This is a genomic window from Kytococcus schroeteri (assembly GCF_042433515.1).
Classification (GTDB): domain Bacteria; phylum Actinomycetota; class Actinomycetes; order Actinomycetales; family Dermatophilaceae; genus Kytococcus; species Kytococcus schroeteri.
This window is the reverse complement of the sequence record NZ_JBHLVH010000013.1, coordinates 113,924-169,503: the sequence shown is the minus strand read 5'-3', so window position 1 is coordinate 169,503 and position 55,580 is coordinate 113,924. Positions and strand designations below refer to the sequence as shown.

53 protein-coding genes (2 of these 53 running past the window's edge) are annotated in these 55,580 nt (G+C 73.0%); 16 read left to right on the top strand and 37 right to left on the bottom strand.

Features of this window, described 5'->3' with window-relative positions:
• The 3 genes from hflX to ACFFHC_RS06540 form a co-directional block, all read right to left on the bottom strand.
• Positions 1-1,242, bottom strand: partial view of a GTPase HflX gene (gene hflX / locus ACFFHC_RS06550; RefSeq protein ID WP_379803946.1) — the 5' portion only. It extends 234 nt beyond the left edge of the window; the window shows 1,242 of its 1,476 coding nt (coding positions 1-1,242); it begins with the start codon at positions 1,240-1,242; its stop codon lies beyond the left edge, outside the window.
• Between the two features lie 101 nt (positions 1,243-1,343).
• A complete protein-coding gene (locus ACFFHC_RS06545) occupies positions 1,344-2,252 on the bottom strand; it encodes a M15 family metallopeptidase (RefSeq protein WP_379803943.1) in 909 nt (302 codons plus the stop codon).
• An 88-nt stretch (positions 2,253-2,340) separates the two neighbouring features.
• Positions 2,341-3,981, bottom strand: a complete 1,641-nt coding sequence (locus ACFFHC_RS06540; protein ID WP_379803940.1) for an alkaline phosphatase D family protein — start codon at positions 3,979-3,981, stop codon at positions 2,341-2,343.
• A 109-nt stretch (positions 3,982-4,090) separates the two neighbouring features.
• Here ACFFHC_RS06540 and ACFFHC_RS06535 point away from each other — a divergent pair, with 109 nt between their 5' ends.
• On the top strand, positions 4,091-4,774 hold the full coding sequence (locus ACFFHC_RS06535; protein WP_379803937.1) for a class I SAM-dependent methyltransferase: 684 nt from the start codon (positions 4,091-4,093) through the stop codon (positions 4,772-4,774).
• A gap of 62 nt (positions 4,775-4,836) precedes the next feature.
• Here ACFFHC_RS06535 and ACFFHC_RS06530 read toward each other — a convergent pair whose 3' ends face one another.
• The 3 genes from ACFFHC_RS06530 to miaA all read right to left on the bottom strand — a co-directional run bounded on the left by ACFFHC_RS06530 (position 4,837) and on the right by miaA (position 8,067).
• Positions 4,837-6,006: a GNAT family N-acetyltransferase gene (locus tag ACFFHC_RS06530; RefSeq protein WP_379803934.1), complete on the bottom strand. Its 1,170-nt coding sequence runs from the start codon at positions 6,004-6,006 to the stop codon at positions 4,837-4,839.
• Positions 6,007-6,110: 104 nt separating this feature from the next.
• Positions 6,111-6,818, bottom strand: coding sequence for a hypothetical protein (locus ACFFHC_RS06525; RefSeq protein WP_379803931.1), 708 nt, complete (start codon positions 6,816-6,818; stop codon positions 6,111-6,113).
• A gap of 253 nt (positions 6,819-7,071) precedes the next feature.
• A complete protein-coding gene (gene miaA, locus ACFFHC_RS06520; protein WP_379803928.1) occupies positions 7,072-8,067 on the bottom strand; it encodes a tRNA (adenosine(37)-N6)-dimethylallyltransferase MiaA in 996 nt (331 codons plus the stop codon).
• Between the two features lie 32 nt (positions 8,068-8,099).
• Here miaA and ACFFHC_RS06515 point away from each other — a divergent pair, with 32 nt between their 5' ends.
• Together ACFFHC_RS06515 and ppdK are read left to right on the top strand one after the other, a co-directional pair.
• Positions 8,100-8,936, top strand: a complete 837-nt coding sequence (locus tag ACFFHC_RS06515; protein WP_070703353.1) for a pyruvate, water dikinase regulatory protein — start codon at positions 8,100-8,102, stop codon at positions 8,934-8,936.
• A gap of 55 nt (positions 8,937-8,991) precedes the next feature.
• The gene (gene ppdK / locus ACFFHC_RS06510) at positions 8,992-11,652 is read left to right on the top strand and encodes a pyruvate, phosphate dikinase (RefSeq protein WP_141494788.1); all 2,661 of its coding nucleotides are present in this window, start codon (positions 8,992-8,994) and stop codon (positions 11,650-11,652) included.
• A 77-nt stretch (positions 11,653-11,729) separates the two neighbouring features.
• Here the strand turns inward: ppdK and ACFFHC_RS06505 are convergent, their stop codons facing one another.
• From ACFFHC_RS06505 to miaB, 3 genes are all read right to left on the bottom strand, one after another.
• Positions 11,730-11,912: a hypothetical protein gene (locus tag ACFFHC_RS06505; RefSeq protein WP_141494787.1), complete on the bottom strand. Its 183-nt coding sequence runs from the start codon at positions 11,910-11,912 to the stop codon at positions 11,730-11,732.
• Positions 11,909-12,538: a hypothetical protein gene (locus ACFFHC_RS06500; protein WP_141494786.1), complete on the bottom strand. Its 630-nt coding sequence runs from the start codon at positions 12,536-12,538 to the stop codon at positions 11,909-11,911. Before ACFFHC_RS06500 ends, ACFFHC_RS06505 begins: the two co-directional genes overlap by 4 nt.
• Before the next feature lie 89 nt (positions 12,539-12,627).
• Entirely contained in the window at positions 12,628-14,163 is a 1,536-nt protein-coding gene (miaB, locus tag ACFFHC_RS06495) for a tRNA (N6-isopentenyl adenosine(37)-C2)-methylthiotransferase MiaB (protein ID WP_070703347.1), read from the bottom strand.
• 72 nt (positions 14,164-14,235) lie between these two features.
• On the opposite strand from miaB, the gene ACFFHC_RS06490 reads away from it, so the two are divergent.
• Both ACFFHC_RS06490 and ACFFHC_RS06485 read left to right on the top strand, forming a co-directional pair.
• Positions 14,236-14,622 (top strand): antibiotic biosynthesis monooxygenase family protein, encoded by a 387-nt coding sequence (locus ACFFHC_RS06490; protein WP_070703346.1) that lies wholly within the window; start codon positions 14,236-14,238, stop codon positions 14,620-14,622.
• A gap of 133 nt (positions 14,623-14,755) precedes the next feature.
• Positions 14,756-16,099 carry a PA0049 C-terminal domain-containing protein gene (locus ACFFHC_RS06485; RefSeq protein ID WP_238329932.1) on the top strand — a complete coding sequence of 448 codons (1,344 nt, stop codon included), beginning with the start codon at positions 14,756-14,758 and terminating at the stop codon, positions 16,097-16,099.
• A 12-nt stretch (positions 16,100-16,111) separates the two neighbouring features.
• On the opposite strand, the gene ACFFHC_RS06480 is transcribed toward ACFFHC_RS06485, so the two are convergent.
• The 3 genes from ACFFHC_RS06480 to ACFFHC_RS06470 all read right to left on the bottom strand — a co-directional run bounded on the left by ACFFHC_RS06480 (position 16,112) and on the right by ACFFHC_RS06470 (position 18,501).
• Positions 16,112-16,738, bottom strand: coding sequence for a regulatory protein RecX (locus ACFFHC_RS06480; protein WP_379803920.1), 627 nt, complete (start codon positions 16,736-16,738; stop codon positions 16,112-16,114).
• Between the two features lie 129 nt (positions 16,739-16,867).
• A complete protein-coding gene (recA, locus tag ACFFHC_RS06475; protein WP_070703360.1) occupies positions 16,868-17,971 on the bottom strand; it encodes a recombinase RecA in 1,104 nt (367 codons plus the stop codon).
• A 293-nt stretch (positions 17,972-18,264) separates the two neighbouring features.
• Positions 18,265-18,501: a DUF3046 domain-containing protein gene (locus tag ACFFHC_RS06470; RefSeq protein WP_141494948.1), complete on the bottom strand. Its 237-nt coding sequence runs from the start codon at positions 18,499-18,501 to the stop codon at positions 18,265-18,267.
• A 132-nt stretch (positions 18,502-18,633) separates the two neighbouring features.
• Here ACFFHC_RS06470 and ACFFHC_RS06465 point away from each other — a divergent pair, with 132 nt between their 5' ends.
• The 3 genes from ACFFHC_RS06465 to ACFFHC_RS06455 all read left to right on the top strand — a co-directional run bounded on the left by ACFFHC_RS06465 (position 18,634) and on the right by ACFFHC_RS06455 (position 24,698).
• Positions 18,634-19,023, top strand: coding sequence for a WGxxGxxG family protein (locus ACFFHC_RS06465; protein WP_181443187.1), 390 nt, complete (start codon positions 18,634-18,636; stop codon positions 19,021-19,023).
• A gap of 103 nt (positions 19,024-19,126) precedes the next feature.
• Positions 19,127-23,914, top strand: a complete 4,788-nt coding sequence (locus tag ACFFHC_RS06460) for an Lhr family helicase (RefSeq protein ID WP_379803915.1) — start codon at positions 19,127-19,129, stop codon at positions 23,912-23,914.
• A complete protein-coding gene (locus ACFFHC_RS06455) occupies positions 23,907-24,698 on the top strand; it encodes a DNA-formamidopyrimidine glycosylase family protein (protein WP_070704992.1) in 792 nt (263 codons plus the stop codon). Before ACFFHC_RS06460 ends, ACFFHC_RS06455 begins: the two co-directional genes overlap by 8 nt.
• Before the next feature lies 1 nt (position 24,699).
• Here the strand turns inward: ACFFHC_RS06455 and ACFFHC_RS06450 are convergent, their stop codons facing one another.
• The 4 genes from ACFFHC_RS06450 to rimO are packed head-to-tail and all read right to left on the bottom strand — an operon-like array spanning position 24,700 to position 27,864.
• Positions 24,700-25,026, bottom strand: coding sequence for a helix-turn-helix domain-containing protein (locus tag ACFFHC_RS06450; protein ID WP_070704989.1), 327 nt, complete (start codon positions 25,024-25,026; stop codon positions 24,700-24,702).
• A 35-nt stretch (positions 25,027-25,061) separates the two neighbouring features.
• On the bottom strand, positions 25,062-25,631 hold the full coding sequence (locus ACFFHC_RS06445; RefSeq protein ID WP_269149661.1) for a CinA family protein: 570 nt from the start codon (positions 25,629-25,631) through the stop codon (positions 25,062-25,064).
• Positions 25,628-26,251 (bottom strand): CDP-diacylglycerol--glycerol-3-phosphate 3-phosphatidyltransferase, encoded by a 624-nt coding sequence (gene pgsA / locus ACFFHC_RS06440; protein ID WP_101849014.1) that lies wholly within the window; start codon positions 26,249-26,251, stop codon positions 25,628-25,630. The genes ACFFHC_RS06445 and pgsA overlap by 4 nt, the downstream gene beginning before the upstream one ends.
• Positions 26,248-27,864, bottom strand: a complete 1,617-nt coding sequence (gene rimO, locus ACFFHC_RS06435) for a 30S ribosomal protein S12 methylthiotransferase RimO (RefSeq protein ID WP_083323525.1) — start codon at positions 27,862-27,864, stop codon at positions 26,248-26,250. The genes pgsA and rimO overlap by 4 nt, the downstream gene beginning before the upstream one ends.
• A gap of 92 nt (positions 27,865-27,956) precedes the next feature.
• Here rimO and ACFFHC_RS06430 point away from each other — a divergent pair, with 92 nt between their 5' ends.
• On the top strand, positions 27,957-29,156 hold the full coding sequence (locus tag ACFFHC_RS06430; protein ID WP_070704998.1) for a dipeptidase: 1,200 nt from the start codon (positions 27,957-27,959) through the stop codon (positions 29,154-29,156).
• A 63-nt stretch (positions 29,157-29,219) separates the two neighbouring features.
• On the opposite strand, the gene ACFFHC_RS06425 is transcribed toward ACFFHC_RS06430, so the two are convergent.
• Together ACFFHC_RS06425 and ACFFHC_RS06420 are read right to left on the bottom strand one after the other, a co-directional pair.
• The gene (locus ACFFHC_RS06425) at positions 29,220-29,915 is read right to left on the bottom strand and encodes an ion channel (RefSeq protein ID WP_083323524.1); all 696 of its coding nucleotides are present in this window, start codon (positions 29,913-29,915) and stop codon (positions 29,220-29,222) included.
• Complete coding sequence (locus ACFFHC_RS06420; RefSeq protein ID WP_379803906.1) at positions 29,915-32,863, bottom strand: DNA translocase FtsK; 2,949 nt, start codon at positions 32,861-32,863, stop codon at positions 29,915-29,917. The genes ACFFHC_RS06425 and ACFFHC_RS06420 overlap by 1 nt, the downstream gene beginning before the upstream one ends.
• Before the next feature lie 119 nt (positions 32,864-32,982).
• On the opposite strand from ACFFHC_RS06420, the gene ACFFHC_RS06415 reads away from it, so the two are divergent.
• Both ACFFHC_RS06415 and ACFFHC_RS06410 read left to right on the top strand, forming a co-directional pair.
• A complete protein-coding gene (locus ACFFHC_RS06415; protein WP_202876737.1) occupies positions 32,983-33,726 on the top strand; it encodes a SatD family protein in 744 nt (247 codons plus the stop codon).
• A complete protein-coding gene (locus tag ACFFHC_RS06410) occupies positions 33,723-34,091 on the top strand; it encodes a hypothetical protein (protein WP_101849016.1) in 369 nt (122 codons plus the stop codon). Before ACFFHC_RS06415 ends, ACFFHC_RS06410 begins: the two co-directional genes overlap by 4 nt.
• A 103-nt stretch (positions 34,092-34,194) precedes the next feature.
• Here the strand turns inward: ACFFHC_RS06410 and ACFFHC_RS06405 are convergent, their stop codons facing one another.
• From ACFFHC_RS06405 to ACFFHC_RS06395, 3 genes are all read right to left on the bottom strand, one after another.
• Positions 34,195-35,019 carry a L,D-transpeptidase family protein gene (locus tag ACFFHC_RS06405; RefSeq protein WP_070705393.1) on the bottom strand — a complete coding sequence of 275 codons (825 nt, stop codon included), beginning with the start codon at positions 35,017-35,019 and terminating at the stop codon, positions 34,195-34,197.
• A gap of 241 nt (positions 35,020-35,260) precedes the next feature.
• The gene (locus ACFFHC_RS06400) at positions 35,261-35,563 is read right to left on the bottom strand and encodes an Rv1322 family protein (protein ID WP_238138108.1); all 303 of its coding nucleotides are present in this window, start codon (positions 35,561-35,563) and stop codon (positions 35,261-35,263) included.
• A gap of 9 nt (positions 35,564-35,572) precedes the next feature.
• The gene (locus ACFFHC_RS06395; protein WP_141494643.1) at positions 35,573-37,258 is read right to left on the bottom strand and encodes a 3-hydroxyacyl-CoA dehydrogenase family protein; all 1,686 of its coding nucleotides are present in this window, start codon (positions 37,256-37,258) and stop codon (positions 35,573-35,575) included.
• 254 nt (positions 37,259-37,512) lie between these two features.
• Between ACFFHC_RS06395 and ACFFHC_RS06390 the strand changes: the two genes are divergently transcribed.
• The 3 genes from ACFFHC_RS06390 to ACFFHC_RS06380 are packed head-to-tail and all read left to right on the top strand — an operon-like array spanning position 37,513 to position 39,889.
• Positions 37,513-38,454 (top strand): thiamine pyrophosphate-binding protein, encoded by a 942-nt coding sequence (locus tag ACFFHC_RS06390; RefSeq protein WP_141494644.1) that lies wholly within the window; start codon positions 37,513-37,515, stop codon positions 38,452-38,454.
• 60 nt (positions 38,455-38,514) lie between these two features.
• Positions 38,515-39,210, top strand: a complete 696-nt coding sequence (nucS, locus tag ACFFHC_RS06385) for an endonuclease NucS (RefSeq protein WP_101849017.1) — start codon at positions 38,515-38,517, stop codon at positions 39,208-39,210.
• Positions 39,211-39,256: 46 nt separating this feature from the next.
• Complete coding sequence (locus ACFFHC_RS06380; RefSeq protein WP_141494645.1) at positions 39,257-39,889, top strand: cob(I)yrinic acid a,c-diamide adenosyltransferase; 633 nt, start codon at positions 39,257-39,259, stop codon at positions 39,887-39,889.
• On the opposite strand, the gene ACFFHC_RS06375 is transcribed toward ACFFHC_RS06380, so the two are convergent.
• The 3 genes from ACFFHC_RS06375 to ACFFHC_RS06365 all read right to left on the bottom strand — a co-directional run bounded on the left by ACFFHC_RS06375 (position 39,865) and on the right by ACFFHC_RS06365 (position 41,994).
• A complete protein-coding gene (locus tag ACFFHC_RS06375; protein WP_070703299.1) occupies positions 39,865-40,311 on the bottom strand; it encodes a DUF2550 family protein in 447 nt (148 codons plus the stop codon). The genes ACFFHC_RS06380 and ACFFHC_RS06375 overlap by 25 nt on opposite strands.
• Before the next feature lie 7 nt (positions 40,312-40,318).
• Positions 40,319-40,588, bottom strand: a complete 270-nt coding sequence (locus ACFFHC_RS06370) for a F0F1 ATP synthase subunit epsilon (protein ID WP_070703306.1) — start codon at positions 40,586-40,588, stop codon at positions 40,319-40,321.
• A gap of 68 nt (positions 40,589-40,656) precedes the next feature.
• Entirely contained in the window at positions 40,657-41,994 is a 1,338-nt protein-coding gene (locus tag ACFFHC_RS06365; protein WP_141494646.1) for a uracil-xanthine permease family protein, read from the bottom strand.
• A gap of 61 nt (positions 41,995-42,055) precedes the next feature.
• Between ACFFHC_RS06365 and ACFFHC_RS06360 the strand changes: the two genes are divergently transcribed.
• Positions 42,056-42,763, top strand: coding sequence for a 2OG-Fe(II) oxygenase (locus ACFFHC_RS06360; RefSeq protein ID WP_070703297.1), 708 nt, complete (start codon positions 42,056-42,058; stop codon positions 42,761-42,763).
• Positions 42,764-42,860: 97 nt separating this feature from the next.
• On the opposite strand, the gene atpD is transcribed toward ACFFHC_RS06360, so the two are convergent.
• From atpD to ACFFHC_RS06300, 12 genes are all read right to left on the bottom strand, one after another.
• Complete coding sequence (gene atpD, locus ACFFHC_RS06355; protein WP_070703296.1) at positions 42,861-44,324, bottom strand: F0F1 ATP synthase subunit beta; 1,464 nt, start codon at positions 44,322-44,324, stop codon at positions 42,861-42,863.
• A 34-nt stretch (positions 44,325-44,358) separates the two neighbouring features.
• Positions 44,359-45,285, bottom strand: coding sequence for a F0F1 ATP synthase subunit gamma (locus ACFFHC_RS06350; RefSeq protein WP_070703295.1), 927 nt, complete (start codon positions 45,283-45,285; stop codon positions 44,359-44,361).
• Positions 45,286-45,437: 152 nt separating this feature from the next.
• Positions 45,438-47,087 (bottom strand): F0F1 ATP synthase subunit alpha, encoded by a 1,650-nt coding sequence (atpA, locus tag ACFFHC_RS06345; RefSeq protein WP_070703294.1) that lies wholly within the window; start codon positions 47,085-47,087, stop codon positions 45,438-45,440.
• Between the two features lie 80 nt (positions 47,088-47,167).
• A complete protein-coding gene (locus ACFFHC_RS06340; protein ID WP_070703293.1) occupies positions 47,168-47,983 on the bottom strand; it encodes a F0F1 ATP synthase subunit delta in 816 nt (271 codons plus the stop codon).
• Positions 47,983-48,558, bottom strand: coding sequence for a F0F1 ATP synthase subunit B (locus tag ACFFHC_RS06335; protein ID WP_083323361.1), 576 nt, complete (start codon positions 48,556-48,558; stop codon positions 47,983-47,985). Before ACFFHC_RS06335 ends, ACFFHC_RS06340 begins: the two co-directional genes overlap by 1 nt.
• Before the next feature lie 71 nt (positions 48,559-48,629).
• Positions 48,630-48,833 carry an ATP synthase F0 subunit c gene (locus ACFFHC_RS06330; protein WP_070703292.1) on the bottom strand — a complete coding sequence of 68 codons (204 nt, stop codon included), beginning with the start codon at positions 48,831-48,833 and terminating at the stop codon, positions 48,630-48,632.
• A gap of 130 nt (positions 48,834-48,963) precedes the next feature.
• Positions 48,964-49,749 carry a F0F1 ATP synthase subunit A gene (gene atpB / locus ACFFHC_RS06325; protein ID WP_083323360.1) on the bottom strand — a complete coding sequence of 262 codons (786 nt, stop codon included), beginning with the start codon at positions 49,747-49,749 and terminating at the stop codon, positions 48,964-48,966.
• Between the two features lie 151 nt (positions 49,750-49,900).
• Positions 49,901-50,164, bottom strand: a complete 264-nt coding sequence (locus ACFFHC_RS06320) for a hypothetical protein (protein ID WP_070703291.1) — start codon at positions 50,162-50,164, stop codon at positions 49,901-49,903.
• On the bottom strand, positions 50,157-50,564 hold the full coding sequence (locus ACFFHC_RS06315; protein ID WP_070703290.1) for a hypothetical protein: 408 nt from the start codon (positions 50,562-50,564) through the stop codon (positions 50,157-50,159). The genes ACFFHC_RS06320 and ACFFHC_RS06315 overlap by 8 nt, the downstream gene beginning before the upstream one ends.
• Positions 50,561-51,667, bottom strand: a complete 1,107-nt coding sequence (locus ACFFHC_RS06310) for a glycosyltransferase family 4 protein (RefSeq protein WP_101849024.1) — start codon at positions 51,665-51,667, stop codon at positions 50,561-50,563. The genes ACFFHC_RS06315 and ACFFHC_RS06310 overlap by 4 nt, the downstream gene beginning before the upstream one ends.
• Before the next feature lie 70 nt (positions 51,668-51,737).
• Positions 51,738-53,015 (bottom strand): serine hydroxymethyltransferase, encoded by a 1,278-nt coding sequence (glyA, locus tag ACFFHC_RS06305; protein ID WP_070703288.1) that lies wholly within the window; start codon positions 53,013-53,015, stop codon positions 51,738-51,740.
• Entirely contained in the window at positions 53,012-54,292 is a 1,281-nt protein-coding gene (locus ACFFHC_RS06300) for an L-threonylcarbamoyladenylate synthase (protein ID WP_202820446.1), read from the bottom strand. The genes glyA and ACFFHC_RS06300 overlap by 4 nt, the downstream gene beginning before the upstream one ends.
• A 101-nt stretch (positions 54,293-54,393) precedes the next feature.
• On the opposite strand from ACFFHC_RS06300, the gene ACFFHC_RS06295 reads away from it, so the two are divergent.
• Positions 54,394-55,089 carry a pentapeptide repeat-containing protein gene (locus tag ACFFHC_RS06295; protein ID WP_070703286.1) on the top strand — a complete coding sequence of 232 codons (696 nt, stop codon included), beginning with the start codon at positions 54,394-54,396 and terminating at the stop codon, positions 55,087-55,089.
• 9 nt (positions 55,090-55,098) lie between these two features.
• Here the strand turns inward: ACFFHC_RS06295 and prmC are convergent, their stop codons facing one another.
• Positions 55,099-55,580: the 3' portion of a peptide chain release factor N(5)-glutamine methyltransferase gene (prmC, locus tag ACFFHC_RS06290; RefSeq protein WP_238329957.1), read on the bottom strand. The gene runs 433 nt beyond the window's last position; only the last 482 of its 915 coding nucleotides appear in the window; the start codon falls outside the window, past its right edge — the gene reads right to left on this strand; the stop codon is at positions 55,099-55,101.

Below are 55,580 nucleotides of genomic sequence, written 5' to 3'. Positions count from 1 at the left end.
CCGCGCGGACACGGCGATGGACCGCTTCTCAGCGCGCAGCAGGCGGGTCAGCACGTCGGGGTCGGCGGCATCGGCCTTGTTGACCACGATGACCTCGTTCACGGACTCGGCGCCGTGCTCGTCCATCACCTCGGCCAGCACCTCGCGCACCGCGGAGATCTGGCTCTCGGGGTCCGGGTGGGAGCCGTCCACCACGTGCAGCACGAGGTCGGCGTCGGCCACCTCCTCCAGCGTGGAGCGGAAGGCCTCCACCAGCTGGTGCGGCAGCGAGCGCACGAACCCGACCGTGTCCGCGAGGGTGAACACGCGGCCGTCCGCGGTCTGGGTGCGGCGCACGGTGGGGTCCAGGGTGGCGAACAGCTGGTTCTCCACCAGCACCCCGGCGCGCGTCAACCGGTTGAGCAGCGACGACTTGCCGGCGTTGGTGTACCCGGCGATGACCACCGAGGGCACGTGGTGGTCGCGGCGACTGGAGCGCTTGGTGTCGCGCACCGTCTTCATCTGCGCGATCTGCTTGCGCAGCTTGGCCATCTGGCTGTTGATGCGGCGGCGGTCCAGCTCGATCTTGGTCTCACCGGGGCCGCGCGAGCCGATGCCCTCACCGCCGGCCACGCGTCCACCGGCCTGGCGTGACATCGACTCACCCCAACCACGCAGGCGGGGCAGCAGGTACTGCAGCTGGGCGAGCTCCACCTGGGCGCGGCCCTCCCTGCTCTTGGCGTGCTGGGCGAAGATGTCGAGGATCAGCGCCGTGCGGTCGATGACCTTGACCTTCACCACGTCCTCCAAGGCGCGGCGCTGGCTGGGGGCCAGCTCGTCGTCGGCGATGACGGTGTCGGCGCCCTCGGCGGCCACGATGTCGGCCAGCTCGGCGGCCTTGCCCGAGCCCATCCACGTGGCGGGGTCGGGCTTCTGCCGGCGCTGGATGACGCCGGTGAGCACGGTGGACCCGGCCGTCTCGGCCAGGGCGGCCAACTCGGCCAGGGAGTTCTCGGCATCGGCGGTGGTGCCGTCGGTCTGCACGTGGGCCAGCACGACGCGCTCCAGGCGCACCCGGCGGTACTCGACCTCGCTGACGTCCTCGAGCTCGGTGCTCAGGGAGTCCACACGGCGCAGCGCGCGGCGCTCCTCGCGGTCGAACTGGTCGCCGTCGCGGTCGACGTCGTGCACCCAGCCGCCCTCGGTCTCGTCGGCCAGCGCGGCCGCACGCTCGATGGCGGGGGTCTGTCGGGGGTGGGTCATGGTCTCCTTTGGTGGTGCGTGGCTCCAGCCTCTCAGGAGGACAACGCCGTCGGCCACCGATTTCTGCCCACGTCAGCGCGCGCCGCCGATCCTGCCGCGCGTCATCGCACGAGCCCGGCCCACTGCTCCATCGTCGCGTGGTCGCGCTTCAGCTGCTGTGCCAGGTCCTTGCCCACCCAGCGCCAGTGCCACGCCTCGTAGCGGTACCCGGTCTCCTTCTCCCGACCCTTCGGGTAGCGCAGCACCCAGCCGTGCTCGGCCGCGTGCTCCAGCAGCCACCGTCCCCGGGCGTTGTCCCCCACCGGCTTCGGGTACTTCGGCATGTCCGCGATGTCGATGGCCAGCCCCATCTGGTGCTCGCTGCGCCCCGGGGCGGCGGTGTAGACCATCACGTGGTCGGGGTCCTGCGCCTCGTAGTGCTCCCAGACCGCCTCCTGCTCGGAGTAGGACCGGTAGGCGGCGTTGATCCGCAGGTTGATGCCGTCGGCCGCGGCAGCCGCCCGCAGCTCGCCCCACGCGGCGGCCGCCTCGGGCGCGAGCCGCATCGGCGTGCCCTCCTTCGCCGCCCCCTCCACGGCCACGAGCTCGGCGGGCTCCCAGTCCTCGGGCAGCGCGTTGGCCCGATTGACGATCGTGTGGGGCCCCACCTCGGTGACCTCGCGCGGCGTGATGCTGTCCGGGTGCAGGTAGGGGCCGGTGAACACCGCACCGCCCTCACCGGGCGTCGGGTTGGGCGCGGCGTCCTGGGCCGGCGTGACGGGGGCACTGGCGTCGTCGCTCGCCGGGCTGGACGACGGGGCACCGGAGGGGGGCGAGGGCGTCCCGGAGCCCGGGGCGGACGGCGTCACGGACGGCTCGGAGGTCCCCGCCGGACTGTCGACCACCGTCTCGCTCCCGGACGGCGACCCGGCACCGGACCCGGTGCCCCCTCCGCACCCGGCGAGCACCAGCCCCGCCACCAGCACGCCCGTCCCCCAGGCACCCCGTCGCATCCCCCTCTGCACAGTCATGCCGGCCACCCTACGGGCTGCACAGCCATGCCGGCCACCCTACGGCGGGGCCGCGGAATGGCCGGCACGACGTGACGGGCGACCGGGCTCAGCCGGCGAGGCCGCCGAGCAGGTCCTGCGCCCGGCCGAAGGTCGACCCGGCGTCCACACCGGTGTCGACGATGGGCCCGCCCTCGGGCTGCAGGGTGCGCGTGTAGAGCACCGCTCCCTGGGCGTCGCGCAGCGAGACGGTGAACTGCCCCGCCTCGTCGATGGCGACGTGCCCGAAGAACTGATTGCCCACACGCGGCGACTCGTTGGGCTCCCCGGCGTGCTTCTGGAAGTCCACCCGCGGGCCGAAGGTGCCGTCCAGGTCGTTGGGCCCGAAGGTGCCGGCGTTCACCGGGCCGGCCACGAACTCCCAGAACGGCGCGAAGTCGGTGAAGGACGCCCGCGCCGGGTCGTAGTGGTGCGCGGCGCAGTAGTGCACGTCGGCGGTCAGCCACACCACGTTCTTGATGTCGTGGCGCGCGATGGCCTGCAGCACCTGGGCGATCTCCTGCTCGCGACCCAGCGGGCGCCCCGCGTCGGCGTTGCCCACGCCCTCCTGGGCGGTGTCGCCGTCGGGCACCACGAGGCCCAGCGGCAGGTCGTTGGCGATCACCTTCCACGTGGCCGTCGAGCGGCGCAGCTCGCGGATGAGCCAGGCCACCTGCTGCTGCCCGAGGATCGGGGTGGCACGGGCCTCGGTGTTGGCGGTGTTGTCGCCCTTCCACGTGCGCATGTCCAGGCTGAACACGTCCAGGTGACGACCGCGGTGGATGGTGCGGTGGATGCGGCCCCCGCCCTCGGGGGTCCACGGGCGGCGGCCGTGGCCGTCGGCGAGCGGCTGGTACTCGAAGAACGCACGGCGGGCGAACCCGGCCAGCACGTCCACCCGGCGCTCGCGGTCGTACTTCGGGTCGTCCAGCACCTCGCCGGGGTACCAGTTGTTGGTGGTCTCGTGGTCGTCCCACTGGGCGATCACCGGCACGTGGGCGTACAGCTCGCGCACGTTGGTGTCCATGAGGTTGTAGCGGTGGCGGCCGCGGTACTGGCGCAGGTCCTGGGCCACCTCGGTGACCTCCTCGATGAGGAGGTTGCGCCAGGTGTTCCCGTCGGGCTCGATGACGGTCTCCTCCATCGGGCCGTCGGCGTAGATCGTGTCCCCGGAGTGCAGGAAGAAGTCCGGGCGGGTGGCCGCCATCGCGGCGTACGTGCGCATGCCGCCCAGGTCGGGGTTGATGCCCCAGCCCTGCCCGGCGGTGTCACCGGTCCAGACGAACGAGGTGGCGCCCGAGGTCGTGTCACCGGTGGTGAAGGAGCCGGTGACGCGCTCACCCTCCTTCCCCTCGTCGTCGACGAAGGAGACGGTGACCTCGTGGTGGGTCCCCGGGCGCAGGCCGTGCAGCTCGAGCTTGGCGGTGTTGTCGCGACGGGGGTCGGTCCACGGACCCTCCAGACGGCGCGTGCTCCCGGTCTCGTCGGTGAGGGCCACCAGCATCCGGCCGGGCACCGAGGAACGCGACCAGATGACGCCCCGGTCGATGCCGACGTCGCCGAACTGGAGGCCGGAGGTGATCTCCGGGCGAGCGGTCACCAGGCCGCTGGCAGAGGGAGCCGACAGGGCGAGGCCGGCACCGCCGGCGAGGACGGCACGGCGGCCGACGGGTCGGAAGACGGGGGACGCAGACGTCTGGGGAGGGGTCATGGGCGTGACCCTGCCTCCCCCACGTGACCGCACGGCGTCGGCGCGGTGACGGGGAGGTGACCAGCCGATGACGAGGCGACGACCGATCCGGCGTCGCTACAGTCCACCCATGGCCGACCACTACTTCAGCGCCTCCCCCGCCTCCGAGGACGAGCGACGGGAGATCAGCGTGGTGTTGGCGGGCCGGACCCGCACCGTGGTCACCGCGCCCGGGGTCTTCTCCACCGAGCACCTCGACCACGCCACGGCATTCCTGCTCGACGCCGTGCCGGTGCCCGAGGCGTTCGCGGCGCGCGGGTCCGGGGTCCAGCTGCTCGACATCGGGTGCGGCTGGGGGCCGATTGCGCTCTCCCTGGCCCTCCAGGCACCGCAGGCCACCGTGTGGGCGGTGGAGGTGAACGAGCGCGCCGCCGACCTGGCCCGAGCGAACGCCGCCCGACTGGGGGTGCTGGCCGAGCGCCCCGGAGCCCCGGGGGTGCACGTGGTGGCCCCGGAGGAGGTGCCCGATGCGGTGCGCTTCGACGGCATCTGGTCGAACCCGCCGATCCGCGTGGGCAAGGAGGCGCTGCACGAGATCCTGGCCCACTGGCTGCCGCGGCTGCGGGCCGACGGCGCGGCCTGGCTGGTGGTGGGCAAGAACCTCGGCGCACCCTCGCTGCAGCGGTGGATCGGTGAGCTGCCGGGGAGCTTCAGCCCAGAAGCTTCAGATAGAACTCTTCAGGTGGATTCCTTCACCTGTGACCGGGTGGCTCGCCACAAGGGCTTCTGGGTGCTCGAGGCCCGCCCGGCCTGAACCGGGCGGGGACCGCGGAATGTGCTCGCCCCCGCAACCGGGCGACGCGCGGCGGGCGACGCTCACCCCATCCGCTTCTCCCACACGCCCTCCAGGCTCACCGGACGGAAGCCCAACGCGGTGTTGATGGCCAGCATGTGGGCGTTCTCCCCGGCGTTCCAGGTGTGCACCCGCTGCACCCGGGGACGCTCGGCCGTGAACCGCCGCAGGGCGGCCGTCTTCACCAGCATCCCCAACCGGTGGCCACGGTGCTCGCGCGCCACCAGCGTGTCCTCCTGATAGGCGGCCGCGGGTCGGTGCGGGGAGCTCTGCAGGTAGGTGTAGGCCACCGCCTCACCCGTGGGCACGTGCCGGGCCATCGCGAAGACCGTGTGCCGACCGATGTCCTGCCACCGGGCCTCGTTCTCGCGGATCCGCTCGGGAGTCCAGACCTCCTGCTCCCGCCCGGCGTCGCCCTGCGGGACGTCGGTGCTCATGCGCTCGTACAAGCGGCACATCCCGTCGAGCTGCTCCTGGGGGGTGGGCCCGCTCCAGGTGAGGACCTCGTAGTCGGCGGCGTGCGCTCGGGCGTCGGCCTCCAGGGCGTCCACGACGGCCATCCCATCGGCGGGGTGCAACTCGGAGTGCGTCTCGGTCTGGACGAGGCGGTACCCCTGCGCCAGCGCGAACACCGTGGGCGCCTCGGTACGGTCGAGGGTGCCGAAGCCGGTGGGGGCGGCCAGCGCGTCCGGGCTGCCCTCCTCCGCCGCCCGCCGGTGCGCGGTGTACGTGTCGATGACGGTGCGCCCGTGCGCGCGGGCGATCTCCTCGGCCGCCTCGTGGAGAGAAGACCCGATGCCGCGGCGCCGCTCCCCCGGCAGCACCGCGAGGTCGAGGTCCAGGCGGTCGGTGTTCTCCTGCAGCGCGATGCCCACGTGGGCCGAGCCGAGCACGCGGACACCCGGCTCCACCTCGCCGCGGCCGGGCACGAGCGGCAGGCCGACGCTGGCCTCATCCGCCGGCTGCGCCTCCCGGGGCAGGCGGTCGAGGGCCACCACCATCCAGCGGCGGCGCGAGGGGCCGGGCTGCAGGGCGCGCAGCACTCCCGCGGCGTCGTTGCCCGTGAAGTCGTCGTGGCCCAGCAGCTCGATGCCCACGGCCGCGTCCTGCGCGATCAGCTGGTCGGTCAGGTGGGACGGCGGCGCCTCGGAGGGCGTGGCGTCCAGGACGGCCAGGACGAAGGTCTGTTTCATGCCCCCACCCCAGCACCCAGAGCATGCGGGCCGCCAGCGAATTACCGCCCCGCCGCACGACACAGGGGCCACCGGGATCCCGGTGGCCCCTGCTGGGGTTGATCTCAGACGCAGACCTGCTTCTCGATGCCGACCGTCATGTCGCTGAGGAAGATGCGCTGGTCACCGTCGAAGTTCCTACCGTTGGCATCCACCTCGGAGTTCCAGTAGACCACCGTGAACTCCTGCACCGGCTGCGAGAAGGTGATGCCCACGGAGGTCTCCGGCCGGGTGGGGCTGTAGTCGTAGTAGTCCGTGATGTGCCACGGGCTGCCATGCCGACCGGCGCCGGTCACCAATGCCCCGTTCTGGTACGTGTAGGGGGTGGGCGAGTAGAGCTCGACCTCATCGTAGTAGTCGTCGCGCACGGCGTCGATGTCGCGGATGGTGAAGGACAGCGAGCACACCGGCTCGGAGAACCGGAAGGTGGTCTGCGTACGGTCGGTCCGCGAGCCGCGGCTGTCGTTGACCCGGTCGTCGGTGATGTCGACAGCCTGGTGCAGCTGCAGCCCGGCGCCCTGGGAGTTCACGTCCCCCGGGTCGCTCTGCCCGTCGGTGATCCGCAGGTTCTCGTTGAAGTTCCCCAGCCCGCTGGAACTCCACTCGGTGCCGGTGTACATGTACCCAAAAAGTTGCTCGGTGATCGACAGCGTGAGGTTCGAGGCACCGGACGTCGCGTCCCCGGTGATGGGCAGCGTGTACGTGCCCGAGGTCTTGCTGGCCCGTGTGTAGTTGCTGCGCGCGTCCCAGTCGATGATCTGGGTCTGACACACGGTCTGGGTGACGCAGGATGCTGCCAAGGCCGGGGCCGCCGAGGCCACGGCCACGGCAGGAGCGGTCCAAGCGGCTCCTCGCACGATGGCGCGGCGGCTGGGTACAGATGCGCGGGAAGGGCGGGGGGGCATAGTCACGATTGCTCCTTGACGTAAGTGCTCGGGGGAACTGAGTTCCCCTTCAACATAGCACGACAGCCCGCCTTCCTCGTGCTGAACATTTTGTTCTCATCGAGGGAACGTTCCGGTCACCTCACCCCCTGCTGGCGGCCTGCACCGCTGCCAGGGCCTGCTCCACCAGGTCCGGCGCGTCGTGCTCCAGCCAGTGGATGCGCGGGTCCGGCCGGTACCAGGCGCGCTGCCGGCGGGCCAGGCGCCGCGTGCCCTGCTGGGTGTCCGCGATCGCCTCGTGCTGCGTCATCTCCCCGTCGAGCTGGGCGAGGGCCTGGGAGTAGCCGATGGCGCGCCGTGCCGTGCGCCCCGGCCCGGTCCGCAGGCCCGCCGCGTCGAGCGCCCGCACCTCCTCGAGCAGCCCGGCGGCCCACATCCGCTCCACCCGCGCGTCGATGCGGGGGTGCAGCACCGCGTCGTCGGCCCGCAGCCCGATGATCACCGTGGGCACGAGGAACTCGCGCGTGGGCATGGTGGAGCTGAACGGCTGCCCGGTGAGCTCGATGACCTCCAGCGCCCGCACCACCCGGCGCCCGTTGCGCGGCTCGATGCCGGCGGCGGCCGGGGCGTCCAGGCGTTGCAGCTCGGCGTACAGCACCTCCACCCCCTCGGCCTCCAGGCGCTCCTCCAGCGCGGCGCGCACGGCCGGGTCGGTGGGCGGGATCTCCAGCCGGTCCAGCAGCGCCCGCACGTACAGACCGGTGCCGCCCACCACCACCGGCACGTGCCCGCGCTGCCGGATGCCGGCCATGTCCTGCCGCCCGGCGGACTGGAACCGGGCCACCGTGGCCTCCTGGGTCACGTCGAGCACGTCCAGCTGGTGGTGCGGCACCCCGCGCCGCTCGGCCACCGACAGCTTCGCGGTGCCGATGTCCATGCCCCGGTAGAGCTGCGAGGCGTCGCTGTTGACCACCTCCCCGCCCAGCCGTTCGGCGAGCGCCAGCCCGAGGTCGGACTTGCCGGTGGCGGTCTGCCCCACCACGGCCACCACCGGCACCGGCCCGGCCAGGGGGTGGTCGGCGAACGTCTGGCCGGTGGGCCTCGAACCGGGGGCGGGCGGCGGGGTGCTGTGCGACATCGGGCCCATCCTCCCGCACCTACGCTGGGGCCATGAGCACCCAGGCCATCGAGTTCCACGTCGTGGCGGACTCCACCGGCGACACCGCGGCCCGCGTGGCCCGTGCGACGGCCGCGCAGTTCCCGGACATCGACACCCACATCGTGCGCCACCCCCGCATCACCACCGAGTCCACGCTGCGCTCGGTCATGGCGCGCATCGCCGAGGACGGGGCGCCGGTGGTCGTGTACTCCACCATCGTCGACTCCTCCCTGCACGACCTGGTGCACGAGCTGGCCCAGCAGCTGCGTCTGGAGCACGTGGACCTGCTGGGCCCCGCCCTGGGGGCCGTGGAGCGCGTGGCCCACCGGCAGGCCGAGCACAAGGTGCGCCCGGTGGGCATCGGGGCGGACTACTTCACCCGCATCGCGGCGATGGAGTACGCGGTCGCCAACGACGACGGCAATCCCGACCAGCGCCTCGACCAGGCCGACGTGGTGCTCATCGGTGTCTCCCGCTCGGGCAAGACGCCGCTGTCGATGTACCTGGGCTACCTGGGCTACAAGACCGCGAACATCCCGCTGGTGCGTGGCATCGAGCCCCCGCAGCGCCTCTTCTCGGTGCCGCGCTGGAAGGTCGTGGGCCTCACCATCGACCCCACGCGCCTGCAGGACATCCGCACCCGCCGCGTGGAGACCCTCGGTGGCCGGCAGGGCAAGGACGGGTACGCCGACCTGGCCAAGATCTACGACGAGCTCGACCACGCCGAGGAGGTCTTCCGCAAGGTCGGCTGCCCCACCATCGACACCACCCAGCTCGCTCTCGAGGAGTCCGCGGGCCGTGTCATCGAGTTGGTGGAGGACCGCCGCGCTACCCTTTCCGGGATGTAGGCCCGTCCGGGGCCCATCACCACTGCTCCACAACCACGTGACCTGGAGGATCCGCATGACCGGCGGTGCCACGAAGTACACCTATGACCTCTCCGAGGGCGACATCTCGATGAAGCCCCTCCTGGGCGGCAAGGGAGCCAACCTCTCGGAGATGATCAAGCTCGGCGTCCCCGTCCCGGACGGCTTCACGGTCACCACCACGGCCTGCATCGACACCATGAACAACGGCGGCGAGTGGCCGGCCGACCTGTGGGGTCAGGTGGAGGACTCGCTGGCCCGTTTCGAGGAGCGCACCGGCCGCCGCCTGGGTGACGCCGAGAAGCCGCTGCTGGTCTCCGTGCGCTCCGGCGCCGTCATCTCCATGCCGGGCATGATGGACACCATCCTCAATCTCGGCGTGAGCGACTCCACCGTGGGCTCGCTGGCCGCCGAGTTCGGCGACCGCTTCGCCTGGGACACCTACCGCCGCTTCATCCAGATGTACGGCGACGTCGTGGAGGGCGTGCCGCACCACGTGTACGAGGACGCCCTGCGCGCCCTCAAGGCCGAGCGCGGCGTGGAGAACGACACCGACCTGACCGCCGAGGACCTCAAGGGCCTGGTGGAGACCTACAAGCAGGTCTCGCGCGACCAGATGGGCGAGGAGTTCCCCACCGACCCCAAGGAGCAGCTGAAGCGCGCCGTCAACGCCGTCTTCTCCTCCTGGGACACCCCGCGCGCCGGCGTGTACCGCAAGGCCAACGGCATCCCGGACGACCTGGGCACCGCCGTGAACGTCATGCAGATGGTGTTCGGCAACCGCGGCGAGACCTCCGCCACCGGCGTGTGCTTCACCCGCAACCCCTCCACCGGCGCCCAGGAGCTCTACGGCGAGTTCCTCGTCAACGCCCAGGGCGAGGACGTGGTGGCCGGCATCCGCACCCCCAAGCCGCTGGCCGAGATGGAGGCCGTGCTGCCGCAGGCCTACGCCGAGCTCATGGAGACGATGAACCGTCTCGAGGAGCACCACGGCGACATGCAGGACATCGAGTTCACCGTCGAGGACGGCAAGCTCTACCTGCTGCAGACCCGCAACGGCAAGCGCACCGCCCCGGCCGCCTTCAAGATCGCCGTCGACATGGTGAACGAGGGCAAGCTCGACAAGGCCGGCGCCCTGAAGCGCATCGAGCCGATGCAGCTCGACCAGCTGCTGCACCCGGCCATCAACCCCGACCACGGCCAGACCCCGGTCACCAAGGGCCTCAACGCCTCCCCCGGCGCCGCCGTGGGCGAGGTCGTGTTCGACGCCGAGACCGCCGCCACCCGCGGCAAGGCCGGCGAGGACGTGGTGCTGGTGCGCTGGGAGACCACCCCGGACGACATCGCCGGCGTGATCGTGGCCCAGGGCGTGCTCACCGCCCACGGCGGCATGACCTCCCACGCGGCCGTGGTGGCCCGTGGCATGGGTAAGCCCTGCGTGGCCGGTGCCTCCAAGATCAAGATCGACGCCGAGGCCAAGACCCTCACCATCGGTGAGACGGTGCTGCGCGAGGGCGACATGATCACCCTGGACGGCTCCACCGGTGAGGTCTACGCCTCCGCCCTGGAGCTCGTGCCGCCGCAGCTGAACGACGACTTCCAGACCATCGTGGGCTGGGCCGACGAGATCCGCCGCATGGACGTGCGCGCCAACGCCGACAACGGCACCGACGCCGCCAAGGCCCGGGAGTTCGGCGCGCAGGGCATCGGCCTGTGCCGCACCGAGCACATGTTCATGGAGGCCGACCGCCTGCCGGCCGTGCGCAAGATGATCCTCGCCGACTCCGACGAGGCCCGCACCCAGGCGCTGGCCGAGATCCTGCCGCTGCAGCAGGAGGACTTCGAGGCGATCTTCGACGCGATGGCCGGCCTGCCGGTGACCGTGCGCCTGCTCGACCCGCCGATGCACGAGTTCCTGCCCAACCTCGTGGACCAGGCCCTGCTGGTGCAGCGCCTGGAGCTCGAGGGCAGGGGCGAGGACGACGCCGAGCTGGCCGAGGCCCGCACCCTGCTGGCGCAGGTCAAGAAGCTCACCGAGCAGAACCCGATGCTGGGTACCCGCGGTGTGCGCCTGGCGCTGCTGTACCCGGAGATCCCCGCCATGCAGACCCGCGCCATCGTGCGTGCGGCCCTGGCCTCCAAGAAGCGCGGCAACGACCCGCACGTGGAGATTATGGTGCCGCTGGTGGGCTTCGCCGAGGAGCTCAAGCGCATGCGCGAGGTCATCGAGGCCACCGTGGCCGAGGAGCTGCAGGCCGCTGGCGAGTCGATGGACTTCCCCGTCGGCACGATGATCGAGCTGCCCCGCGCCGCGGTGACCGCCGACCAGATCGCCGAGCACGCCGACTTCTTCTCCTTCGGCACCAACGACCTCACCCAGACCGGTGTGGGCATCTCCCGCGACGACGCCGAGGGCGCCTTCCTGGCCCACTACATCGACGAGGACGTCGTGCCGGGCAACCCCTTCGGCTCCATCGACGTCGACGGCGTCGGAGGCCTGGTGAAGCTGGGTGTCGAGGGTGGTCGCTCCACCAAGTCCGACCTCAAGCTCGGCGTCTGCGGCGAGCACGGTGGTGACCCGGCCTCCATCGCGCTCTTCGAGGAGCTCGGCCTCAACTACGTGTCCTGCTCCCCCTACCGTGTGCCGATCGCCCGCTTCGCGGCGGCCCGCGCGGTGCTGGACGCCCAGGGCAAGTGACGTCCCCGGGCTGACTGCCCGGTGACATGACGAAGGGGCCCCGCCGGCGGCGGGGCCCCTTCGTCGTGCGGGTCCTGCTAGAGCCGTCCCTGGCGCCGCCAGGTGCGGGCCACGAGGCCCAGCGCGAAGAGGTCGAGGACGCCCACCAGGGCCAGGAACGGGCCCAGCGGGGCGGAGCCCGTGGCCCAGAGCACCACGCCGGCCAGCAGGAGCAGCACCGCCCCACCGGCCGACAGCGTCAGCACCTGCGCGGGCCTCATCGCAGGCCGCCCACGGTGAGCAGCCAGCCCGTGGTCTGGTCGTAGGGGTCGCTCAGGGCCCCGGCCACGTAGAGCGGGGCGAGGTCCGGCACGAGCACCGCGTACCCCTGCTCGGCCAGCGCCCGGCCCAGGTAGGCCATGCCCAGGTCGTAGCGCATCGGCTCGAACCCGGCGGGGCAGGGCCAACGCGAGAGGTCGTCGGTGCAGGCGGGGGCGCGCAGGTGGCCGAAGACCAGCAGTGGCGCCTTGCCCCGGGCGTGGGCGGGCCGGTACAGCTGGCCCCGCACCGGCGCGCGGAACTCCCCGGGGTTCCTCGGGCCACCCAGGTCGATGTCGCCGAGGTCCACGGCGCGGACCTCCACCCCGCCGCTGCGCTTCACCGAGAGGGGCTCGGGGGTGCGGTTGCGCGGGGAGTGCGGGCCGTCCCCCTGGTCGGGGTACTCCGCCGCCCGGTCGGTGCCCTTGGCGGCGGCGTCCAGGGCCATCGAGTCGTTGCCCGCGCTCCCCGGCGTGGACGAACTGGTGGCGGCACCGGACGGGGCGGTGGCCGCGGGGGCGGCACCTGCGGGCACCGCCATCGGGGCGAGGCAGAGGGCGGCCACGACGGCCACGGGGAGTCGACGCATGGGCTCTCCTGGGGTCGGCAGGGGCGGTTCCCCTGGACGCCCGGAGGCTACCGCCGGGCGGGCGTGCGACCCGGCCCGACGGGCGGTGCTCAGTCCACTCGGCAGGGGGCCTGCGTCACGTCCGGGGCCGGCGGCCGGCCGATGCCGGGCATCCCCAGGCCGACCGCCGGCTTCTTGGCGGGCATGCCCTGGGCCCGCTCCCACGCGTCGCCGCCGGCGGTGCGGCGCACGGAGAAGGTGCCGCCCTGCACCGCTGAGTCGGCGATGAGGTTGTGCGGGGCGCCGTAGGTGACCTCCACGGTGACCATGTCGCCGGGGCGGGGGCGGTCGGCCTCGGGGAGGTCTGCCGGCAGCGCGAAGTGCACCAGGCGGTTGTCGTCCGCACGGCCGGACATGCGCTGGGTCTCGGCGTCCTTGCGGCCCTCGCCGGGGGCCACCAGCACCTCGACGGTGCGTCCCTCCTGGGCGCGGTTCTCCTCCCAGGAGATGCGTTCCTGCAGCTCGATGAGGCGGTCGAAGCGGTCCTGCACGACATCCTTGGGCACCTGGTTCTCCATCGTGGCCGCGGGCGTGCCCTCGCGGATGGAGTACTGGAAGGTGAAGGCGCTGGAGAAGCGGCTGGCCTCCACCACGCGCAGGGTCTCGGCGAAGTCCTCCTCGGTCTCGCCGGGGAAGCCCACGATGAGGTCGGTGGTGATGGCCGCGTGCGGGATCTGCTCGCGGACGCGCTCCAGGATGCCCAGGAACTTCTTGCCCCGGTAGCTGCGCCGCATGTCCTTGAGCACCTTGTCCGAGCCGGACTGCAGCGGCATGTGCAGGCTCGGCATGACGTTGGGCGTCTCGGCCATGGCGTCGATGACGTCGTCGGTGAAGGCGGCCGGGTGCGGGGAGGTGAAGCGCACGCGCTCCAGGCCCTCGATCTCGCCGCAGGCGCGCAGCAGCTTGCTGAAGGCCTGACGGTCGCCGAACTCCACGCCGTAGGTGTTGACGTTCTGCCCCAGCAGGGTCACCTCCACGACGCCCTGGTCCACCAGCGCCTGCACCTCGGCCAGGACGTCGCCGGGGCGGCGGTCCTTCTCCTTGCCGCGCAGGCTGGGCACGATGCAGAAGGTGCACGTGTTGTTGCAGCCCACGCTGATGGACACCCAACCGGAGTACGCGCTGTCGCGGCGGGTCGGCAGGGTGGACGGGAAGGTCTCGAGCGACTCCAGGATCTCCACCTGGGCCTCGCGGTTGTGGCGGGCGCGCTCCAGCAGCACCGGCAGGGAGCCGATGTTGTGGGTGCCGAAGACCACATCGACCCACGGCGCCTTCTTCACGATGGTGTCGCGGTCCATCTGGGCCAAGCAGCCGCCGACGGCGATCTGCAGGTCCGGGTTGCGCAGCTTGGCCTGCCGCAGCTGGCCGAGGTTGCCGTAGAGCTTGTTGGCGGCGTTCTCGCGCACCGCGCAGGTGTTGAACACCACCACGTCGGCGGTCTCCGGGCGCTCGGCGGCGTCCAGTGCCGCCAGGTCGGTGTAGCCAGCCCCCTCGAGCAGGCCCGAGAGGCGCTCGGAGTCGTGCACGTTCATCTGGCACCCGTGGGTGCGGACGTCGTAGGTCTTGCCGGTGGTGGAGGTGCTCATCGTGGGGCGGATTCTACGCGCCGCGGGTGACTCCCCCGCCGGCCGCGAGGGGCCCGGTGCCACGATAGGGGCATGAGCGACGTCATCAAGATCAACGCCATCACCGTGCCCGCCGACTCCGGCGACGAGCTCGCCCACCGCTTCGCGCAGCGCGCGGGCGCCGTGGACGGCCAGCCGGGCTTCAAGGGCTTCGAGCTGCTGCGCCCCACCGACGGCCGCAACGTCTGGCTGGTGGTGACCCGCTGGGCCGACGAGGCCTCCTTCGAGGCGTGGACCTCCGGCCGGGACTTCCAGAAGGCCCACGGCGGGCAGGGCCGTCCCGAGGGCTCCGAGGCCGCGTCCGGCGCGCACGGTGAGGGTGGCGAGCAGCCCCGCCAGAAGCCGGTGGGCATGAGCGCCGAGCTGTGGTCCTACGACGTGGCCGGCGGCAGCACCGGTGGTGGTGCCGGCGAGGCCTGAGCCGACCACTCACCGGGCGTGACGACGCCCACATCTCAGCCGGGGCGCTGGGCGGGACCTGGTCCGGGTCGGTCCTCGATGCCCCTCGGGTCCCGGTGGGTACGGTGCGGTGACCCACACCCCAGGAGGATCCATGTCGCGCCCCACCCGCGCCGTTGCCGTCCTGACCGCGGCTGTCACCCTGACCACCCTCTCCGGCGGGCCGAGCCAGAGCCGCCCGCTGTCCGAGGCCACCTCCACCGCACCGACCCTGCCGGCCTCCCCGTGCGCGGACGGGGACGTCCCCCTCACGCCCGAGGAGGCCTTCCTCGCGCGCCCCGAGGCGGCAGCCCTCGTGGCCGGGGGCGGCTTCGGGGACCAGGTGGCCTCGTTCCAGCGCGCCCTGTGCGCGGCTCCGGACGCCGAGGCGGCAGAGCAGGTGGTGCAGGAGCACGGCGCCGCCCTGTGGGAGCTCGCCGTCGACCGGGCCCAGGGCCGGGTCGACACCGGTGGGTGGTTGAGCGCCGGGGACGACCGCCCGCTCTACTGGGCGCGCTTGGCGATGGTGGCCAGCATCCGGCAGCACGCCGGCAGCGCCCACCTGTCGGCGGCGCAGCGGCAGGACCTCGTCGACCGCCTCGACCGCGTGTCCCGCGGGCAGGAGGACGTCCACTTCCCCAAGGGCCGCGGCGTGAAGCGCGTGCTCGTCACGGGCTTCGACCCGTTCACCTTGGACGAGGACGTCCGCCAGGCCAACCCGTCGGGCGCCGCGGCCCTCGCGCTCGACGGGTTGACCGTCGCCGGACCGGACGGGCCGGTGCGCATCGAGGCCGCGATGCTCCCGGTGCGGTGGCGGGACTTCGACCACGGGATGGTCGAGGACACGCTGCTGCCGCACTTCACCACCGGCCGCGACGGGATCGACGCGTTCACCACCGTGAGCCAGGGGCGACCGGGCCAGTTCGACCTCGAGGTGACGAACGGGGCCTGGCGTGCCGGGTTCCACGACAACGAGTTCGTGTGCCACCGGGGCCAGGTCCCGGCCCCGCAGTCCCCGACGGTGACGCCCCAGCCCCAGTGGACCCGGTCCACGCTGCCCATGGACGCCCTCACCGCCCGACCCAGCGGGCCCTTCCCCGTGGTGCGCAACACCGAGGTCACGGAGGTTCCCGGCGACACGCCCCCCGAACCGGTGACCACGACCTGCCCGGCCCCGAAGTCCCCCGGGACGGTCCGGCCCGACGGCCCCACCGAGGGGTCGCAGGCACGGGCTGGCGGGGGTGGCAACTACCTCTCCAACGAGGTGGCCTACCGGGCGACGCTGCTGCGGGACGCCGTGGGCCTGGACGTGCCCGGCGGGCACGTCCACACGCCGGTGCTGGAGGGCCTGCCGGAGGACAGGACGCAGCTCACCTCGTCGCAGTTCAAGGCCAACCGGGAGGCGATCACGGCCCAGGTGCGGGAGCTGGTCGTGCGCACGGCGCGGTCCACGCGCTGAGGGCCCGCGGGGTCAGTCGCGCTGGTGCTCGGGGTCCTGGTCGAGCGCCTCGCGGATGACCGAGTACGCGACCTCCCCGGAGTAGCCCTTGCGGGCGAGCATGCCCGCGAGCCGACGGGTCTTCACCTGCCGGTCGAGGCCGCTCATGGTGCGCAACTTCTTGGCCACGAGCTGCTCGGCCCGGGCCCGCTCACCGTCGGGTGTCACCTCGTCGGCGAGGGCCTGCTGGGCGACCTCCTCGTCGATCCCCTTGCGCCGCAGCTCGTGCGCCAGCCCGCGGCGGGCCAGTCCGCGACCCTGCTGCTGGGAGCGCACGAGCATGTGGGCGTACGCCTCGTCGTCCACCAGGCCGACGGCCTCCATCCGGTCGAGCACCTCGCGGGCCACCTCGGGATCGCACCCCCGCTGGGCCAGCTTGTCCTCGAGCTGCCGGCGGCTCCTCGGGGCGGCGGTGAGCTGCCGCAGGACGATGGCGCGCGCCACCTCGTGGGGGTCGGCCTCGGCGTCCTGCTGCGCGGGGTCCTCCGGGGGCGGCGGTGGCGCCGACGGCCGGGACGGGGCGGACGACGGCGGGGAGGTGGGCGCGCCCACCCCGAGACCGTCCACCTCCCCGGCCGCGATGCGACGCAGCTCCTCCATGTCCGGTGCACGGGCCGGACCCCGACGCGGGGTCGACGCGTCGGGGCCCGGGGTCAGGGGGCCGTCACCCACGGGAACCGGGTCCCACGGGTGCGGTGGTGCGCTCGGTGCGCTGCGGTGCGGTCACGGTCAGAAGGTGACCTCGACCTCGTCGGGCTGGCCCGCGGCCAGGGCGGCCGCCTCGGCGTCCACGTCCTCGGTCACCGCGTTCGGGTCCACCCCGATGCCGAGCTTGGCCTTGATCTTGCGGTCCAGCTCCTCGGTGAGGTCCGGGTTGTCACGCAGGAACTGCCGGGCGTTCTCCTTGCCCTGCCCCAGCTGGTCGCCGTCGTAGGTGTACCAGGCACCCGACTTGCGGATGAAGCCGTGCTCCACGCCCATGTCGATGATGCCGCCCTCCCGGGAGATGCCCTGCCCGTAGAGGATGTCGAACTCGGCCTGCTTGAACGGCGGCGAGACCTTGTTCTTGACGATCTTGGCGCGGGTGCGGTTGCCGACCGGCTCGGTACCGTCCTTGAGCGTCTCGATGCGACGCACGTCGATGCGCACCGAGGCGTAGAACTTCAGCGCCTTACCACCGGTGGTGGTCTCCGGGGAGCCGAACATCACGCCGATCTTCTCGCGCAGCTGGTTGATGAAGATGGCCGTGGTGCCGGTGCTGCTCAGGGCACCGGTGATCTTGCGCAGCGCCTGGCTCATGAGGCGGGCCTGCAGACCCACGTGGGAGTCACCCATCTCGCCCTCGATCTCGGCGCGGGGCACCAGGGCCGCCACGGAGTCGATGACGATGATGTCCAGCGCACCGGAGCGGATCAGCATGTCCGCGATCTCCAGCGCCTGCTCACCGGTGTCGGGCTGCGACACGAGCAGGTTGTCGACGTCCACACCCAGCTTCCGGGCGTACTCCGGGTCCAGCGCGTGCTCGGCGTCGATGAACGCCGCGATGCCGCCGGCCTTCTGCGCGTTGGCCACGGCGTGCAGGGCCACGGTCGTCTTACCGGAGGACTCCGGGCCGTAGATCTCGATGACACGCCCGCGGGGCAGGCCACCCAGGCCGAGCGCGACGTCGAGGGCAATGGACCCCGTCGGGATGGTGGCGATGGGCGGACGCGTGTCGTCACCCAGGCGCATCACGGCGCCCTTGCCGTGCTGCTTCTCGATCTGCGCCATCACGGCGTCGAGGGACCGCGCGCGCTCCGCGGTCGGGTCGGTGTTGGTCTTCTTGCCGGCCATGCTCACCACTTCCTTGTCACATCGTGTCGGGCGCGCCCACCTTCGACGCATGCCTCCCGCGGGACGGCCCGGTTGATCCCCGGGCGGTCGTTCACGGGTCTGCGTCAGACGCTAGGAGCGCCCACCGACAACCTCCCCCGAGCGCGCCACGGACTGTGGACGAGCTGACGGGCCGAGGCGCACGGCGAGCGTTCCTGCGCACAGACTACAGAACACCTGTTCGCCCGTCGACCGACGACTGTTCGGCGTGTCGCGCCCCTGCCCCGTGACACGACGCACCCGTCCGCCCGGCCTCAGTCGACCCGCCCGGCGGGAGGCCCCGGGTCCGGCCCCCACTGCCGCTCGGCTGGCACGTCGAAGTCCACGCACAGCGAGTGCCACACCTGCCGCGGCGGCACGCCGGCGGCCAGGGCCTCCTCGACCGTGCGCTCCCCCGCCACCTCCGAGAGCACGTGGTTGCGACGGATGTGGCCGGCCATCGCGGCCCCGAACTCCGCGGCCATGAGCTCGTCCAGCTGGCTGTTGCGCATGGCGTCAGTCTCACAGGCCCCTCGCGCATCCCCTTCCTCCCCCCGCGTGCCCCGACGAACTGTGCTTGGGTCGAAGGGAACTGGGACACCGGCAGATCGCCACCGCCCCGATCCGATGCAAGGAGTGAGACCGTGCGTACCACCCGGTCCATCGCCCTGATCCTGGCACTGGCCGCCGCCCCGCTGACCGCCGTGGCGCCGGCCCACGCCCAGAACACCCCGAGCAACGAGGCCCCGGCCTCGGGCACCGTGACCACCCAGGCCGAGGAGACCACCTCCACCTCGGAGGAGAAGGACGAGGACAAGGGCTTCCCGTGGGGCCTGCTGGGCCTCCTGGGCCTCGCCGGCCTGCTGGGCATGGGTGGCAGGAAGCGCGAGGAGACCGAGGTGCGTCACACGATCACCACCCGCGCCGACGTCACCTCCCGCACCGACGGCCTCACCCAACGTGCGGACGACCGCTTCGGTGACGGCGACGGCCGCCTGGACCGCGACGACCTGCCGGGCACCGGCCGTCGCTGACGCGACGTACGCCCCGTCGTGAGGGCCCGCAGCCACCCGGCTGCGGGCCCTCACGTACGTCCCCGCGCGAGGTCGTCGGTGCGCGGTGGCAGGCTGACCCCCGATGACGGACGACGTGCTCTCCCGGTTCTCCCCCGCCACCCGTGCGTGGTTCGAGGCGAGCTTCGCCGCGCCCACCGCCGCCCAGGCCGGCGCGTGGGACGCCATCAGCCGGGGCGAGCACACCGTGGTGGTGGCCCCCACCGGGTCGGGCAAGACGCTCTCGGCCTTCCTGTGGTCGCTCGACCAGTTCGTCCCGCGCCCGGACCACGAGGTCCCCACCGCGCCGTGCAGCGTGGTCTACGTCTCCCCGCTCAAGGCACTGGCGGTCGACGTGGAGCGCAATCTGGCCGCGCCCCTGGCCGGCATCGGGCACGCCGCGGTGCGCTTGGGCACCGAGCCCCCGCGGGTGGGGGTCTCACTGCGCTCCGGCGACACGTCCCCCGCGGACCGGCGCCGTTTCGCCAGCCACGGTGCGGACGTGCTCATCACCACCCCGGAGTCGCTCTACCTGCTGCTCACCTCGAAGGCCCGCGAGCAGCTCTCCGGGGTGACCACCGTGGTGCTCGACGAGGTGCACGCGATGGCGGGCACCAAGCGCGGGGCGCACCTGGCCCTCACCCTGGAGCGGCTCGACGCCCTCCTCGAGCGGCCGGCCCAGCGCATCGGGCTGTCGGCCACGGTGCGGCCGGTGGACGAGGTGGGACGCTGGCTGGCCGGGGGCCGGCCGGTCACCGTGGTGCAGCCCCCGGCCACCAAGCAGTGGGACCTGGCGGTGCACGCCGACGTGCCGGACCTGGCGGACCTCGCCACCGCGCCGGGCGCCGCGCCGGTCCCCGTGCCCGATGCGGGTGAGGACCTCGCGCTGCCCGAGCACCTCACGCTGGCCGACCTCTCGCCCGAGTCCGCCGACCCCCGCGACCGGGCCAGCGTCTGGCCGCACGTGGAGCAGCGGATCGTCGACGAGATCGCCGCCCACACCTCCACGCTCGTGTTCTGCAACTCGCGCCGCTCGGCCGAGCGGCTGACGGCCCGCCTCAACGAGATCTGGGCCGAGCGCACGGCCGGCGCGTCGGCCGGGGCTCCACCGGTGCTGGCACGGGCCCACCACGGGTCGGTGAGCAAGGAGCACCGCGCCGAGATCGAGGACGCCCTCAAGGCCGGCACGCTGCCGGCGGTGGTGGCCACCAGCTCGCTGGAGCTCGGCATCGACATGGGCGCGGTGGACCTCGTGGTGCAGGTGGAGTCCCCGCCCAGCGTGGCCAGCGGCCTGCAGCGGGTGGGGCGCGCCGGTCACCAGGTGGGGGCGGTGAGCCGCGGCAGCTTCCACGCCCTGCACCGGCAGGACCTCCTGGAGACCACGGTGGTGGTGGAGCAGATGCGGGCCGGCGGCATCGAGGCGCTGCGCGTACCCGCCAACCCGCTGGACGTGCTGGCCCAGCAGGTGGTGGCGGCCTGCGCGCTGGACAACTGGACCGTCACCGACCTCCACGCGATGGTGCGGCGCGCCGCCCCGTGGGCCGACCTCTCGCGGGCGGTGCTGGAGTCCGTGCTGGAGATGCTCACGGGCCGCTACCCCTCGGAGGACTTCGCCGACCTGCGGCCGCGCCTGGTCTGGGACCGCGTGGACGACACGCTCACCGCCCGTCCCGGGGCGCAGCGACTGGCGGTGCTCTCCGGCGGCACGATCCCCGACCGCGGGTTGTTCGGCGTGTTCCTCGCCGGCGGCGAGGGTCCGGGGCGCCGGGTGGGTGAGCTCGACGAGGAGATGGTCTACGAGTCGCGGGTGGGTGACGTGTTCACCCTGGGCACCTCGTCGTGGCGCATCGAGGACATCACCCACGACCAGGTGCTCGTCTCCCCCGCGCCCGGCCAGCCCGGCAAGCTGCCCTTCTGGCACGGCGACGGCCTGGGGCGTCCGGCCGAGCTCGGCGGGCACCTGGGGGCCTTCGTCCGGGAGGTGGCCACCGGGGCCGAGGCCGACGTGCGGGAGCGTCTCACCGCATCGGGGCTCGACGCCTGGGCCGTGGACAACGTGGTGGCGCACGTGCAGGCCCAGGCCGAGGCGACCACCGCCGTGCCCGACGACCGCACCGTGGTGGTGGAGCGCTTCCGCGACGAGCTGGGCGACTGGCGCGTGGTCGTCCACTCCCCCTGGGGCTCCCCCGTGCACGCACCGTGGGCCCTGGTGCTGGCCGAGCGGCTGCGGGAGCGCTTCGGGGTGGACGTGCAGGCGATGCACGCCGACGACGGCATCGTGCTGCGGCTGCCGGACCTCGGCGGGTGGGACGCGTGGTCGGTCCCCGATGCGGTGCCGGCCGGGTCGGGCGGGACGGGTGCCGATGCGGACAGCGGCACCGGCCCGACGCCGACCACGCTCGACGCGCGCTCCCTGGACGCTGCCCTGGCCGAGCTCGTGGCCCTGGACCCCGAGGAGGTGAACGACGAGGTGACCGCCCTGGTGGGTGGCTCGGCGCTCTTCGCCAGCCGCTTCCGGGAGTGCGCCGCCCGCGCCCTGCTGCTCCCCCGCCGCCGTCCGGACCGCCGCCAGGCCCTGTGGAAGCAGCGGCAGCGCGCGGCGTCGCTGCTGGAGGTGGCCGCCGGGCACCCGGACTTCCCGATCGTGCTGGAGGCCGTGCGCGAGGTGCTGCAGGACGTCTACGACGTGCCCGCCCTCACCGAGCTCATGCGCCGGATGGCCCGCCGCGAGGTGCGCACCGTGTTCGTGGAGACCCCCGGCGCCAGCCCCTTCGCGCAGAACCTGATGTTCGGCTACGTGGCGCAGTTCCTCTACGAGGGCGACTCCCCGCTGGCCGAGCGCCGTGCGGCCGCGCTCGCGCTGGACCCCACGTTGCTGGCCGACCTGCTGGGCCGCTCCGAGGGCGCCGGGCTGCGCGACCTGCTCGACCCGCAGGCGGTGCTGGACACCGAGGCCGAGCTGCAGCACACCGCCCCCGACCGCCGCGCGCGTCACGCCGAGGACCTGGCCGACCTGCTGCGCGTGCTGGGACCGCTGGACGCCGAGGAGATCGCCGCGCGCTCCGTGCCCGATGCGGACGTGCCGGCCTGGACGGCCGCACTGGAGGCCTCCCGGCGTGCGGTGCAGGTGCCGGTGGGTGGGCGCCCCTGCTGGGCGGCGGTGGAGGACGTGGCCCGCCTCCGCGACGCCCTGGGCACCCCCGTGCCGCCGGGCCTGCCGCTGGCCGCGATGGTGGTGAGCACCGACCCGCTCACGGACCTCGTGGTGCGCCACGCCCGCACCCACGGGCCGTTCACCCCCGACCAGCTGGCCACGCGCCTGGGACTGGGACGCGCCGTGGTGGTGCCGGCGCTACGGGCCCTGGTGCGCGACGGCCGCCTCGTGGAGGGTGCGCTGCGCCCGCTGGCGGCCGGGGGCGGCGAGGCGACCGACGGCATCGGCCCGGACTTCTGCGACGCCGAGGTGCTGCGCCGCCTGCGCCGGCGCTCCCTGGCCGCGCTGCGCGCCGAGGTGGAGCCGGTGGGCGGCGAGGAGTTCGCGCGCTTCGTGCTGCGCTGGCAGGGGCTGTCCTCCCCTTCCCGCGGGGTCGATGCGGTGGCCCGCGCCCTGGAGCAGCTCACGGGGGCGGTGCTGCCGGCGAGCGCCGTGGAGACGCTGGTGCTGCCGGCCCGCGTCCGCGACTACGCCCCGGCGATGCTCGACGAGCTGCTGGCCGGCGGGGAGTTCGTGTGGGTCTCCCACGGGCTGCTGGCCGGTGACGACCTGTGGGTCTCCTTCCACCCGGCCGACCAGGCACCGGTGACCCGGCCGGTGCCGCAGGACGCCCCGGACGCGGCGTCCGCCCGGGTGGAGGAGCTGCTGGCCCGGCGCGGCGCCTCACGGTGGGCCGAGCTGCACGCGGCCCACGAGGAGGCACCCGACGCCGAGCTGCTCACCACCTCCGGGGCCTGGACCGATGCCGTGTGGGAGCTCGTGGGGGCCGGTCGCCTCACGAGCGACACCTTCGCCCCGGTGCGCGCCCGGCTGTCGGGCGGCCGCACGGCGCAGAAGTCCCGCCCGCAGGCCCGTCGGGCCCGGGCCTCGGGGCGTCCGGCCTCGCTGCGCGGGCTGGGGCTGGCCGGCGGACGGGGTGCGGGGGCGGCCTCGCCGGGGGCAGGGCTGCGCTCGGGGCGCCCGCCCTCCACGCCGGACCTGCTCACCGGCCGCTGGTCGCTGCTGCCCACCGTGGACACCGACCCGACCGTCCGCGCCGTGGCCGCCGCGGAGGTGGCCCTGGACCGCCACGGCGTGGTCACCCGCGGCGCGGTGGCCGCCGAGGGCGTGGACGGAGGCTTCGCGGCGCTCTACCGGGTGCTGGCCGCCGCCGAGGACGCCGGGCGCGTGCGCCGCGGCTACTTCGTGGAGTCCCTGGGCGCCGCGCAGTTCGCGCCCTCCGGCGCCGTGGACCTGCTGCGGACGGACCGCTCGGGCAGCCCGGCGGGCACCCGACCCGAGGGCGCCCCCATCGCCCGCCTGCTGAGCGCCTGCGACCCCGCCGTGGTGCACGGCGCCGCCCTGTCCTGGCCCGAGACCACCGGCGGCAGCCACCGCCCCAGCCGCAAGGCCGGCGCGATGGTGGCGCTCGTCGACGGCGTGCCGGCCGTGTGGTGGGAGCGCGGCGGGCGCACTGCGCTGACCTTCACCACCGACCCGGCCCGGCTGGCCGCCGCGGCCCGCGCCGCCGCCGACGCGGTGACCGCACGCCGCATCGCGGGGCTCTCGGTGGAGACGATCGACGGGGAGCCCGCCCTGCGCAGCGAGTCGCCGCTGGTCGCCGCGCTGCAGGAGGCCGGCTTCGGTGCCACCCCCAAGGGCTGGAGGCTGCGTGCCTGAGGGCGACACCGTCTGGCGCACCGCACGCCGGCTCCACCTCGCCCTGGCCGGACGGGAGCTCACCCGCAGCGACCTGCGCTGGCCGTCGCTGGCCACGGTCGACCTCACCGGCCGCACCACCCTGGAGGTCGTCGCCCGTGGCAAGCACCTGCTGCACCGCCTCGACGACGGCCGCACCCTGCACTCCCACCTGCGCATGGAGGGCTCCTGGCGCGTGCACCCCGTCCCCGGGCCGGCGCGGCTGCCCGGCACCACGCGCGCCGTGCTGGCCAGCGCCGAGCACGTGGCCGTCGGCGCGTCGCTGGGGATGCTCGACCTCGTGCCCACCCGCGAGGAGCACACGCTGGTGGGCCACCTCGGGCCGGACCTGCTGGGGCGGGAGACGGAGCTCGAGGTGGTGCTCGACGCCTACGCGGCCCAGGGCGACCGCCCGGTGGGCGAGGCGCTGCTGGACCAGCGGCTCGCCTGCGGCATCGGCACGCTCTACGCTGCCGAGTCGCTCTTCCTGCGGCGGGTGGACCCGTGGGCCGGGGCGGGTTCGCTGCCGCGGGAGACCCTGACGGCCGTGCTCACCACGGCACGGTCGGCCCTCGTGGCCAACTGCTCACGGGCGGTGCAACGCACCACGCCGCCGAGCCTGCGGGAGCCCACCTGGGTCCACGGCCGGGCACGGCGCCCCTGCCTGCGCTGTGGGACGCCGGTCCGCGTGGACCCCCTCGGCACGCCCCCGACGGACCGGGTGCTCTTCCACTGCCCCACCTGCCAGGGCAGCCACCCGCGCTGACTCAGCCGACGGGCGTCGGGCGCAGCACCTGCTCGCGGGGGCCGCCGGGGCGGATGTCGGCCGGCGAGTCCGGCACGTTCACGGCCTCCTCGGCCTCGGCGATGGCCACGCGCACGGCCACGTCGTTGAGCATCTGGCTCACCGGCAGGTCCAGGGCACGGCAGATGGTGGCGAGCATCTCCGAGCTGGCCTCCTTCTCACCGCGCTCCACCTCGCTGAGGTAGCCCAGCGACACCGAGGCGTCCGAGGACACCTGGCGCAGCGTGCGGCCCTGCTCGCGGCGGCGCTCACGCAGGACGTCGCCGACCTCGCGTCGAATGATCACCATGCGCGCCTCCTGCGTCTCGTCGGTGGTCGGGGCCGTCAGGTCGACGGGACCCCGAGGGGATCAGCCAAGTCTAGTTGCCTGAGAACCTCCTGCAGAGCCGCCCCCACGCTCTGCCGGCGCACCGCGGCGCGGTCGCCCGGGAAGTGGAACGCTCGGTGGGTGGCCCGGTGTTCCCCGGCACCCCCCTCGGCCGCCTCCCCGCCGTCCCCGCGCCATGCCAGGCCGACGAAGACCGTGCCCGCGGGGTGTCCGTCGGCGGGTCCCGGGCCGGCAACGCCGGTGGTCGCCACCGCCAGGTCCGCACCGCCCCAGGCCGCGGCGCCCAGGGCCATCTGCTCGGCCACGAGCCCGTCCACCGGCCCGGTCCGGGCCAGCCGCCCGGCATCGACGCCCAGCGCGGAGGCCTTGAGCTCCGTGGCGTACGAGACCACGCCCCCGCGGAGCACCGCCGAGGAGCCCGGCACGTCGGTGAGCGCCGCACAGACCAGGCCGCCGGTGAGCGACTCGGCCACCGCGAGCGTGAGCCCGCGGGCCGTCATCCGCTGCACCACCGCGCGGGCGAGGTCGGTCACGGGCTCCCCGCCGGGCGTCGCCGGGTCGGTCACGCGGTGCCCCGCCGGCCGCGGCTCCACAGGCGGGCGGCGTCCCGCAGGTAGTCCAGGCCGGTCACCACGGTCACCACCACGGCCGCCAGCATCACCCACCACGCGATGGTGGCCACCACGCCTCCCAGCGGCATGAGCATCAGGCCCACGGCCACCGACTGCAGCACCGTCTTGAGCTTGCCGCCGCGGCTGGCGGCCATGACGCCATAGCGGATCACCACGAAGCGCACCACCGTGATGAGCAGCTCGCGGGCCAGGACCACGACGGTCACCCACCAGGGCAGCAGGTCGATCCAGCTCAGGCACACCAGCGCCGAGCCGATGAGCGCCTTGTCCGCGATGGGGTCGGCGATCTTGCCGAAGTCGGTGATGAGGTTGCGGCGGCGGGCCAGCTCCCCGTCGATGCGGTCGGTCACCGCGGCCAGCGCGAAGACCACGAACGGCCACCACGAATGCAGGTGGTCCTCCCCGGCGCCGGGGTCGCGCAGCAGGAGCCACACGAACACCGGCACCATGAGGATGCGCAGCACCGTCAGCGCGTTGGCGAGGTTCCACGGGCTGGGCTGTCCCGCCGCGGCGCCGGCGGGCACGGGGTCGACGGGCTGCTGCGGGGCGCTCACGCGGCGTCCCCGTCGACGCGGGCCACGAGGTCCACGCCCTGGCTGTCCACCACGGTCGCGTCCACGATCTCGCCGACGCCCACCCGGGCCGGGGCGCCGCTGGCGTCCACGAGCACCGTCACGCCGTCCACCTCGGGGCCCTGCTCCTCGGAGCGGCCCACCACCTGCTGGCCGGCCTCGCCCTCGTCCTCGACGGCCTCCACGAGCACGCTCACGCGGTCGCCCACGCGGTCGGCCGCGCGCTGGGCCATGACCTCCTCGGCGAGGTCGCGGATGTGCGCCACCCGCTCGTCGACGACCTCCTGCGGCAGCTTGCCGTCGAGCGTCTCGCCCTCGGTGCCGTCCTCGTCGGAGTAGCCGAAGACACCGAGCACGTCGAGGCGGGCCCGCACCACGAAGTCGGCCAGCAGCTCCACGTCCTGCTCGGTCTCGCCGGGGAAGCCGCAGATGACGTTGGACCGGATGCCGGCAGTGGGCGCCGCCGACCGCACCTGCTCGATGAGGCCGAGGAAGCCCTCGGCGTCGCCGAACCGGCGCATGCGGCGCAGCAGCGGCCCCGAGGCGTGCTGGAAGCTCAGGTCGAAGTAGGGCACCACGCCGGGGGTCTCCACCATCGCGCGCAGCAGCTCGGGGCGCATCTCCGCCGGCTGCAGGTAGCTCACGCGCACCCGCTCGATGCCGTCGATGCCGGACAGCTCGGGCAGCAGCGCGTCGAGCAGCCGCAGGTCACCCAGGTCCTTGCCGTAGCTCGTGGTGTTCTCGCTCACCAGGAAGAGCTCCTTGACGCCGTTGTCCGCCAGCCAACGGGCTTCGGCGAGCACGTCGTGCGGGCGGCGCGAGAGGTAGGCCCCGCGGAACGCCGGGATGGCGCAGAAGGAGCAGCGGCGGTCGCAACCCGAGGCGATCTTCAGCGGCGCCCACGGCTTGTCGTTGAGCCGGCGGCGGATGACGGTACTCGGCCCCGATGCCGGCGCGGGGGCGTCCAGCGCGGCGTCACCGGGCTCCACCGGCGTCACCTGGTCGGCCAGGGTGAGGCCGGCCTCCTCGAGCTCCTGGGCCGTGGCCGTGCCGTGGCCCGGCAGCGAGACGCCCGCGGCCCCCTCCTGGCGGGCCACCGGCGAGAGCGGCAGCAGCCGGCGGCGGTCGCCCGGGGTGTGGGGCTCCGGCGCGTGCCCCGCGAGCACCGCCCGCAGCGAGGAGGACATGTCGGCATAGGAGTCGAAGCCCAGCACCGCGTCGGCCTCGGGCAGCTCGGCGGCCAGCTCGGCGCCGTAGCGCTCGGCCAGGCAGCCCACCGCCACCACCGCGCCGGTGCGCCCCTCCTCCTTGAGGTCGTGGGCGTCCAGCAGCGCGTCGATGGAGTCCTTCTTGGCCGAGTCCACGAACCCGCAGGTGTTCACCACCGTCACGTCCGCGCCGTCGGCCTCGTCCACGAGCTCCCACCCGGCGGCGGCCAGGCGGCCGGCGAGCTCCTCGGAGTCCACCTCGTTGCGGGTGCAGCCCAGGGTCGCGATGTGGACGCTGCGCACCTGGCCCCCGGAGGTGGTCTCGGGTGCGTTCTCGGCGGGCTCGGCGACCGGCGCGGAACCGGTGGGGAGGGAGGTGGAACTCATGCTCCAAGGGTAGGCGGTCACCCTGAACGCCGGCGGCCCCGCGCGGCCCACCCGGCCACCCACCGGCTGTGGCGCCGGGCACAATGGGGCGCATGCCTGACGTCGCCGCCATCCGCTCCCTGCTGCGCGAGTTCCCCCTCGTGGACGGACACAACGACCTGCCGTGGCGCCTGCACGCGCTCTCCCGGGCCGATGCCGAGTCCACCGACCTCACGGTGGCCGACATCGGCGCCGGCACCCTGGGCACCCCCACCCAGACCCACACCGACCTGCCGCGCCTGCTCGACGGCGGCGTCGGCGCCCAGTTCTGGAGCGTCTTCGTGCCCGCCCACCTCTCGGGCGACAACGCGGTGAGCATGACCCTGGAGCAGGTCGACCGCGTGCGCTCCCTGGTGGCGCTCTTCCCCGACCGCCTGGAGCTGGCCGACACCGCGGCCGACGTGCGCCGCATCCACGCCTCGGGCCGCATCGCCAGCCTCATGGGCGCCGAGGGCGGCCACAGCATCAACAACTCCCTGGCCACCCTGCGCATCCTGCGCGAGCTGGGCGTGCGCTACATGACCCTGACCCACAACAGCAACGTGGACTGGGCCGACAGCGCCACCGACGTGGAGAACATCGGCGGGCTGAGCCGCTTCGGCACCGAGGTGGTGGCGGAGATGAACCGCATCGGCATGCTGGTGGACCTCTCGCACACCTCCGCCGGGACGATGCGCGACGCCCTGGCCGCCAGCCGCGCTCCGGTGGTGTTCACCCACTCCGGTGCCCGGGCCGTCACCGACCACCCCCGCAACGTGCCCGACGACGTGCTGGAGCGCCTGCGCGCCAACGGCGGCGTGTGCATGGCCACCTTCGTGCCCAGTTTCGTCAACCAGGGCTCGGCCGACCACCGCTTCGAGCGCGAGGACGCCGCCCGCGCCGCCGGCCTGCAGCCCACCGACGACGGCTGGGAGCCCTTCATCGACCGCTACATGGAGGAGCACCCGCCACCGGAGGCCACGCTCGAGGACGTGGTGGCCCATGTGGAGCACCTCCGCGAGGTGGCCGGCATCGACCACATCGGCCTGGGCGGCGACTACGACGGCACCCCCGTGCTGCCCACCGGCCTCGAGGACGTCACCGGCTACCCGCGCCTGCTGGCCGCGCTGGCCGACCGCGGCTGGAGCCGGGGCGACCTGGAGAAGCTGGCCGGGGCCAACATCCTGCGCGTTCTCGACGCGGCCGACACCGTGGCCGACGTGCTCGACGACGAGCCCAGCCGACGCTGGCGCATTGAGCAGCTCGACGGCTGAGCCCGCTCCACCGCGGCCCCGCGCCACACCGGCGCGGGGCCGCCGTGCGTGCGCGCCCCTGCCTCAGCGGCGGAACTTGGTGAGCGTCAGGCCCATGAGGCGGGCCACCACGAGCGCCACGTAGTTCATGCCCGCCATCTCCTCGAGGATGATGAACGAGCGGGCGTGGTTGCCGGCCGGCGTGATGTCCGACAGGCCGGTGCCAGTCATGGTGGTGAACGACAGGAAGATCAGCTCGAACCAGCTGAGCTTCTCCCCGTGCGGCGCGGCGAACGAGCCCGGCCAGATGAGCTGCACCGCCCCGTAGGTGTACGCGAACGCCCACGCGGCCACGGTGAAGGTGGCGCCGGTGGCCCACAGCTCGTCACTGGTCACCCAGTTGTCCGAGAACATGTACACCAGCAGGGCGAAGACCACGTAGAAGTAGAAGACCGCGTGGAAGCACATCGACGCCAGCTCGATGCCGGTGACCTCCGGGAGGAGCACCTCCCCCACCGAGAGCGCCACCGCTGGCACGCCCACGAGGCCGCCCACCCAGGTGAGCAGCGGCGTGCGCCGCACCGCGCGCAGGGCGAGCACCAGGGTGAGCAGGCCGAGCACGGCGATGGCCAGGCGCCCCGCCCCGCTCTCCCCGGTGAACGGGTAGGCGATGACGCTCAGCAGCTGCACCACGAGCAGCACCGCCGAGGGGTTGCTGGCGATGCCGCGGCGGGCCTTGACGTGCCACGGCGTCGGCGGGCGCACGGGGTTGCGGTACATCAGCGGCCCGTCAGCTGCCAGGCGTCCTCGTCGTCGTCCTCGTCGTCCGAGGAGACGGCGCCGTCGGAGACGTCCACGCCCGCGTACCGGTCGGTCATCGGGCGGGCCCCGGAGTCGGCGCCGCCCTCCTGCGGCGCCTCGTCGGCGTCGTCCCGGACCCCCTCGCCGGCGTCCTGCTCGAGGTCCTCCGGCGGGTCCTCGCCGCGCAACCGGGCGAGGGTGGCCGGCAGGTCCTCGGGGCGCACCAGCACGTCGCGGGCCTTGGACCCCTCGGACGGGCCGACGATCTCGCGGGACTCCATGAGGTCCATGAGGCGCCCTGCCTTGGCGAAGCCCACGCGGAGCTTGCGCTGCAGCATCGAGGTGGAGCCGAACTGCGTGTTGACCACCAGCTCGGTGGCCTGGAGCAGCACGTCGAGGTCGTCGCCGATGTCCTCGTCGATCTCCTTGGTCGGGTTGACCTGCTGCACGTCCTCGCGGTAGTTCGGCGCCAGCTGGCCCTTGACGTGGGCCACCACGTCCACGATCTCGGACTCGTTGACCCACGCGCCCTGCACGCGCAGGGTGCGGCTGGCCCCCATCGGCAGGAAGAGCGCGTCACCCTGGCCGATGAGCTTCTCCGCACCGGGCTGGTCGAGCACCACGCGCGAGTCGGCCAGCGAGGAGGTGGCGAAGGCCATGCGGCTGGGCACGTTGGCCTTGATGAGGCCGGTCACCACGTCCACCGACGGGCGCTGCGTCGCCAGCACCAGGTGGATGCCGGCGGCACGGGCCAGCTGGGTGATACGCACCACCGACTCCTCGACGTCGCGCGGGGCCACCATCATGAGGTCGGCGAGCTCGTCCACCACCACCAGCAGGTAGGGGTACGGCTGCAGCTCGCGCTGCGATCCCGGCGGCACCTGCACCTTGCCCGAGCGCACCGCCTTGTTGAACTCGTCGATGTGCTTGAAGCCGAAGTTGGCCAGGTCGTCGTAGCGCTGGTCCATCTCACGGACCACCCACTGCAACGCCTCGGCGGCCTTCTTGGGGTTGGTGATGATCGGGGTGATGAGGTGCGGGATGCCCTCGTAGGCCGTGAGCTCCACGCGCTTGGGGTCCACGAGCACCATGCGCACCTCCTCCGGCGTGGCCCGCACGAGGATCGAGGTGATCATCGAGTTCACGAAGCTCGACTTACCGGAACCCGTGGCGCCGGCCACGAGCAGGTGGGGCATCTTGGCCAGGTTGGCGATGACGTAGCCGCCCTCGACGTCCTTGCCCACGCCCATCACCATCGGGTGCGTCTGGTTGCGCGCCTTGTCGCTGCGCAGGACGTCACCCAGCGACACGTTCTCGCGGTCGGTGTTGGGGATCTCGATGCCGATGGCGCTCTTGCCCGGGATGGGCGAGAGGATGCGCACCTCGGCGCTGGCCACGGCGTAGGAGATGTTCTTGCTCAACGCGGTGATGCGCTCGACCTTCACGCCCGGGCCGAGCTCCACCTCGTAGCGGGTCACCGTCGGACCCCGGGTGAACCCCGAGACCACGGCGTCGACGTTGAACTCCTCGAAGGTGTTGGTGAGCGCCGCCACGACGGCGTCGTTGGCCGCGGAGCGCTCCTTGTGCGGCGTGCCGGGCTTGAGCAGCGCGGTGTCCGGGAGGGTGTAGCTGACGTCGCCGGAGAGGGCCAGCTGCTCCACGCGCTGCGGCAACTGCGTGGTGGGCGGGGGCACGGGCTCCGGCTCCGGCTCGGCCTGCACGGGCTTGGCGCCCGGCTTCGCACCGGGCCTGGCCCCGGGCTTCGCGCCGGGGCGGGCGCCGGCCTTCGGCGCGGGCCTCGCGGGGGCGTCGGCCTGCCCGTCGTACACGGCGTCGCCCGCGTCCTCGGGCTCGGTGCCGTCCTGCACCGGCAGCGCGGTGGTGTCGGCACCCTGGGCCACCTCGGACTTGCGGGTGCGGCGCGCGGTGCGCACACGGCGCCGCGAGGAGTCGTCCACCTCGGCGGCCTGGTCGAAGGGCACGGTGTCCTCGTCCACCTCGCGGCGACGACGACGGCGGGCACCGGAGGGCTCCTCCTCGTCGCGCTCGCGGCGGGGCAGGCCCCGGGAGTCGCGGCGCGACCAGTCGAACTCCTCGTCCTCGGCGTGGTGGCCGGGGTGGAAGAGCCGGTCACCCAGCTCCCCCAGTCTCTCGGGGATGCGGTGCACGGGTGTGGCGGTGAGCACCAGCAGCGCGAAGAGGGCCAGCAGCACGAGCACGGCCACGGCCCCCAGCGAGGTCAGGCCCACGCGCAGCGGGTTGGCCACGAGGTAGCCCAGGATGCCGCCGCCGGAGCGGACGGACTCCACGCCCTGGCTGGCGTCGGGATAGCCCAGGGCCGCGTGCGTGAGGCCGCAGGCAGCCAGGACGGCGGCCACCGATCCCACCACGAGGCGGGCGCTGTCGGCGGTCTCGGCGGGACGGCGCATCATGTGCAGCCCGGCCCAGAGCAGCAGCAGCGGCAGGGCCATGGCCACCAGCCCGAAGGTGCCGGCCGCCACGGCGTGGATGGCTCCGCCCAGCGCCCCGGACAGGCCCCACCACTCGCGGAGCGCCACCACCACGGCCAGGGCCAGCAGCACGAAGGCCACACCGTCGCGGGCGTGGTCACGCTCCAGGCCCCGGGCGGACCCGCCCACGCTGCGCACCGCGCCACCGACCGCGCCGGTCACGCCGTTCCACAGGCCGGCCACGGCGCGCCCGAGGGGCCCGCGCTGGGGGCGCTGCGGGGTCTGCGACCGGGAGCCGCCCTTGCCCGCGGCACGCGACCCGCTGCCCGACGCCGTCGCCCGGGAGCCCCCGCGCGATCCCGACCGGTTGGTCCCCTGACCGCCACGCGTTCCACTGCGGGCAGCACGGGACGTCCCGGCGGACCGAGCGGTGCCGGGACGGGAGGACGAGGAGCGACGGGTGCGGGAATCTGCCACCCGCCAAGAGTAGGTGCCGCCACCGACAGCCCGACGGGGCCCACGCCGCACCCCGGCCGCCGGCCCGATGAGGTGACCCACACCCGGGCCCCTCCCTGAAGCCACTAGGCTTCACCACCATGAGTGAAGGCCAGGAACTGGATCTCGGGCGCGAGGCCCTGCCGTGCTTCGTCGTGACGGCCGACCAGCGCGACTCCCGCCACCAGCCCGACGCCGTCCCCGCCCTCCTCGAGCAGCTCGCGACCCGTCCCACCGCGCCGGACGCCCTGCCCTTCGAGCGCGCCGCGGGTGACGAGGTGCAGGGCGTGCTCACCTCCGGCACCGAGGTGGTGCAGGTGCTCGAGCTGCTGCTGCGCAGCGGCCGGTGGCGGGCCGGCATCGGCGTCGGCACGGTGGAGCACCCCCTGCCGGACTCGGTCCGCGCCGCCCGCGGGCCGGCCTTCATCGCCGCCCGCCGCGCCGTGGAGCGCAGCCACCGCGGACCCCAGCCCCTGGCGCTGGAGGCCAACACCGACCTCGAGCACGCCACCGACCCCGGCCTGCCCGCCCTCGCGCACGCCGAGGCGGCCCTGTGGCTCTGGGCGGGCGTCCTGACGCGCCGCACCGCCGAGGGGTGGGAGGTCGTCGACCGGCTGGCGGAGCACTCCACCCAGCGCGAGGTGGCCGAGGCCCTGGGCGTCTCCCCCAGCGCCGTCAGCCAGCGCCTGCGCACCGCCGGGGCCACCGAGGCCGACCGGGGCGCCGCCCTGTGCGCGGCCCTGCTCGAGGCGGTGCGCACCGGGCTGTCGGACCCCTCTGGCACGCTGGGCGACGGCCCGCCCGCGGGCCGCTCCACCCCCTCGACCCCGCCGGAGGACGCGTGATCCAGCACCCCGAGGTCATCCCCCTCGTCCTGCTCTGCGCCACGTGCGCGGTCTTCCTCGGCGGCCCGGTGGTGATGTGGTTCCTCGGCCACGTGGAGTCCCCCGACCCCGACGGCATCGAGCTGCCCGGCGGCCGGTGGATCGGCCTGCTCGAGCGGGCCGCGGCGTTCTCCGCCGTGGTGGCCGGATCGGACTACGCGCTGGCCCTGGTGGTGGCCGTCAAGGCCCTGGGCCGCTACCCCGAGCTGCGCACCGCCAAGCACGGCGCGGTCTCCGAGCGGTTCATCATCGGCACCTTCGCCAGCCTGCTCTGGGCCGCGGCGTGGGCAGGGCTCGCACGGCTGGTGCTGTACACGCTGGGCTGACCCCGGCCCGAGGACGGCGGCACGGCCTCGGGGCGCCGGCACCCGCCGGACATGCAGGAGCGCCGCCCGGCGGGTGCCGGGCGGCGCTCCTGGTGGGGACGGCTCAGATGCTGCTGCGCACGTCGGTCAGGCCCAGGGCCGTGACGTGCTCCGGCGCACCGGAGGCGGCGGCACCGACCCCCAGCGGGGGCTGGTGCGGGCCGTTGCCGTAGACCGTGATGTCGCGGTCCCAGCGGATCGCACCGATGGCGATGAGGTGGTCCATCGCCTTGATGCTCAGGCGCACGCAGCCGTGGCTGTCCGGGTACGGCGGGATGAAGGTGGAGCCGTGCACGGCGTAGCCGCCGGGCGCGAAGAAGAACGGGCGCCACATGCGACCCAGCTCTCCGGTGCGCCACCCCTTGTCCTCGTTCCACATGCTGCGCCAGGTGCCGCGCGGGGTCTTGGCGTGCGGGTACCACTTGCCCCGGAAGGTGTAGCCCTTGCCGTTGCCGGTGGAGGTGTTGTGCACCTCCACGAGCTTGCCGGCCTTCACGTAGAAGAGCAGCTGGCGGGTGAGGTCCACCTCGATGTAGGTGCCCGATGTGGTCTTCACGGGGATACGCGGCTGGCGGATGACGGCCAGCCAGGTCTTCTGGCCGACGACGCCGTCGCGGGTCAGGCCGTAGGCCTTCTGCACGGCCCACACGACCTGCTGGGTCTGGGCGCCGAACGAGCCGTCCGGCGTGCCGACCCAGAAGCCGGCCTGCTTGGCCTTGCGCTGGAAGTACAGGACGTCGGCGTTGCGGTCACCCTTGCGCAGCGTGCGGCGGTTCACGCGGTACGCAGCGGCGGCCCCCGTCGCCGGGGTGAGCGCGGCCGTGCCACCGGCGACGGCGGCGGCACCGCCGGCCAGCGCCGTGCGGCGGGTGATGTTCGTGGTGTCCATGGTCTGTCTTCCTCCCCCTTGTCGGTGATGGGCGACCGTCCACCGTCCCCGGGTGGGCGGTGGTCTGCGGCCCCGCGTGCGGGGTCCGGTCGTGTCCCCACGGTACGGGCCCGTCCCGCGCACCTTCCACCCCGCAGGGGCGGTTGTGCGGACTCTGTTGCCGTCCTGTGATGGAGCGCGCCCGATCTGTGAGGTGCGCCTCGGGCCGGGCCGTCCACCCCGCGCCGCCCGGCCCCGGCGTTCAGCCCATCGCCCAGCACCGGGTGTGCCAGTGGCGCCGCTCCTCCACCCCGAGCATCCCGTCGTTCGGCCACACCACGAGGTGCGGCTGCGAGGAGGGCACCTCGTGGTGGCAGCCCGGGCAGCGGTAAACCCGGCCCTCGGCGTTGCCGTGCAGGGTGCGCACGAGGAACTCCCGCCCGCCGCGGAGCTCGGTGCGGTCGGGCGTGTGCCGCAGGCCGCCGCCCACCGGGCTCGGCACGGACGGCGCGCGGCGCCCGCGGGCACTGCCGCGGGCACCGCCTCGTCGACGGGCCTTCCCCATCGCGCGTCCTCAGGCGCGCGGGGTGGCGTCGCGCAGCGGCAGGTCGAGCACGGCGGCGTCCACCAGGGCTGCGGCGGGCGCCAGGCCCGGGTCCTGCGTGGCGCCGAAGAGCTCGGACTGCACGTCGAGCACGTGGTCGGCCCCCAGCTGGTCGATGTAGCCGAACGGCCCCATCGGGTAGCCGCACCCGGCCACCATGGCGGTGTCGATGTCCTCCGGGCTGGCGTACCCGGACTGGGCCATGAGCACGGCCTCGTTGAGGAAGGGCACCAGCAGCGACTCCACCACCAGACCGGGCTGGTCGCGCACCACCACCGCGGTGAGCCCCGCCTCCTGCGCCAGCGCGCGCACCGTGGCCTCGGCCTCGCGGGAGGTCGTGGTGGTGCGGCCCAGCTCCAGCAGCCGCCCGTACCCCGTGGCCTCGTGCAGCACGGCCCGCAGCGCATCGGCGTGGCGGCCGCTGGTGGCGGCCAGATCCAGCGTCGTGTCGGCCGTCAGCGAGACGACCACGGCGTCGGCCGGCAGCACGCGTCCGAGCTCCAGGAAGAGCGCGTCCAGCTCGATGAGGGCGGCCTCGGCCTCGAGCTCCTCGGGATCGGCCTCGTCCCAGTCCTCCTCGAGCGGGTCCACCACCTCGGCGGCCTCGAAGACCACCTGCGCACCGGACAGCGCGCCCAGGTCGGCCCCGGCCTCCTCGATGCGGACCACCTCGCGCCCGGTGCCCGCGAGCGCCTCGGCCAGCTCGTCGGCCTCCTCGCCGGCGCCGATGACGCCCACCACGGTCACCTCGCGCGGCGCCGCCGGCTCCTGCGTCCGCGCCGCCGCGGCCCGACGGGCCTCCTCGGAGTAGGGGTGGAAGCCCGCGCCGCTCTTGCGGCCCAGCAGGCCGGCCTGCACCATCGTGGCCAGCTCGTAGCTGGGGGCGTGCATGTGCTTGTGCGTGAGCGAGTGGATGACCCCGCCGATGCCGGCGCAGACGTCCAGGCCCACGAGGTCCATGAGGGTCAGCGGCCCCATCGGCAAGCCCGCCCCCACGTGCATGGCGGTGTCCAGGTCGGCCGCGTCCACGGCGCCGTCGAAGTACAGCTGGCCGGCACGGTTCATGTAGCCGTAGAGGAGGTGGTTGGCCACGAAGCCGGCCCGGTCGGCCACGACCACCGGCTGCTTGCCCAGCCGGGTGGCCAGCTCGGCCACGGCCTCGACGGCGGCCGGGTCGGTCACCGGGGTGTGCACCACCTCCACGAGCTTCTGCACCGGGGCCGGGTTGAAGAAGTGCATGCCCACCACGCGGTCACGGCGCTGCGTGCCGGCGGCGATCTCGGTGACCGAGAGGCTCGAGGTGTTGGTGGCCAGGATCGCCTCGGGCCTCGTGACCTCGTCGAGGCGGCCGAAGACCTCGTGCTTGATGTCCATCCGCTCGGGCACGGCCTCCACCACGAGGTCCACCTCGGCCAGGTCCGCCAGGTCGCTGGAGAAGGTCACCGCCTCGAGCAGGGCCTGCTGCCCGGCCTCGTCGAGCTTGCCCTTCTGGACGGCGCGGGCGGTGGAGGCCTCCAGCAGCCCCCGGCCCCGCTCTGCGAGCTCGGGCGTCATCTCCACGCCCACCACGCGCACACCACCGCGCGCGAAGACCTCCACGATGCCGGCCCCCATGGTGCCCAGGCCGACGACTCCCACCGATGCGATCCGTGTCATGGGGCTCACTCTCCCACGTCGCCCGAACCTGTTGACCTTTGCCGGTCCATGCCGCAGGTGGGGCCCATGCAGAACATCCAGTTCGTCATTCTCATGCAGGGACGCGCCACGACCTGACCACTCGTCGCGACGCGTCCCCACCCTCGTGCACCCGAAGTTCCGGGTCCGGGGGTTTTTGTTACCCGAAAGCACCCACCCCGAGGACGCCATGACCCCGCAGAGCACCTCCACCGCCGACCCGCACCGGCGCCGAGGTGCTCGTCGCCACGCTCGAGCGACTGGGGGTGGAGCACCTCTTCGGACTCCCCGGTGGGGCCGTGCTGCCGCTCTACGACGCGCTGCACTCCTCGCGCCGGCTGCGCCACGTGCTGGTGCGCCACGAGCAGGCGGCCGGACACGCGGCCACCGGCTACGCGGTCTCCACCGGCAAGGTGGGCGTCTGTCTGGCCACCTCCGGCCCGGGTGCCACCAACCTCGTCACCCCGCTGACCGACGCGGCGATGGACTCGGTGCCGGTCGTGGCCATCACCGGCAACGTCCCCGCGGGCTCGATGGGCACCGACGCCTTCCAGGAGACGGACATCCGCTCCATCACGATGCCGGTCACCAAGCACTCCTTCCTGGTCACCGACCCCGACGAGATCGGCCCCACCATCGCCAGCGCCTTCGAGCTGGCCGCCTCCGGCCGCCCCGGCCCGGTGCTGGTGGACGTCACCAAGGACGCCCTGGCCGGCCCGGCCCGCCCCGACCGCGAGCGCCTGACGCTCCCCGGGTTCTCGGTTCCCCCTCCCCCCTCGGCCGGCGACGTGGTGGTCATCCGCCAGGAAGGGCCCCGCGGCGGCCCGGGGATGCGCGAGATGCTCGCCATCACCGGGGCCATCAAGGGCGCCGGTCTCGGCAAGGACGTGCTGCTGGTGACCGACGGCCCCTTCTCCGGCGGCACCACCGGCCTGTGCGTGGGGCACGTGGCCCCCGAGGCGGTCGACGGCGGGCCGGTGGCGCTGGTGCAGGACGGCGACGGCATCGTGCTGGACGTGGCCGCCGGCACCCTCGGCCTCGAGGTCGACGAGGCGGAGCTGGAGCGCCGCCGCGCCGCGTGGGAGGCCCCCGAGCCACCCGCGCGGGCTCGGCGGGGCGTGCTGGTCAAGTACTCCCGCCTCGTCCGGTCGGCCTCCGTGGGCGCCGTGACCCACTGAGGCGCTCCCGACCACTTCGCGCGACGCACGCGCGGCCCCTGCTGGCGTAGGGTGCCGCGCGTGCGTCTCGTCATCGCCCGCTGCCAGGTCGACTACACCGGAGCCCTCACGGCCCACCTCCCGCTGGCCACCCGCCTGCTGGTGGTGAAGGCCGACGGCTCGGTGCTCGTGCACTCCGACGGCGGCTCCTACAAGCCGCTCAACTGGATGACCCCGCCGTGCACGCTCGTGGAGACCGAGCCCTCCGAGGAGCTCGCCGAGGAGGGTGTGGAGCGCGTCTGGACCGTGCGCCACCGCAAGAGCGGCGACCAGCTGGTCATCCACCTCCACGAGGTGCTCGAGGACGTCAGCCACGAGCTCGGCGTGGACCCCGGGCTGGTCAAGGACGGCGTGGAGGCCCAGCTGCAGGAGCTGCTCGCCGAGCACGTCACCACCCTGGGCGAGGGCTGGAGCCTGGTGCGCCGCGAGTGGATGACCCCCATCGGCCCGGTGGACCTGCTGTGCAAGGACTCCCACGGGCGCACGGTGGCCGTGGAGATCAAGCGCCGCGGCGGCATCGACGGCGTGGAGCAGCTCACCCGCTATCTCGAGCTGCTCAACCGCGACCCCCATCTGGCCCCGGTCGAGGGCGTGTTCGCCGCCCAGGTGATCCGCCCCCAGGCCCGCACCCTGGCCGAGGACCGCGGCATCCGCTGCGTGACCCTGGACTACGACGCCCTGCGCGGGTTGGACGACGCCGAGGGCCGCCTGTTCTGAGCGCCCCGCGCCGCCGACCACCCCCGGCGGGTGACAGGCTGGCCCCATGGTCAACCTCACGCGCATCTACACCCGCACCGGCGACGACGGCACGACCGGACTGGGCGACTTCGGCCGCACCTCCAAGGACGACCCGCGGCTGGTGGCCTACGCCGACACCGACGAGGCGAACGCGGCCCTGGGCATCGCGATGCTGCACACCGCCGAGCACCCCGAGGTGGCCGCCGTGCTGCGCCGGGTCCAGAACGAGCTCTTCGACGTGGGGGCCGACCTCTCCCTGCCGCTGCGGGCCCGCTACGAGTACGAGCCGCTGCGCGTGACCCAGGAGTGGGTCGACGACCTCGAGGCCGACTGCGACCGCTTCAACGAGGGCCTGCCCGCGCTGCGGAGCTTCATCCTGCCCGGCGGCGGTCCGCTGGCGGCGCACCTGCACGTGGCACGCACCGTGGTGCGCCGTGCCGAGCGGGCGGCGTGGACGGCGGTGGCGGTGCACGGTGACGTGCCCGCCGCCGAGGGGGCACCCAAGGGCACGGGGGGCGTGTCGCGGCTGCCCGGCCAGTACCTCAACCGGCTCTCGGACCTGCTGTTCATCCTGGCGCGCAGCGCCGCGGGCCCCGAGGGCGACGTGCTCTGGCAGCCCGGTGGGGGCCGCTCTCAGAGGTCCGTCGAGAAGGAGTGACCCGGGGGCAGGGTCTCCTGCCAGGCGCGCAGCGCGCGGCCCGCTCCCGGTGAGAGCACGACGTCGATGCCCTCCCCCGACGGGACCCGGGGCCCGCGCGGGGCGGCCTCACCGGTCAGCCGCACCCACCGCGAACCGGCCACGGGAGTCTGCTCGTCGAGCCACTGGATCTCCACCGTGGTGCGGCGCAGCGCCGCGAAGGGGCGCGTACCGGCACCCCACAGGGAGTGGAACTCGACGGCCCGCGGGCCCAGACGCACGATGGCCGGGCGGGTGGTCCCGGCGGCGCGCACGCGGCACAGGGCGGTGTACTGCCCCCCGCTGATGCGGATGCGGCGCCACCAGCTGAAGAGCAGCCAGAGCAGCGCCGCCAGGACGACGGCGAGGACGACGGCCTCGGCCGTGCGGAGGGTGGACCCCACCGGCGGGTCAGGCGGTCAGGGAGCTCGCGTCGACCTTCTCGGCCACCACGGTGACCCGGTCGCCGTCCACGGAGAGGAAGCCGGTGTCGATGGTGACCTCCTCCTTGCCCGAGGTGGTGTGGATGCCCACCGCACCGGACACCAGCGCGCCCAGCAGCGGGGTGTGGCCCGGCATGATGCCGAGCTCGCCCTCGGTGGTGCGCGCGGTCACCATGGTGGCCTCGCCACTCCACACCTGGCGGTCGGCGGCAACGAGGTCAACGGTCAGGTGGCTCACCGGGTTCTCCTGGAAGGTCGGGGGTGTGAGGTGGCCCATCGTACGCGGAACCACAGCGTGCTCCGGCCTCAGGGCGAGGGCGTGCCGCGGCCCGTGTCGGCGGCGCCCGTGGGGTGCCCCATCGGCAGCAGCGGGTCGGTCGTGGCACCGGTCAGGGAGTTCACCCACCGCATGAGGTGGAAGACCACCAGCGCGGCGGCCGTGCCCAGCGCGATGCCGGCGAAGGTCACCTGCCCGAAGCGCCACGTGAAGTCCGCGATGCCGATCACCAGCGCGGCCCCGGCGGTGGTGAGGTTGATCGGGTGGGAGAAGTCCACCCGGTTCTCCATCCAGATGCGCACCCCGAGCACGCCGATCATGCCGTAGAGCACCGTGGACACCCCGCCCAGCACGCCCGCCGGCACGGTGGCGATGAGGGCGCCCACCTTGGGCGAGAGGCTCAGCAGCACCGCGGCCAGGCCGGCTACCAGGTAGGCCGCCGTGGAGTACACGCGCGTGGCGGCCATGACGCCGATGTTCTCGGCGTAGGTGGTGGTGCCCGACCCGCCGCCGGAACCGGCCAGGGTGGTGGCCAGCCCGTCGGCCACCAGCGCCCGGCCCATGAGCGGGTCCAGGTCCTGGTCGGTCATCGCGGCCACGGACTTCACGTGGCCCACGTTCTCGGCCACGAGCACCAGCACCACCGGCACGAAGAGCGCCAGCACCGAGGGGTGGAAGGTCGGGCTGGTGAACCCCGGCAGGCCGAACCACGCCGCGTCGTGGGCCGGCTGCAGGTCCACCTCGCCGCGCACCAGGGCCACCACGTAGCCGACGGCCACGCCCAGCAGGATCGCCAGGCGCCCCAGCAGCCCGCGCAGGGCCACCGTGGCCAGCACCACGGCCAGCAGCGTGACCAGGGCGGTCACCGGGGAGGTCATGAAGTTCGCCTTGGCCGCCGGCGCCAGGTTGAGGCCGATGAGCGCCACGATGGCACCGGTCACCAGCGGCGGCATGAGCCGCCCGATCCACGCGTGACCGGCCACCTGCACCACGAGGCCCACGACCACCATCGCCAGACCGGTGAGCACCACGCCGCCGAGCGCCCCGGCGTGCCCGTGCGCGGCGGTGGCGGCCCCCAGCGGCGCGATGAAGGCGAAGGACGAGCCGAGGTAGCTCGGGATGCGCCCGCCGGTGAGCACCAGGAAGAGCAGCGTGCCCACGCCGGAGAAGAAGAGCGTGGTGGAGGGCGGGAAGCCGGTGAGCAGCGGCACGAGGAAGGTGGCACCGAACATGGCCACCACGTGCTGGGCCCCCACGCCGACGGTCCGCGGCCAGCTGAGGCGCTCCCGGGGACGCACCACGCCGTCGGGGGCGATGGTGCGTCCGTCGCCGTGGAGGGCCCAGAAGCCGGTGCCAGCTGCGGTCATGCGTGCTCCTTCGCGCGGGGCCGCGCGTGTCGCGTGTGTGGGCGGTGTCACGATAGGCCCCATGACGACGAGCCAGCACACCGACGACTCCGTGGGGCGCGACTTCATCGAGGTCTACCCCGACGCCCTCTCCCCCGAGCTCTGCGACCGCATCATCGAGGCGTTCGAGGAGAGCAAGGCCCAGGGCCCCGGCCGCACCGGCGGCGGCGTGGACCCCACCATGAAGAGGTCCGTGGACGTCTTCATCTCGGACAAGCCGGAGTGGCGCGAGATCGAGGCCGAGCTCGTGGCCGCCGCCAGCCGCTGCCTCGTGGAGTACGTGCGCACCTACCCGCACACCCTCCTGGCGCCGATGATGTTCCAGCGCACCACCCCGGACGGCACCACCACGCGCATCACCCCCGAGGAGGTGCGCGCCATGAGCGACCGCGACGTCATCCAGATGGCCGGCACGGCGCTGCGCCCCGGCGGCATCAACGTGCAGCGCTACACCGCCGACGAGGGCGGCTACCCCTACTGGCACTGCGAGACCATGCCCACCGACTCCACGCACGAGGCGCTGCACCGCCACTGCCTGTGGACCGTCTACCTCAACGACACCTTCGACGAGGGCGGCACGGAGTTCCTCTACCAGGGCCACCTCGTGGAGCCCCGCAAGGGCGCTCTGCTCATCGCGCCCGCCGCGTTCACCCACACCCACCGCGGCAACATGCCCAAGGGCGGCGACAAGTACATCGCCACCAGCTGGTTCCTCTTCCACCGCAAGTGAGCCACCGGGCCGGGCCCGTCCCCCGCGGGCCCGCCCCTCCCCCACGAGGAAGGCCCCCACCGGATCGGTGGGGGCCTTCGCCGTCAGCGGGTGCTGGTCAGCTGTTCTTCTCCAGCTCGTGGGCCTGGCGCTCGACGTCGTCGAGGCCACCGCACATGAAGAATGCCTGCTCCGGCACGTGGTCGTACTCACCGTCGGCGATCTTGGTGAACGCCTCGATGGTCTCGGCCAGCGGCACGGTCGAACCCTCGATGCCGGTGAACTGCTTGGCCACGTAGGTGTTCTGCGAGAGGAAGCGCTGGATGCGGCGGGCACGACCGACGAGGATCTTGTCCTCCTCGGAGAGCTCGTCGATACCCAGGATCGCGATGATGTCCTGCAGCTCCTTGTACTTCTGCAGGATCGACTTGATCCGGACCGCGGTCTCGTAGTGGTCCTTCGCGATGTAGCGCGGGTCCAGGATGCGGCTGGTGGAGGTCAGCGGGTCCACGGCCGGGTAGATACCCATCGACGCGATCGGGCGGGAGAGCTCGGTCGTGGCGTCGAGGTGGGCGAAGGTGGTCGCCGGGGCCGGGTCGGTGTAGTCGTCGGCCGGCACGTAGATCGCCTGCATGGAGGTGATCGAGTGACCACGGGTCGAGGTGATGCGCTCCTGGAGCACACCCATCTCGTCGGCCAGGGTCGGCTGGTAGCCCACGGCCGAGGGCATGCGGCCCAGCAGCGTGGAGACCTCGGAACCGGCCTGGGTGAAGCGGAAGATGTTGTCGATGAAGAGCAGCACGTCCTGCTTCTTCACGTCGCGGAAGTACTCGGCCATGGTCAGGGCCGAGAGGGCGACGCGCAGACGCGTGCCCGGCGGCTCGTCCATCTGGCCGAAGACCAGGGCGGTCTGGCCGAGGACGCCGGCCTCCTCCATCTCGACCATGAGGTCGTTGCCCTCACGGGTGCGCTCGCCCACACCGGCGAACACCGACACACCACCGTGGTCGCGGGCCACACGGGCGATCATCTCCTGGATGAGCACCGTCTTGCCCACGCCGGCGCCACCGAACAGGCCGATCTTCCCACCCTGCACGTAGGGGGTCAGCAGGTCGATGACCTTGATGCCGGTCTCGAACATCTGGGTCTTGGACTCCAGCTTGTCGAAGTCCGGGGCGGGGCGGTGGATGCCCCAGCGCTCGGAGACCTCGAGCTGCTCGCCCGGCTCCAGGTTGAGGCACTCACCGGTGGCGTTGAAGACCTTGCCCAGGGTGACCTCACCCACCGGCACGCTGATGGGGCCGCCGGTGTCCTTGACCTCGGCGCCGCGCACCAGGCCGTCGGTCGGCTGCAGCGAGATGGCGCGGACCAGGTTGTCACCGATGTTCTGGGCGACCTCGAGGTTCAGCGTCTTGGTCTCACCGTCGAGCTCGACGTCGACCTTCAGGAGGTTGTAGATGGCGGGCACCGCGTCCGGCGGGAACTCGACGTCGACGACCGGCCCGATGATCCGAGCCAGACGTCCGACACCGCCGGCCTGCTGGGTGGCGGAGGTGTTCTCCGCGGCAATGGTGGCGTTCATGTGATCCGTTTCCTTCTTGTCCGTCACTGCTCGGTCACTTGGCGTCGGCGAGGGCGGCAGCGCCACCCACGATCTCGCTGATTTCCTGCGTGATGTCGGCCTGACGCGCCTGGTTGGCCAGTCGCGTGTAGTCCTTGATGAGGTCCTCGGCGTTGTCCGTCGCGGACTTCATGGCGCGCTGCCGGGCCGCCAGCTCGGAGGCGGCGGACTGCAGCAGCATGTTGTAGATGCGCGAGGACACGTACTGCGGCAGCAGGGCGTCCAGCACCTTTTCCGCGCTCGGCTCGAAGTCGTACTCCGGCGTGAGCCCCGAGTCGTCCTGCGCGACCCCGGCGGCGTCGGCGGTGACCTCGTCACCCTCGACGACCTCCAGCGGGAGCAGGCGGGCGGCGGTGACCTCCTGGGTCACCATGTTGACGAAGCGCGTGTACACCACGTGCACCTCGTCCACGCCGCCCTCCTCGGTGGGCTTCAGGAAGGCCTCGATGATCGCGTCGGCGATCTCGCGGGCCGCCTCCACGGTCGGGGCGTCGGAGAAGCCGGCCCAGTTGCGCGCCCAGTCGCGGTTGCGGAAGCGGTAGTAGCCCTCCGCCTTGCGACCCACGAGGTAGGGGGCCACCTCGAGGCGGTGCTCGTTGCGCAGCTCCTCGACCAGGCGGTCGGAGAACTTCAGCGGCGCGGACGGGTAGGCACCCGCCAGACCGCGGTCGGAGGTGATCACCACGACGGCGGCGCGCTTCGGCTCCGCACGCTCGGTGGTGAGGGGGTGGTCCTCGGTGGAGTTGGTCGCCACGGCCGAGACCGCGCGCGTCAGGGCGCGGGCGTACGGCGAGGTCTCCTCGACCCGCGTGCGCGCCTTGATCACCCGGGAGGCCGCGATCAGCTCCATCGCCTTGGTGATCTTCTTGGTGGCCTTGACGGACTTGATGCGTTGGCGGTACTCCCGCTGCCCCGCTGCCATGTCGTTCCGCCTTCCGGTGGTGGTCAGTGCACGTTCTGGTGTCCCGCCGTGGCGGGGTGGCCGTCCGGCGGCCGGTCCCGGTCTCCCGGGGCGCCCCGGTGAGGGACGCGGCTGGTGGGCCGGGGAGGGCGTGCGCCCTCCCCGGCACCCACTCAGCGCTTGGTCTTGACGATCCGCTCCTGGGTGACGTCGCCGTCCTCCAGCTCGGGGGTGTTCTCCTCGAGCTCGTCAGAACCGGGCTGGATGCCCGTGCTCGCCGAACCCTGGAACTGGCGCTTGAACTCGGCGATGGAGCTCTCGAGCTCGGCCTCGCCCTCGTCGGAGAGCTTGCCGCTCTCGACGATGGAGGAGAACAGCCCGGAGTGCTCGCGGCGCAGGAAGTCGAGGTACTCGGCCTCGAAGCGACGCACGTCCTCCACCTCGATGTCGTCCAGGTGGCCGTTGGTGCCGGCCCAGACGACCGCCACCTGCTCCTCGACGTTCATCGGCGAGGACTGCGGCTGCTTGAGCAGCTCCACCATGCGCGAACCACGGGCCAGCTGGGCCTTGGAGGCCGCGTCGAGGTCCGAGGCGAACATGGCGAAGGCCTCCATCTCACGGAACTGCGCGAGGTCGGTGCGCAGTCGACCGGAGACCGACTTCATGGCCTTGATCTGGGCCGCACCACCGACTCGGGACACCGACACACCCACGTTGATGGCGGGGCGGACACCCGAGTTGAAGAGGTCGGACTCCAGGAAGATCTGGCCGTCGGTGATGGAGATGACGTTGGTGGGGATGTAGGCCGAGATGTCGCCGGCCTTCGTCTCGATGATCGGCAGACCGGTCATCGAGCCCGCACCCATGTCGTCGCTCAGCTTGGCGCAGCGCTCCAGCAGGCGGCTGTGCAGGTAGAACACGTCACCCGGGTAGGCCTCGCGGCCCGGCGGGCGGCGCAGCAGCAGCGACACGGCGCGGTAGGCCTCGGCCTGCTTGCTCAGGTCGTCGAACACGATGAGCACGTGCTTGCCGTCGTACATCCAGTGCTGGCCGATGGCCGAGCCGGTGTACGGGGCCAGGTACTTGAAGCCGGCCGCGTCGGACGCCGGGGCGGCGACGATGGTCGTGTACTCCAGCGCGCCGTTCTCCTCCAGGGTGCGACGCACCTCCGCGATGGTGGAGCCCTTCTGGCCGATCGCCACGTAGATGCAGCGCACCTGCTGGTTGACGTCGCCGGACTCCCAGTTGCGGCGCTGGTTCAGGATGGTGTCCACCGCGACCGTGGTCTTGCCGGTCTGGCGGTCACCGATGATCAGCTGACGCTGGCCACGGCCGATCGGCACCATCGAGTCCACGGCCTTGATGCCGGTCTGCATCGGCTCGTGCACCGACTTGCGCTGCACCACGGTGGGCGCCTGCAGCTCGAGGGCGCGGCGGCCCTCGGACTGGATCTCGCCCAGGCCGTCGATCGGCTCGCCCAGCGGGTTCACCACGCGGCCGAGGAAGGCGTCGCCCACCGGGACCGAGAGGACCTCGCCGGTGCGGTGCACCTCCATGCCCTCCTCGATGCCGGCGAAGTCGCCCAGGACGACGACACCGATCTCGTGCACGTCGAGGTTCAGCGCCAGGCCCAGCGTGCCGTCGGCGAACTTCAGCAGCTCGTTGGTCATCGCCGAGGGCAGGCCCTCCACGTGCGCGATGCCGTCACCGGCATCGACCACGCGGCCCACCTCCTGGCTGGCGGCAGCCTGGGGCTCGTACGACTGGACGAACGAGTCCAGCGCGTCCCGGATCTCCTCGGGACGGATCGACAGCTCCGTCATGATCTCTCCTTGGTGGGCCGCTCGTGGGCCCTGGTCAGTGTCTCGGCCGGTGTATGGGGGGGTTCGGGAACCGTGGGCGCTCAGACGCGCCCGACCATCCCGTCGCGGGCCTCGGCCAGTCGGCGCGAGACGGTGCCGTCGATCACGTCGTCGGCCACCTCGACGCGGACGCCACCGACGACGTCCTGGTCGATGACCGTGTTCAGCGTGATCTCTCGGCCGTACTGCGTGGCCAGCGCGGAGCGCAGGCGCTCCTGCTGGTCAGTGGTCAGCGGGACGGCCGTGTGGGCCACCGCGATGAGTCGCTCGGCACGTGCCGCGGCGATCTCCCGGTAGGCGCGCAGCGCCAGGTCGAAGCGCAGGGACTTGGCCCCCGCCACGGACTGCTCCACCAGGCGCAGCGTCTCCGGGGCCACCTTGCCGCCCAGCAGGCGCTGGACGAGCTCGCGCTTGGCCCCACGGTCGACACGGCGGTCGGTGAGGGCGGTGCGCAGCTGGGCGTCACCGGTGAACGTCTCCTGCACGGAGAACAGCTCGTCGGCCACGCGCTGGGCAGAACCGGTCCGCTCGGCGGAGCCCATGACGGACTCGACACCCAGGCGGATGACGGCCTCCCCGAGGTCGCCCTCGGAGCGCCAGCGCTGACCCGCGGCGGCCACCAGCACCCGGCGGGCGGGCTCGGTCGCCGACGCGAACACCTTCTCCGCCAGGCGCGCCCGGTCCTCACCCGAACGGGTGGGGTCGGTCAGCGCGCGGCGCAGCTGCCCGCTGTCGCCCAGCACCTCGGCGGCGCCGAAGAGCTGGTCGGCCAGGTCCATGCCCTGCGCCCCGCCACCGAGCTGCTGCTCGAGGGCGTCGCACGAGGCGGCGTAGGCGCCGATGGAGGTGCCCTGCATCAGCGGGCCTTCGTGGTGACGGTGGCCTTGCCGGACTCGAGCTCGGCCAGGAAGCGGTCCACGAGACCCTTCTGCCGGGCCTCGTCCTGCAGGGACTCACCGACGATGCGGCCGGCCAGGTCGGTCGACAGGCGGCCGACCTCACCGCGCAGCTGCACCTGGGCCTGCTGGCGCTCGGAAGCGATTTGCTTCTGGGCGGTCTCCAGGACCCGGGCGGCCTCCACGTCGGCGAGCTGACGCTTCTCCGCACGGATGGCGTCGCCCTCCTCACGGGCCTTCTCACGGATGGCGTTGGCCTCCGCACGCGCCTCGGCGAGCTGCGACTCGTACTTCTGCTGGGCTGCCTTGGCCTCGGCCTCGGCCTGCTCGGCACGGGCCATGCCGCCCTCGATGGCGTCACGGCGCTCGGCGTAGGCCTTCTCCATGGCCGGCACGAAGAACTTGCTGGCCACGAAGTAGACGATGCCGATGGCGATGAGACCGAAGATGAGCTCCGGCAGGTAGGGGATGAGCGCGTCGGTGCCGCTACGGCCTGCGTGCTCCCCACCCTCAGCCAGCACACTCAGGTTGTGCACGGTGTCTCCTTCAACGGATTCGACAGGGGGTGCGTGCCACCGAGGTGGTCACGCGTGATGACGCGGATCCGTCAGAGGATGAAGGTCAGCACGAAGCCCAGGATGGCCAGGGCCTCGGCGATGGCCATACCGAGGATGGCGATCGGCTGCAGGAGCGAGCGGGACTCGGGCTGACGCGCCACACCGTTGATGTAGGCAGCGAAGATCAGGCCAACGGCGATGGCCGGGCCGATGGTGGCGAGACCGTAGCCGACGAGGTTCAGCGAGCCGTCCATGGTGTTCCTCTTTCCTTGTGTCCCACGCGGTCCTTCCACGTGGGGCGGGGTTCAGGGGTGGTGCTGTTCAGTTGTACGACAGGAAGGTCAGGGGGCGGGGTGCTCCCCGCCGGGACCGGCGGTGCGCCGGTCAGTGGTCCTCGGAGAGCGAGGCGCCGATGTAGCTGGCCGACAGCAGGGTGAAGACGTAGGCCTGCAGGCACTGGATGAGGATCTCGAAGAAGGTCATGAGCAGACCCATGATCCAGGAGCCGGCGCCGGCGATGGCCAGCAGCGGGCCGGAGTTCACCAGGAACCAACCGCCCATGATGAACAGCACCAGGGCCATGTGGCCGGCGAGCATGTTGCCGAAGAGTCGCAGCGCGAGCGTCAGCGGCTGGGTGATGGTCTTGGAGACGAACTCCAGGAAGAAGACCACCGGCACGATGAACACGGGCAGGCCCGACGGCACGAAGGTCTTGAGGTAGCCCCCGAGGCCGTGCTTGCGGATGCCCACGATGTGGTAGACGACGTAGACGATGAGCGTCAGCACCACCGGGAAGGCGATGGAGGCCATCGTCGGCATCTGCACCGGAGGCAGCACGCCCATGAGGTTGTTGAGCAGGATGAAGACGAAGAGCGAGAAGAGCAGCGGCACGAACGGCTTGAACTTCTCACCGCCGATGAGGTCACGGGCGATGCCGTTGCGCACGAAGTCGTAGATGCCCTCGGTGACGAACATGCCCTTGGACGGCACGACGGCGGCGCGCTTGGCCGCCCACATCATCCAGGCACACAGCGCGGCGGTCACGAGCATGACCACGAGCATCTGGCGGGTGAAGGCGAAACCGCCCACCTCGAACAGGGGGAGCCAGAAGTCGTTGGTGCTCGGCTGGTGGAACTCCACCTCTGCGAGCATGGCCGGTGCGTGGCTCACGTGCTACTCCTCCACGGGGTCTGGGGGTCCGACCCCGTTCGCGTGCCGCGGGGCACGGGGTCAGTCGGCGTTGCTTCAGCCGGAACCCACCTGCATCCACGCCGGAGAACCGGCGCTGACGGGCGGGTGGGCACAGCGGGACGTCGCCGTGTCAGGCGTCACTGTACCTGAGGATCAGCACGTACAAGGACAGCCCCACGCCGACCAGCGTGGCGACCGGGACCACCCAGCGCCACCCCGTCAGCTCGGCCAGCAACCACCCCAGCCCGGCGAACACGAGGATGCCGGTGAGCAGGGTGCCCAGCACCGCTGCACCGAGGTCGGCACCGCGCGCGCTGCCGCCGCGCCAGGCCTCCTTCTCCCACGGGTCGTCCGGCTCGTCGTCCCCCACCCAGGGGCCCTTGTAGTCAGCCACGGCCGCCCCCGTACGGCTCCACCGTCATGGCGTGTCGCCCGGTGACGAAGCCGTGCACCACACCGGCCTGCCAGGCCAGCACCGCGATGCCGCCCACCAGCGAGAAGACGAAGCCGTCCGGCCACGGCACGAGGAAGACCGCGGCGGCGAAGACGGCCACCTGCAGCAGGAAGACGAGTAGCGCCATCGGCACCACGAGCGCCGGCGCCCCGTCGAGCACGTACCGGACCATGAGCAGCCCCGTGGTGAGCACGAGCGCGGTCACCACGCACACCCCGGCGGCGGTCACGGCGGCACCCGGGCCCCGGGTCCACAGCGCCACGGGCACCGAGACCGCGAGGACGAGCAGGGAGCCCAGCGGGCCGTGCACGAGCATGCGGCCCCACGGGGAGCGGTTCACGAAGGGTCTCCTTCCGGGGCCACGCGGCGCGGCACCACCCAGGTCACCAGCGCGGCGAGCACCCCGAGCGAGACGAGCAGCACCAGCCCGGCCCACTCGGGCAGGTAGTTGAACGAGAGCACTCCCCCGGCCAGCGTGGCGGCCCACAGGTACATCGTGAGCACGGCCGAGCGGTGGCTGTGCCCCAGCCGCAGGAGCTGGTGGTGCAGGTGGCGGGCGTCGGCGTCCCACGGCTTGCGGCCAGCCCGGGTGCGGCGCACCACGGCCAGCAGCATGTCCACCAGGGGGATCGCGACCACGGCCACCGGCAGGGCCAGCGGCAGCACGACCGCGGCCGTCCGGGAGGCCACACCCACCGCGGCCGGGTCCACGGTGCCGGTCAGCGAGATGGTGGCCGCGGCCATGAGCAGCCCCAGCAGCAGCGACCCGGCATCACCCATGAAGAGGCGGGAGGGGTGGAAGTTGTGCGGCAGGAACCCGGCCGTCACGCCCATGAGCACCGCGGTGATGAAGGTGGCGGTGCTGAACACGTTGGGCGGGTCATAGGTGTGCGAGAGCTCGTAGCTCCAGACGAAGAAGGCCGCGGCGGCGATGCCGACCATGCCGGCGGCCAGGCCGTCCAGCCCGTCCACGAAGTTCACCGCGTTCATCGTGGCCACCACGAGCAGGATGGTGAGCGCCAGCGAGACCGGCCCGGGCAGGATCGTGTAGCCCTGGATCGGCAGGCTGATCAGGGAGACGCCTTGGGCGGCCATCACCACGGCCGCGGCCACCTGCCCGCCGAGCTTGAGCGCCCAGTGGAGGTCCCAGCGGTCGTCGGCCGCACCAAGGGCGGACACCACCACCGCGGCCGCGAGCACGCCGTACATCTGCGTGTCGGCGAAGATCTGGCTGAGGTAGGGCAGGCGCGAGGCCACCAGCGTGGCCCCGAAGAGCCCGGCCAGCATCGCCAGGCCCCCCAGGCGCGGCTTGGGCACCGCGTGCACGTCGCGCCCGCGCACCGGCGTGATGGCACCGGCCCGCACCGCGAACCAGCGCACCAGGGGGGTCAGCCAGAAGGTGACGACCCCGGCCACGAGCATGACGAGGAGGTACTCACGCACGGTGGGTACCTCCTCGGGGCAGGACGCGAGCAGCCGGCCGCCACGGGGGGGGGTGGCGGCCGGCGGGTGCTCAGCGGGGGTAGGCGGGGAACTGCTCGGTCAGCTGGTCGACCTGGGCGCGGATCTCGCGGGAGACGGCGCCCTCGGGCTCACCCTCGCCCTGCGTGACGGCCTTCGCGATGAGGTCGGCGATGGTCTGCATCTGCTCGACGCCCATGCCTTGGGTCGTCACGGCGGGGGTGCCCACGCGCACGCCGGAGGCCAGCATCGGCGGGGCCGGGTCGAAGGGGATGGTGTTCTTGTTGAGCACCAGGCCGGCCGCGTCGCAGCGGGCCTCGGCGTCCTTGCCCGAGACGCCCAGCTCGCGCAGGTCGTGCAGCGAGAGGTGGGTGTCGGTGCCACCGGAGATCGGGCGCAGGCCGTGCTCGCCCAGGGCGGCGGCCAGCGTCTTGCTGTTCTCCACGACCTTGGCCGCGTACTCCTTGTACGCCGGCTGCAGGCACTCGTGGAAGTTCACGGCCTTGGCGGCCACGGCGTGCATGAGCGGGCCGCCCTGCATCATCGGGAAGACGGCCTTGTCGATCTTCGAGGCGTGCTCCTCCTTGCACACGATGGCGCCGCCGCGCGGGCCGCGCAGCACCTTGTGCGTGGTGAAGGAGACGACGTCGGCGTGCGGCACCGGCGAGGGGATCACGCCACCGGCCACCAGGCCGATGAAGTGGGCGGCGTCCACCCAGAAGATTGCCCCGACCTCATCGGCGATGGCGCGGAAGCGCTCGAAGTCGATGAGGCGCGGGATGGCCGAGCCACCGGCGAGGATGATCTTGGGGCGGTGCTCCTTGGCCAGGCGCTCCACCTCGTCGTAGTCGATGTGCTCGGTCTCGGCGCTCACGCCGTAGTGCACGGCGTTGAACCACTTGCCGGAGAAGCTCACCTTGAACCCGTGGGTGAGGTGGCCGCCGTGGTCCAGGCTCATCGCCAGGATGGTGTCGCCGGGCTTGGCGAACGCGCCGTAGACGGCCTGGTTGGCCGAGGCGCCCGAGTGGGGCTGCACGTTGGCGTGGTCGGCGCCGAAGAGCTCCTTGGCACGGGCGATGGCCAGGTTCTCGGCCTTGTCCACCTCGGCGCAGCCACCGTAGTAGCGACGACCGGCGTAGCCCTCGGCGTACTTGTTCGACAGGGTCGAGCCCAGCGCGGTGAGCACCGCGGGGCTGGTCTGGTTCTCACTGGCGATGAGCTGGATGCCCGTGCGCTGACGCTCCAGTTCCGAGAGCAGGATCGCGGCGATCTCCGGGTCCTGCTGCTCCAGCATCGTGTAGTCAGGGCCGAAGAAGGGGGGCTGGCTCATCGTGTGCTCCTGTCGTCGTTGACGGGGGTGGCCGACGGGGCGTCGGCGGAGGGGCCCGCCTCGTGGGCACGGCCACTGCGCAGCCTACGCGTCGGGGCGTCGTGCACCTCGTGTCCCTCGGCGTCCACTTCGACCACGTCGAACTCCCGGTCCACCGGCACGGCGACCGTGCGCAGCGTCGAGGCCGTCGGCTCGTGGGCCTGGGCCACGCCGTCGTCCTCCACGACCTCCTCCGACGGGGGCTCGGGCGGCAGTTCGTGGGCCTGGGACATCCGCAGGCTGGTGGCACCTCTGGGGGCCGGGCCGGTCGGCGCCCCGGCCGCCGCCACCGGAGACTCCTCGGGGCCAGCCGTCAGGGGGTGGTGGACCGGCACGGCCTGCGTCTCCTGCTCCTCCAGCCGGGCAAGCCACGCCTCCTGCTCGGCCTCCTCGCGGCGGCCGGCCTCCTCGTCCTCGTCGTCGATGAGGGGCACGTCGGCCGGGTCCTCCACCGGGGCCTCGGTGAGGTCGTGCGGCACGGCCCCGTCGGAGGCGGCGGCCGGCGCCTCGGTGGACCGGCCGGCGGCCCTGAGCTCCTTCTCCAGGGCCTCGCGGTCCGCCGCGGGCTCGGGCTCCGCGGGCGAGAGGCGCAGGTGCACCTCCTCGCCGAGCACCTCCTCGAGACGCTCCACGGAGAGGGCCCCCATGCGCAGGATCACCGGGCTGGGACGGGTGCAGTCGAGGATGGTCGACGGGCGGTTGCCGGGGGTGGGCCCGCCGTCCAGGTACACCTGCACGGCCGAGCCCAGCTGCGTGGCCGCCTCGAGCACGGTGGTGGCGGCCGGCTGACCGGTGACGTTGGCGCTGGTCACCGCGAGCGGACCGGTGCGCGAGAGCAGGCGCAGCGCCAGGTCGTGGTCAGGCATGCGCAGCGCCACGGTGCCGTTGGTGGCCCCGAGGTCCCACTGCAGGGAGGGCTGGGCCTGCACCACCACGGTGAGCGGGCCGGGCCAGCACTCGCTGAGCAGCCTCCGCACGTAGGGCTGCAGCGAGGTGGCCAGGCCGTCCACGGTGCGGATGCTGGGCACCATCACCGGCGGCGGCTTGTCCGCCCCGCGCTGCTTGGCTGCGAGCACGTTCGGCACGCCCTCGGCGTGGAAGGGGTCGGCGGCCACGCCGTAGACGGTGTCGGTGGGGAGCACGACGACGCGACCCTCCGCGAGCGCCTCCTGCGCCGCGTCGAAGGCCTCGTCGCGCTGCTCGTCGGTGGGTTCGGTGCAGTCGAACACCGGGCTCATGCCTGTCCTCCTGGGGTGCGGTCGGTGCAGTCTTTCACGCCCCGCACCCCGCCAGCGGCCCTAGGCTCACCGTGACCTGCCCCTGCTCCCCGGGAGTCCCTGTGCCCGACCAGCCCACCCCCGCACCCACCACCTGGGCCGACCGGACCCTCTCGGAGCAGAACGTGCGCCACGCAGCCCTCGAGGGGGTCATCCTCGAGCGCTGCACGCTGCCGGAGCTCGACCTGCGCGGCACCGAGCTGAGCGGCCTCGTCCTGCGGGACTGCACCGCCACCGGGTGCCGGCTCGACCACGCCACCGCGGACGGCCTGCGCGTCCTGGGCGGCCGGTGGGACGCCACCCGGTGGGACTCCGCCGACCTGTGCGACGCCCGCTTCGAGGGGGTGGACCTCGCCCACGCCTCGTTCGAGCAGGCCCTCCTCTCCGGCGCGGTCCTCGACGGCTGCCGGCTGAGCGGTACCCGCCTGTCGGCCACACGGGGCCTCGGCTTCACCCTGGCGGGCGGGACGGCCTTCGCGGCCGACCTCACCGGCGCCCAGCTGGAGGGCAACACGTTCGGGGGCACCCGGCTCACCGAGGCGGTCCTCGCCCGGGCCGTGCTCCGCGGTGCCACCTTCGACGGGTGCGATCTCCTCGGCGCCCAGCTGGAGGGGGCGGACCTGGCCGGCGCGGACCTGCGGGGAGCGGGCCTCCCCGAGGACCTGCCCCTGGAGCAGCTCACCGGCGCGGTGGTGACCCCGGCCCAGCTGGCCCGGCTGGCCGGGGCGCAGCTCGGCGTGGTGGTGCAGGAGGCCTGAGGCCCGGGCTCACCGCCCCGGCCAGCGCCCCTCCACGAAGCGGGGCCGTCCCGCGAGATCGCGGTGGTCAACCACGTCCACGTACCCCAGCTCGCCGAGCAGCCGCGGCAGGGACTCCCCCTGGGTGTCGTCGTGCTCCATGAGGAGCCACCCGCCCGGGCGCAGCAGCGTCGCCGCGTGGCGGGCGAGCTGCAGCGGCACCGCGAGCCCGTCCGGCGACCCGCCGTACAGGGCGCGCTCGGGATCGTGGTCGGCTACCTCGGGGTCGTCCGGCACGGCCCCGTCGGGCACGTACGGCGGGTTGGACACCACGAGGTCCGCCTGGCCCTCGCGATCGGCGAACTCCACGCGGGCATCACTCACCCTGAGGTCGACGGTCATCCCCGTGGACTCAATGTTGCGCTCGGCGTACTCCGCGGCACGGTGGTCGATCTCCACCGCCCGGAGCACCAGCTCCGGCAGGCGCTCCCCCGCCTGACGACGGCGCTCCA

Coding starts and splice junctions, on each gene's coding strand:
- ACFFHC_RS06545 (WP_379803943.1), bottom strand. CDS start 2,252: ATGACTGTGCAGAGGGGGATGCGACGGGGTGCCTGGGGGACGGGCGTG.
- ACFFHC_RS06540 (WP_379803940.1), bottom strand. CDS start 3,981: ATGACCCCTCCCCAGACGTCTGCGTCCCCCGTCTTCCGACCCGTCGGC.
- ACFFHC_RS06535 (WP_379803937.1), top strand. CDS start 4,091: ATGGCCGACCACTACTTCAGCGCCTCCCCCGCCTCCGAGGACGAGCGA.
- ACFFHC_RS06530 (WP_379803934.1), bottom strand. CDS start 6,006: ATGAAACAGACCTTCGTCCTGGCCGTCCTGGACGCCACGCCCTCCGAG.
- miaA (WP_379803928.1), bottom strand. CDS start 8,067: ATGTCGCACAGCACCCCGCCGCCCGCCCCCGGTTCGAGGCCCACCGGC.
- ACFFHC_RS06515 (WP_070703353.1), top strand. CDS start 8,100: ATGAGCACCCAGGCCATCGAGTTCCACGTCGTGGCGGACTCCACCGGC.
- ppdK (WP_141494788.1), top strand. CDS start 8,992: ATGACCGGCGGTGCCACGAAGTACACCTATGACCTCTCCGAGGGCGAC.
- ACFFHC_RS06505 (WP_141494787.1), bottom strand. CDS start 11,912: ATGAGGCCCGCGCAGGTGCTGACGCTGTCGGCCGGTGGGGCGGTGCTG.
- ACFFHC_RS06500 (WP_141494786.1), bottom strand. CDS start 12,538: ATGCGTCGACTCCCCGTGGCCGTCGTGGCCGCCCTCTGCCTCGCCCCG.
- miaB (WP_070703347.1), bottom strand. CDS start 14,163: ATGAGCACCTCCACCACCGGCAAGACCTACGACGTCCGCACCCACGGG.
- ACFFHC_RS06490 (WP_070703346.1), top strand. CDS start 14,236: ATGAGCGACGTCATCAAGATCAACGCCATCACCGTGCCCGCCGACTCC.
- ACFFHC_RS06485 (WP_238329932.1), top strand. CDS start 14,756: ATGTCGCGCCCCACCCGCGCCGTTGCCGTCCTGACCGCGGCTGTCACC.
- ACFFHC_RS06480 (WP_379803920.1), bottom strand. CDS start 16,738: ATGGAGGAGCTGCGTCGCATCGCGGCCGGGGAGGTGGACGGTCTCGGG.
- recA (WP_070703360.1), bottom strand. CDS start 17,971: ATGGCCGGCAAGAAGACCAACACCGACCCGACCGCGGAGCGCGCGCGG.
- ACFFHC_RS06470 (WP_141494948.1), bottom strand. CDS start 18,501: ATGCGCAACAGCCAGCTGGACGAGCTCATGGCCGCGGAGTTCGGGGCC.
- ACFFHC_RS06460 (WP_379803915.1), top strand. CDS start 19,127: ATGACGGACGACGTGCTCTCCCGGTTCTCCCCCGCCACCCGTGCGTGG.
- ACFFHC_RS06450 (WP_070704989.1), bottom strand. CDS start 25,026: ATGGTGATCATTCGACGCGAGGTCGGCGACGTCCTGCGTGAGCGCCGC.
- rimO (WP_083323525.1), bottom strand. CDS start 27,864: ATGAGTTCCACCTCCCTCCCCACCGGTTCCGCGCCGGTCGCCGAGCCC.
- ACFFHC_RS06430 (WP_070704998.1), top strand. CDS start 27,957: ATGCCTGACGTCGCCGCCATCCGCTCCCTGCTGCGCGAGTTCCCCCTC.
- ACFFHC_RS06425 (WP_083323524.1), bottom strand. CDS start 29,915: ATGTACCGCAACCCCGTGCGCCCGCCGACGCCGTGGCACGTCAAGGCC.
- ACFFHC_RS06415 (WP_202876737.1), top strand. CDS start 32,983: ATGAGTGAAGGCCAGGAACTGGATCTCGGGCGCGAGGCCCTGCCGTGC.
- ACFFHC_RS06405 (WP_070705393.1), bottom strand. CDS start 35,019: ATGGACACCACGAACATCACCCGCCGCACGGCGCTGGCCGGCGGTGCC.
- ACFFHC_RS06400 (WP_238138108.1), bottom strand. CDS start 35,563: ATGGGGAAGGCCCGTCGACGAGGCGGTGCCCGCGGCAGTGCCCGCGGG.
- ACFFHC_RS06395 (WP_141494643.1), bottom strand. CDS start 37,258: ATGACACGGATCGCATCGGTGGGAGTCGTCGGCCTGGGCACCATGGGG.
- ACFFHC_RS06380 (WP_141494645.1), top strand. CDS start 39,257: ATGGTCAACCTCACGCGCATCTACACCCGCACCGGCGACGACGGCACG.
- ACFFHC_RS06365 (WP_141494646.1), bottom strand. CDS start 41,994: ATGACCGCAGCTGGCACCGGCTTCTGGGCCCTCCACGGCGACGGACGC.
- ACFFHC_RS06360 (WP_070703297.1), top strand. CDS start 42,056: ATGACGACGAGCCAGCACACCGACGACTCCGTGGGGCGCGACTTCATC.
- atpD (WP_070703296.1), bottom strand. CDS start 44,324: ATGAACGCCACCATTGCCGCGGAGAACACCTCCGCCACCCAGCAGGCC.
- ACFFHC_RS06350 (WP_070703295.1), bottom strand. CDS start 45,285: ATGGCAGCGGGGCAGCGGGAGTACCGCCAACGCATCAAGTCCGTCAAG.
- atpA (WP_070703294.1), bottom strand. CDS start 47,087: ATGACGGAGCTGTCGATCCGTCCCGAGGAGATCCGGGACGCGCTGGAC.
- ACFFHC_RS06340 (WP_070703293.1), bottom strand. CDS start 47,983: ATGCAGGGCACCTCCATCGGCGCCTACGCCGCCTCGTGCGACGCCCTC.
- ACFFHC_RS06330 (WP_070703292.1), bottom strand. CDS start 48,833: ATGGACGGCTCGCTGAACCTCGTCGGCTACGGTCTCGCCACCATCGGC.
- glyA (WP_070703288.1), bottom strand. CDS start 53,015: ATGAGCCAGCCCCCCTTCTTCGGCCCTGACTACACGATGCTGGAGCAG.
- ACFFHC_RS06300 (WP_202820446.1), bottom strand. CDS start 54,292: ATGAGCCCGGTGTTCGACTGCACCGAACCCACCGACGAGCAGCGCGAC.